At 59.6% G+C, this 57671-nt stretch carries 52 protein-coding genes and 1 tRNA gene (1 of these 53 running past the window's edge); 35 read left to right on the forward strand and 18 right to left on the reverse strand.

The window, feature by feature from the left end:
- Positions 1-300, forward strand: a 300-nt coding sequence (locus BT204_RS27985) for a hypothetical protein (protein ID WP_204840103.1), incomplete at its 5' end; no start/stop codon positions are given.
- A gap of 30 nt (positions 301-330) precedes the next feature.
- Here BT204_RS27985 and tyrS read toward each other — a convergent pair.
- Positions 331-1536, reverse strand: coding sequence for a tyrosine--tRNA ligase (tyrS, locus tag BT204_RS00005; protein WP_054896812.1), 1206 nt, complete (start codon positions 1534-1536; stop codon positions 331-333).
- Between the two features lie 209 nt (positions 1537-1745).
- On the opposite strand from tyrS, the gene BT204_RS00010 reads away from it, so the two are divergent.
- Together BT204_RS00010 and BT204_RS00015 are read left to right on the forward strand one after the other, a co-directional pair.
- Positions 1746-3158: a peptidoglycan DD-metalloendopeptidase family protein gene (locus BT204_RS00010; protein ID WP_072445538.1), complete on the forward strand. Its 1413-nt coding sequence runs from the start codon at positions 1746-1748 to the stop codon at positions 3156-3158.
- A 3-nt stretch (positions 3159-3161) separates the two neighbouring features.
- Complete coding sequence (locus BT204_RS00015; RefSeq protein ID WP_072445539.1) at positions 3162-4253, forward strand: anhydro-N-acetylmuramic acid kinase; 1092 nt, start codon at positions 3162-3164, stop codon at positions 4251-4253.
- A 64-nt stretch (positions 4254-4317) separates the two neighbouring features.
- Here the strand turns inward: BT204_RS00015 and erpA are convergent, their stop codons facing one another.
- Both erpA and argC read right to left on the reverse strand, forming a co-directional pair.
- Entirely contained in the window at positions 4318-4668 is a 351-nt protein-coding gene (gene erpA / locus BT204_RS00020) for an iron-sulfur cluster insertion protein ErpA (RefSeq protein ID WP_003176443.1), read from the reverse strand.
- 165 nt (positions 4669-4833) lie between these two features.
- Entirely contained in the window at positions 4834-5868 is a 1035-nt protein-coding gene (gene argC, locus BT204_RS00025; RefSeq protein WP_072445540.1) for an N-acetyl-gamma-glutamyl-phosphate reductase, read from the reverse strand.
- 134 nt (positions 5869-6002) lie between these two features.
- Between argC and hemJ the strand changes: the two genes are divergently transcribed.
- The 6 genes from hemJ (at position 6003) to coq7 (ending at position 10410) form a co-directional block, all read left to right on the forward strand.
- Complete coding sequence (gene hemJ / locus BT204_RS00030) at positions 6003-6431, forward strand: protoporphyrinogen oxidase HemJ (protein ID WP_003194674.1); 429 nt, start codon at positions 6003-6005, stop codon at positions 6429-6431.
- A 24-nt stretch (positions 6432-6455) separates the two neighbouring features.
- Positions 6456-7418, forward strand: a complete 963-nt coding sequence (locus BT204_RS00035) for an NAD(P)H-dependent flavin oxidoreductase (protein WP_054920666.1) — start codon at positions 6456-6458, stop codon at positions 7416-7418.
- Positions 7419-7486: 68 nt separating this feature from the next.
- Positions 7487-8443, forward strand: a complete 957-nt coding sequence (locus tag BT204_RS00040; protein WP_054896807.1) for a DUF805 domain-containing protein — start codon at positions 7487-7489, stop codon at positions 8441-8443.
- A gap of 61 nt (positions 8444-8504) precedes the next feature.
- On the forward strand, positions 8505-9293 hold the full coding sequence (locus tag BT204_RS00045) for an SDR family NAD(P)-dependent oxidoreductase (protein WP_072445541.1): 789 nt from the start codon (positions 8505-8507) through the stop codon (positions 9291-9293).
- Positions 9294-9338: 45 nt separating this feature from the next.
- On the forward strand, positions 9339-9677 hold the full coding sequence (locus BT204_RS00050) for a histidine triad nucleotide-binding protein (RefSeq protein WP_003194682.1): 339 nt from the start codon (positions 9339-9341) through the stop codon (positions 9675-9677).
- A gap of 85 nt (positions 9678-9762) precedes the next feature.
- A complete protein-coding gene (gene coq7, locus BT204_RS00055; protein ID WP_054920673.1) occupies positions 9763-10410 on the forward strand; it encodes a 2-polyprenyl-3-methyl-6-methoxy-1,4-benzoquinone monooxygenase in 648 nt (215 codons plus the stop codon).
- A gap of 47 nt (positions 10411-10457) precedes the next feature.
- Here the strand turns inward: coq7 and BT204_RS00060 are convergent, their stop codons facing one another.
- Positions 10458-10880: an OsmC family protein gene (locus BT204_RS00060; protein ID WP_003194686.1), complete on the reverse strand. Its 423-nt coding sequence runs from the start codon at positions 10878-10880 to the stop codon at positions 10458-10460.
- Positions 10881-11127: 247 nt separating this feature from the next.
- Between BT204_RS00060 and crp the strand changes: the two genes are divergently transcribed.
- A complete protein-coding gene (gene crp, locus BT204_RS00065) occupies positions 11128-11772 on the forward strand; it encodes a cAMP-activated global transcriptional regulator CRP (protein ID WP_054920677.1) in 645 nt (214 codons plus the stop codon).
- Here the strand turns inward: crp and BT204_RS00070 are convergent.
- The 4 genes from BT204_RS00070 to BT204_RS00085 form a co-directional block, all read right to left on the reverse strand.
- The gene (locus BT204_RS00070; RefSeq protein WP_054920679.1) at positions 11769-12464 is read right to left on the reverse strand and encodes a lipoate--protein ligase family protein; all 696 of its coding nucleotides are present in this window, start codon (positions 12462-12464) and stop codon (positions 11769-11771) included. The two genes, crp and BT204_RS00070, sit on opposite strands and share 4 nt — an antisense overlap.
- 142 nt (positions 12465-12606) lie before the next feature.
- Positions 12607-13443: an indole-3-glycerol phosphate synthase TrpC gene (trpC, locus tag BT204_RS00075; protein ID WP_034128811.1), complete on the reverse strand. Its 837-nt coding sequence runs from the start codon at positions 13441-13443 to the stop codon at positions 12607-12609.
- Positions 13440-14489: an anthranilate phosphoribosyltransferase gene (trpD, locus tag BT204_RS00080; RefSeq protein WP_072445542.1), complete on the reverse strand. Its 1050-nt coding sequence runs from the start codon at positions 14487-14489 to the stop codon at positions 13440-13442. Before trpD ends, trpC begins: the two co-directional genes overlap by 4 nt.
- Positions 14490-14498: 9 nt before the next feature.
- Positions 14499-15092: an aminodeoxychorismate/anthranilate synthase component II gene (locus tag BT204_RS00085; RefSeq protein WP_032895052.1), complete on the reverse strand. Its 594-nt coding sequence runs from the start codon at positions 15090-15092 to the stop codon at positions 14499-14501.
- A 411-nt stretch (positions 15093-15503) separates the two neighbouring features.
- On the opposite strand from BT204_RS00085, the gene estP reads away from it, so the two are divergent.
- Positions 15504-17426, forward strand: a complete 1923-nt coding sequence (gene estP / locus BT204_RS00090) for an esterase EstP (RefSeq protein WP_072445543.1) — start codon at positions 15504-15506, stop codon at positions 17424-17426.
- Positions 17427-17548: 122 nt separating this feature from the next.
- Here the strand turns inward: estP and trpE are convergent, their stop codons facing one another.
- From trpE to BT204_RS00110, 4 genes are all read right to left on the reverse strand, one after another.
- Positions 17549-19030: an anthranilate synthase component I gene (gene trpE, locus BT204_RS00095; protein ID WP_034128814.1), complete on the reverse strand. Its 1482-nt coding sequence runs from the start codon at positions 19028-19030 to the stop codon at positions 17549-17551.
- Positions 19031-19099: 69 nt separating this feature from the next.
- Complete coding sequence (locus tag BT204_RS00100) at positions 19100-19918, reverse strand: phosphoglycolate phosphatase (protein WP_044269436.1); 819 nt, start codon at positions 19916-19918, stop codon at positions 19100-19102.
- A complete protein-coding gene (gene rpe, locus BT204_RS00105; RefSeq protein WP_003194703.1) occupies positions 19915-20589 on the reverse strand; it encodes a ribulose-phosphate 3-epimerase in 675 nt (224 codons plus the stop codon). The genes BT204_RS00100 and rpe overlap by 4 nt, the downstream gene beginning before the upstream one ends.
- An 84-nt stretch (positions 20590-20673) precedes the next feature.
- Positions 20674-21822 carry an iron-containing alcohol dehydrogenase gene (locus BT204_RS00110; RefSeq protein ID WP_057978471.1) on the reverse strand — a complete coding sequence of 383 codons (1149 nt, stop codon included), beginning with the start codon at positions 21820-21822 and terminating at the stop codon, positions 20674-20676.
- A 213-nt stretch (positions 21823-22035) separates the two neighbouring features.
- Between BT204_RS00110 and BT204_RS00115 the strand changes: the two genes are divergently transcribed.
- A complete protein-coding gene (locus tag BT204_RS00115; RefSeq protein WP_054920687.1) occupies positions 22036-23010 on the forward strand; it encodes an alpha/beta hydrolase family protein in 975 nt (324 codons plus the stop codon).
- Between the two features lie 168 nt (positions 23011-23178).
- Here BT204_RS00115 and BT204_RS00120 read toward each other — a convergent pair whose 3' ends face one another.
- The 3 genes from BT204_RS00120 to BT204_RS00130 are packed head-to-tail and all read right to left on the reverse strand — an operon-like array spanning position 23179 to position 25644.
- Positions 23179-23946, reverse strand: a complete 768-nt coding sequence (locus BT204_RS00120) for a TerB family tellurite resistance protein (RefSeq protein WP_054896801.1) — start codon at positions 23944-23946, stop codon at positions 23179-23181.
- Position 23947: 1 nt separating this feature from the next.
- Positions 23948-24622, reverse strand: a complete 675-nt coding sequence (gene murU, locus BT204_RS00125; protein ID WP_057978469.1) for an N-acetylmuramate alpha-1-phosphate uridylyltransferase MurU — start codon at positions 24620-24622, stop codon at positions 23948-23950.
- Positions 24619-25644: an aminoglycoside phosphotransferase family protein gene (locus BT204_RS00130; protein WP_072445544.1), complete on the reverse strand. Its 1026-nt coding sequence runs from the start codon at positions 25642-25644 to the stop codon at positions 24619-24621. The genes murU and BT204_RS00130 overlap by 4 nt, the downstream gene beginning before the upstream one ends.
- Before the next feature lie 130 nt (positions 25645-25774).
- Between BT204_RS00130 and BT204_RS00135 the strand changes: the two genes are divergently transcribed.
- The 11 genes from BT204_RS00135 to BT204_RS00185 all read left to right on the forward strand — a co-directional run bounded on the left by BT204_RS00135 (position 25775) and on the right by BT204_RS00185 (position 39908).
- Positions 25775-28549, forward strand: coding sequence for an LPS-assembly protein LptD (locus tag BT204_RS00135; RefSeq protein ID WP_072445545.1), 2775 nt, complete (start codon positions 25775-25777; stop codon positions 28547-28549).
- Positions 28530-29864 (forward strand): peptidylprolyl isomerase, encoded by a 1335-nt coding sequence (locus BT204_RS00140; protein ID WP_136624693.1) that lies wholly within the window; start codon positions 28530-28532, stop codon positions 29862-29864. Before BT204_RS00135 ends, BT204_RS00140 begins: the two co-directional genes overlap by 20 nt.
- The gene (gene pdxA / locus BT204_RS00145) at positions 29861-30850 is read left to right on the forward strand and encodes a 4-hydroxythreonine-4-phosphate dehydrogenase PdxA (RefSeq protein ID WP_072445546.1); all 990 of its coding nucleotides are present in this window, start codon (positions 29861-29863) and stop codon (positions 30848-30850) included. The genes BT204_RS00140 and pdxA overlap by 4 nt, the downstream gene beginning before the upstream one ends.
- A complete protein-coding gene (rsmA, locus tag BT204_RS00150; RefSeq protein ID WP_072445547.1) occupies positions 30847-31659 on the forward strand; it encodes a 16S rRNA (adenine(1518)-N(6)/adenine(1519)-N(6))-dimethyltransferase RsmA in 813 nt (270 codons plus the stop codon). Before pdxA ends, rsmA begins: the two co-directional genes overlap by 4 nt.
- A 230-nt stretch (positions 31660-31889) precedes the next feature.
- Positions 31890-32270 carry a Co2+/Mg2+ efflux protein ApaG gene (gene apaG, locus BT204_RS00155; protein ID WP_003194726.1) on the forward strand — a complete coding sequence of 127 codons (381 nt, stop codon included), beginning with the start codon at positions 31890-31892 and terminating at the stop codon, positions 32268-32270.
- The gene (locus tag BT204_RS00160; protein ID WP_034128824.1) at positions 32270-33121 is read left to right on the forward strand and encodes a symmetrical bis(5'-nucleosyl)-tetraphosphatase; all 852 of its coding nucleotides are present in this window, start codon (positions 32270-32272) and stop codon (positions 33119-33121) included. The genes apaG and BT204_RS00160 overlap by 1 nt, the downstream gene beginning before the upstream one ends.
- Positions 33122-33130: 9 nt before the next feature.
- Positions 33131-33460 carry a thiosulfate sulfurtransferase GlpE gene (gene glpE / locus BT204_RS00165; RefSeq protein ID WP_034128825.1) on the forward strand — a complete coding sequence of 110 codons (330 nt, stop codon included), beginning with the start codon at positions 33131-33133 and terminating at the stop codon, positions 33458-33460.
- Between the two features lie 285 nt (positions 33461-33745).
- Positions 33746-35668 carry a PrkA family serine protein kinase gene (locus BT204_RS00170; protein WP_003194732.1) on the forward strand — a complete coding sequence of 641 codons (1923 nt, stop codon included), beginning with the start codon at positions 33746-33748 and terminating at the stop codon, positions 35666-35668.
- A gap of 113 nt (positions 35669-35781) precedes the next feature.
- The gene (locus tag BT204_RS00175; protein ID WP_072445548.1) at positions 35782-37053 is read left to right on the forward strand and encodes a YeaH/YhbH family protein; all 1272 of its coding nucleotides are present in this window, start codon (positions 35782-35784) and stop codon (positions 37051-37053) included.
- Entirely contained in the window at positions 37050-38615 is a 1566-nt protein-coding gene (locus BT204_RS00180; protein WP_003194736.1) for a SpoVR family protein, read from the forward strand. The genes BT204_RS00175 and BT204_RS00180 overlap by 4 nt, the downstream gene beginning before the upstream one ends.
- Positions 38616-38678: 63 nt before the next feature.
- Positions 38679-39908 carry a multifunctional CCA addition/repair protein gene (locus BT204_RS00185; RefSeq protein ID WP_072445549.1) on the forward strand — a complete coding sequence of 410 codons (1230 nt, stop codon included), beginning with the start codon at positions 38679-38681 and terminating at the stop codon, positions 39906-39908.
- Between the two features lie 129 nt (positions 39909-40037).
- Here BT204_RS00185 and folK read toward each other — a convergent pair whose 3' ends face one another.
- Both folK and folB read right to left on the reverse strand, forming a co-directional pair.
- Positions 40038-40556, reverse strand: a complete 519-nt coding sequence (gene folK, locus BT204_RS00190) for a 2-amino-4-hydroxy-6-hydroxymethyldihydropteridine diphosphokinase (RefSeq protein ID WP_072445550.1) — start codon at positions 40554-40556, stop codon at positions 40038-40040.
- Positions 40547-40900 carry a dihydroneopterin aldolase gene (gene folB, locus BT204_RS00195; protein ID WP_054896792.1) on the reverse strand — a complete coding sequence of 118 codons (354 nt, stop codon included), beginning with the start codon at positions 40898-40900 and terminating at the stop codon, positions 40547-40549. The genes folK and folB overlap by 10 nt, the downstream gene beginning before the upstream one ends.
- Before the next feature lie 74 nt (positions 40901-40974).
- Between folB and plsY the strand changes: the two genes are divergently transcribed.
- On the forward strand, positions 40975-41544 hold the full coding sequence (plsY, locus tag BT204_RS00200) for a glycerol-3-phosphate 1-O-acyltransferase PlsY (protein ID WP_072445551.1): 570 nt from the start codon (positions 40975-40977) through the stop codon (positions 41542-41544).
- 31 nt (positions 41545-41575) lie between these two features.
- On the opposite strand, the gene tsaD is transcribed toward plsY, so the two are convergent.
- On the reverse strand, positions 41576-42601 hold the full coding sequence (gene tsaD, locus BT204_RS00205) for a tRNA (adenosine(37)-N6)-threonylcarbamoyltransferase complex transferase subunit TsaD (protein ID WP_003194748.1): 1026 nt from the start codon (positions 42599-42601) through the stop codon (positions 41576-41578).
- 203 nt (positions 42602-42804) lie between these two features.
- Here tsaD and rpsU point away from each other — a divergent pair, with 203 nt between their 5' ends.
- From rpsU to pqqB, 11 genes are all read left to right on the forward strand, one after another.
- The gene (gene rpsU, locus BT204_RS00210; protein ID WP_002551877.1) at positions 42805-43020 is read left to right on the forward strand and encodes a 30S ribosomal protein S21; all 216 of its coding nucleotides are present in this window, start codon (positions 42805-42807) and stop codon (positions 43018-43020) included.
- 442 nt (positions 43021-43462) lie between these two features.
- The gene (dnaG, locus tag BT204_RS00215) at positions 43463-45433 is read left to right on the forward strand and encodes a DNA primase (RefSeq protein WP_032895025.1); all 1971 of its coding nucleotides are present in this window, start codon (positions 43463-43465) and stop codon (positions 45431-45433) included.
- A gap of 67 nt (positions 45434-45500) precedes the next feature.
- Positions 45501-47348 carry an RNA polymerase sigma factor RpoD gene (rpoD, locus tag BT204_RS00220; RefSeq protein ID WP_054896790.1) on the forward strand — a complete coding sequence of 616 codons (1848 nt, stop codon included), beginning with the start codon at positions 45501-45503 and terminating at the stop codon, positions 47346-47348.
- A 134-nt stretch (positions 47349-47482) separates the two neighbouring features.
- Complete coding sequence (locus BT204_RS00225) at positions 47483-51226, forward strand: bifunctional diguanylate cyclase/phosphodiesterase (RefSeq protein ID WP_072445552.1); 3744 nt, start codon at positions 47483-47485, stop codon at positions 51224-51226.
- 15 nt (positions 51227-51241) lie between these two features.
- Positions 51242-51318, forward strand: a tRNA-Ile gene (locus tag BT204_RS00230).
- A 112-nt stretch (positions 51319-51430) separates the two neighbouring features.
- Positions 51431-51877 (forward strand): Lrp/AsnC family transcriptional regulator, encoded by a 447-nt coding sequence (locus tag BT204_RS00235; RefSeq protein WP_003194755.1) that lies wholly within the window; start codon positions 51431-51433, stop codon positions 51875-51877.
- A gap of 147 nt (positions 51878-52024) precedes the next feature.
- A complete protein-coding gene (locus tag BT204_RS00240) occupies positions 52025-53728 on the forward strand; it encodes a flavin monoamine oxidase family protein (RefSeq protein ID WP_057976576.1) in 1704 nt (567 codons plus the stop codon).
- Between the two features lie 10 nt (positions 53729-53738).
- On the forward strand, positions 53739-54533 hold the full coding sequence (locus BT204_RS00245; protein ID WP_054896786.1) for a carbon-nitrogen hydrolase family protein: 795 nt from the start codon (positions 53739-53741) through the stop codon (positions 54531-54533).
- Positions 54534-54581: 48 nt separating this feature from the next.
- Positions 54582-56957: a pyrroloquinoline quinone biosynthesis protein PqqF gene (gene pqqF, locus BT204_RS00250; protein WP_072445553.1), complete on the forward strand. Its 2376-nt coding sequence runs from the start codon at positions 54582-54584 to the stop codon at positions 56955-56957.
- A gap of 158 nt (positions 56958-57115) precedes the next feature.
- Entirely contained in the window at positions 57116-57190 is a 75-nt protein-coding gene (gene pqqA / locus BT204_RS00255) for a pyrroloquinoline quinone precursor peptide PqqA (RefSeq protein ID WP_003194766.1), read from the forward strand.
- 71 nt (positions 57191-57261) lie between these two features.
- Positions 57262-57671 carry the beginning of a pyrroloquinoline quinone biosynthesis protein PqqB gene (gene pqqB / locus BT204_RS00260; protein ID WP_034128837.1) on the forward strand. Its footprint extends 502 nt past the window's final position, so only the first 410 of its 912 coding nucleotides appear in the window; its start codon is at positions 57262-57264; its stop codon lies off the right edge, out of view.

Genomic DNA, 57671 nt, shown 5'->3' on the forward strand with positions numbered 1-57671 from the left:
CGGTTGGTTAAGATCTTTCGTCTCAACCGAGGCGCGCATTCTACAGCAGCCTCATTTGCTGTCAAGTGGTTATTTTCAGAAGATTTCGAAGATTTCTTCAACAACTTCAACCACTTGCGCTTGCGATCTCTCGTAAGCGGGAGGCGAATTCTACAGCGTTACACGCTGCTGTCAACACCTCTTTTTCAACTTCCTTTTGGCTTCGATGAACTGAAGCAACCCGCTGCCGAAAACCACATAACTCATTGTTTACCAAGGAGTTTTCCGTTTCGACTGCGCCGGAAGTGGGGCGAATTATAGACAGATATAATTCGCCGTCAACATCTATTTTCAGACTTGTTCGGATTTGAGCGTAATACGCGCAAATGCCTTCTTCCCCGCCTGGCAAACGTGAGTCGCGCCCAGCTCGTATATAAAGGTGCGATCAACCACCTCACCATCTATACGTACACCGCCCGAACCCAAGAGATCACGCGCGACCGCCGAATTCTTCACTAAGCCAGCTTTATTAAGCACAGCCGCAATCGGCATCGCCTCAGCAGCAGTCAATTCAATTTCCGGCAGATCGTCAGGCAGCTCGCCGTCTTTCATGCGATTACCTGCCGCGCGGTGAGCGCTGGCCGCAGCCTCCTCACCATGGAAACGCGCAACGATTTCTTCAGCCAGCTTAATCTTCACATCGCGAGGATTAGCGCCCGCCTCGACATCCGCACGCAGCGCATTGATCTCGTCCATCGAGCGGAAGCTCAACAGCTCGAAGTAGCGCCACATCAGCGCATCCGGAATAGACACCAACTTGCCGTACATCACACCTGGTGCTTCCTGGATACCGACATAGTTCCCCAGAGACTTGGACATCTTCTTGACGCCATCCAAGCCTTCCAACAGCGGCATGGTCAGAATGCACTGAGCCTCCTGACCATAGGCGCGTTGCAATTCACGCCCCATCAGCAGGTTGAACTTCTGATCGGTGCCACCCAACTCAACGTCCGCGCGCAGCGCCACCGAGTCGTACCCTTGAACCAGCGGGTAAAGGAACTCATGGATGGCGATTGGCTGATTGGTCGAGTAGCGCTTGTCGAAGTCATCGCGCTCGAGCATGCGTGCCACGGTGTACTGGGACGTCAGACGAATGAAATCTGCCGGCCCCATTTTGTCCATCCAAGTGGAGTTGAACGCCACCTCAGTCTTGGCTGGATCAAGGATCTTGAATACCTGGGTCTTGTAGGTCTCGGCATTATCGAGCACCTGCTCACGAGTCAGCGGCGGGCGCGTAGCGCTCTTGCCGCTTGGATCACCGATCATCCCAGTGAAGTCACCTATAAGGAAGATGACCTGATGGCCCAACTCCTGAAACTGACGCAGCTTATTAATAAGCACGGTATGACCCAGGTGCAGATCCGGCGCAGTCGGATCAAAGCCAGCCTTGATACGCAAGGGTTGGCCACGCTTGAGCTTTTCGATCAGCTCGGCCTCGACCAACAGTTCTTCCGCACCACGTTTTATCAGCGCTAGCTGCTCTTCAACCGACTTCATAACAGACCTGCAAGGCTCAGATTCAAAAGGGAACCAACCATACAAGATCAGGGACTAATTACAAGTTTTGCCCTGCGCACGGACACCGTTCAGCAAGCCCAGCGTTCGCGAGCTTGCGCCACAGATGATTTGGTTATATTTTATACAGTTATTTCATCTTCATCATGTCATTCATCTTTTCCATTTCATCTTCAAAGTCAAAATTACTTATGACCACTGAACCGTCTAAAGCGCCGCCGCTTTACCCGAAGACCCACCTGCTCGCCGCAAGTGGTATCGCCGCCCTTCTCAGCCTGGCACTGCTGGTATTCCCTTCCAGTGACGTTGAAGCCAAACGAACATCCCTGAGCCTCGATCTGGAAAGCCCAGTTGAACAACTGACACAAGATCAAGACGCTTCCGACGCTCAACAAGCCACAAATGCTCCGGCCGAATCACCTTTCGCACAGATCGAAAGCACTCCAGAAGACACTCAACAAGCCACCCAGGAAGCACCTGCGGCAGCCGCAGCCAAGAATCCCCAGCACCGCGAAGTCATCGTGGGCAAAGGCGACACACTATCTACCCTGTTCGAAAAGGTTGGATTGCCTGCCGCCGCTGTAAATGAAGTGCTCGCCAGCGATAAGCAAGCCAAGCAATTCACTCAGCTCAAACGAGGCCAAAAGCTCGAGTTTGAGCTGACGCCAGACGGCCAGCTGAACAACCTGCACACCACTATCAGCGACCTGGAAAGCATCAGCCTGAGCAAAGGCGCCAAAGGCTTCGCATTCAACCGAATCACCACCAAACCCGTCATGCGTTCCGCCTACGTACATGGCGTGATCAACAGCTCGCTGTCGCAATCGGCCGCGCGTGCGGGCCTGTCGCACAGCATGACCATGGACATGGCCAGCGTTTTTGGCTACGACATCGACTTCGCCCAAGACATCCGTCAAGGCGATGAGTTCGACATGATCTACGAGCAGAAAGTAGCCAACGGAAAAGTCGTGGGCACTGGTAACATCCTGTCTGCACGCTTCACCAACCGTGGCAAAACCTACACCGCCGTGCGCTACACCAACAAACAAGGCAACAGCAGCTACTACACAGCTGATGGCAACAGCATGCGCAAGGCTTTCATCCGTACCCCCGTTGACTTTGCTCGTATTAGCTCGCGTTTCTCCATGGGCCGCAAGCATCCAATTCTGAACAAAATTCGCGCACACAAGGGCGTCGACTATGCCGCGCCGCGTGGCACGCCAATCAAAGCGGCGGGCGACGGCAAGGTCTTGTTGGCAGGGCGCCGGGGTGGTTACGGCAATACGGTGATCATCCAGCACGGCAACACTTACCGCACGCTGTACGGCCACATGCAAGGCTTTGCCAAGGGCGTCAAGACTGGCGGCAACGTGAAACAGGGGCAAGTGATCGGCTACATCGGCACTACCGGCCTCTCCACCGGCCCGCACTTGCACTACGAGTTCCAGGTCAACGGCGTACACGTCGACCCATTGGGCCAGAAGCTGCCGATGGCTGACCCGATTGCCAAGGCCGAACGCGCGCGCTTCATGCAGCAGAGCCAGCCGCTGATGGCACGCATGGATCAAGAGCGCTCCACCATGCTGGCCTCGGCGAAGCGTTAAGGTATGCCGCTCTATATCGGTGTGATGTCCGGGACCAGCCTCGACGGCCTGGATATCGCCCTTATCGAACAAGGCGCGGCGGTCAATCTGATCGCCACCCATTACATCCCGATGCCTGACGCCTTGCGCACAGAACTGCTGAGCCTATGCGCCAGTGGCCCGGATGAAATCGCCCGCTCGGCAATTGCACAGCAACAATGGGTAACGCTCGCTGTGCAAGGCATCCACGCCTTGCTGGATCAACAGAACCTCAAGCCTCAGGACATTCGGGCGATTGGTAGCCATGGTCAGACGATTCGCCATGAACCCGCCCGAGGCTTTACCGTTCAGATCGGCAACCCTGCCCTTCTCACCGAGCTGACAGACATCACCGTCGTCAGCGACTTCCGCAGCCGCGATGTCGCTGCCGGCGGCCAAGGCGCTCCATTGGTTCCAGCCTTTCATGAAGCCTTGTTCGGCGAGCAGACGGGCAAACGCGCGGTATTGAATGTCGGCGGGTTCAGCAACCTCAGCCTGATCGAGACGGGCGAGCCTGTCGCCGGTTTCGACTGCGGCCCGGGGAACGTCCTCCTCGATGCCTGGATTAACCTGCAGCGCGGCGAACACTTTGATCGGAACGGGCAATGGGCGGCCAGCGGCAAGGTCCAACCCCAACTGCTCAATACGTTGCTCAGCGATCCGTTCTTCATGACCAAAGGCCCAAAAAGTACGGGCCGCGAAGTGTTCAACCTGGCCTGGCTGCAGCAGCACCTTGGCCGTTTGCCCGCCTTTGAACCCCAAGACGTACAGGCCACCCTGCTGGAGCTGACCGCCCTGACCATCGTCGAGTCCCTGCAAAGCGCCCAGACTGACACAACAACCTTGCTGATCTGCGGGGGCGGCGCCCATAACGGGGCACTGATGAGCCGGCTGACAACGTTGCTGCCTTCCACTCATGTCAGCACTACAGCGGCCTACGGCGTAGATCCTGACTGGGTAGAAGCAATGGCCTTCGCCTGGCTGGCACATTGCTGCCTGGAAGGCATCGCCGCCAATCGCCCCAGCGTCACTGGCGCACGTGGGCTTCGAGTGCTTGGCGCGATCTACCCCGCCTGACCCCAGACAGCAAAACGCCGCTTGGCCCGTAAAAGCCAAGCGGCGTTTTTGTACCTGCTACCAATCAGATCGAGAACGAAGACCCGCAACCACATGTCGTGGTGGCATTAGGGTTCTTGATCACGAAACGCGAGCCTTCCAGACCTTCCTGATAATCCACCTCGGCACCTGCCAGGTATTGGAAGCTCATCGGATCCACGACCAGGCTCACACCCTCGCGCTCAACGATAGTGTCGTCATCGGCCACATCTTCATCGAAGGTAAAACCGTACTGAAACCCTGAACAACCGCCGCCCGTAACGAATACGCGCAGCTTCAAGCGATCATTACCCTCTTCATCGACCAGGCTCTTCACCTTGTGCGCAGCACCGTGGGTGAATTGCAAAGCCGTGGGGGTGAAGGATTCAACGCTCATGCTGATAATCTCCCGGCGTAGCGCCGCCATATGCGTAATGGCCGGTATTATCCGCTTCTCCTAGAAAAGCGGTCAACTATTGTTACGGTATATCAATCCGCCCAGCGACCATTAAAAATGCAAAAGGCCCGATCAACGGGCCTTTTGCGCAACGGTGAGCCCGCGTTAAGGCAACATCCCCGCGTGGGACAGACCCAACTTCTCGTCCAGGCCGAACAGGATGTTCATGTTCTGCACCGCCTGGCCCGAAGCGCCCTTGACCAGATTGTCGATCACCGACAACACCACCACCAGGTCGCCATCCTGCGGACGATGCACCGCAATACGGCACACATTGGCACCACGCACGCTGCGCGTTTCCGGATGGCTACCGGCCGGCATCACATCGACGAACGGCTCATTGGCATAACGCTTTTCAAACAGTGCCTGCAGGTCTACCGAGCGATCGGCGACGGTCGCATACAGCGTGGAGTGAATCCCGCGGATCATCGGTGTCAGGTGCGGCACGAAGGTCAGCCCCACATCCTGGCCGGCAGCGCGACGCAAGCCCTGGCGGATTTCCGGCAAGTGCCTATGACCTTTTACCGCATAGGCTTTCATGCTTTCCGACGTTTCGGAGTAAAGCGAACCTACCGCCGCACCACGGCCCGCACCACTGACACCCGACTTGCAGTCCGCGATCAGGCGCGACGCATCCGCCAAGCCAGCCTCCAGCAATGGCAGAAAGCCCAATTGCGTCGCCGTCGGATAGCAACCCGGCACGGCAATCAGGCGCGCTTGCTTGATCTGCTCGCGATTGACTTCCGGCAGGCCGTAAACCGCCTCTTCCAACAGCTGCGGCGCACCATGGGGCTGGCCGTACCATTTGGCCCACTCATCGGCGTCTTGCAGGCGGAAGTCTGCCGACAAGTCGATAACCTTGGTGCCGGCCGCCAGCAGCTCGCCGGCCAACGCATGAGCCACACCGTGAGGCGTGGCGAAGAACACCACGTCGCAGGCAGCCAGGGTCTTGGTGTCCGGCACACTGAACGCCAGGCCATCATAATGGCCTCGCAGGTTCGGGTACATATCGGCCACGGCCAGCCCGGCTTCGGATCGGGAAGTGATGACCACCACCTCAGCCTGCGGATGCTGAGCCAACAGACGCAGCAATTCGACACCGGTGTAACCCGTGCCGCCGACGATACCGACCTTGACCATAAACCTGCCCTCAACGAACCCACTGGAAAGCCGTCGATAATAGGGGCCGTATCGTCCTGCGACAACCGTCAACGTGACGTACGGGCGCATGAGCCACTACTATCTTCGCTACCGTGAACCTGGGAATAACTAAAATGCTCTATCTTTGGGTCAAAGCCTTCCATATCGTCAGCATCGTTTGCTGGTTTGCCGGGCTGTTCTACCTGCCGCGCCTGTTCGTCTACCACGCCCAAAGCGAAGACACCGTCAGCAAGGAGCGCTTCAGCATCATGGAGCGCAAGTTGTACCGTGGCATCATGGGCCCGGCGATGGTTGCCACACTGGTCTTCGGCATCTGGATGCTGGCCCTCAACCCAGGCATTTTCCAGTCGGGGGCCTGGATCCACGCCAAGCTGACCCTGGTCGTCCTGCTGATCGGCTATCACCACATGTGCGGCGCACAGGTAAAACGCTTCGCCCGTGGCGAAAACACCCGCAGCCATGTCTTTTATCGCTGGTTCAATGAGGTCCCGGTTCTGATATTGCTGGCTATCGTAATTTTGGTCGTGGTCAAACCGTTCTAACGTCAATTACTCGGGGAACCTCCAATGTCGCTGCCCGCTCTGCTGGAACAACGTCTGCGCCTGCCCGTGGTGGCCGCGCCGATGTTTCTGATCTCCAATCCGCAACTGGTCCTGGCCTGCTGTCGCAACGGGGTAGTGGGGAGTTTCCCGGCGCTCAACCAACGCGAAAGCAGCGGCTTCAAGGCCTGGCTGGAAGAAATCGAAGCGGGCTTGGCGCTGCTGGACAATCCTGCGCCCTATGCCGTGAACCTGATCGTGCACAACAGCAACCCGCGGCTGGAGGCCGACCTGGCGATCTGTGTCGAGCACAAGGTGCCCATCGTCATCACCAGCCTCGGTGCGGTAAAGGAACTGGTGGACGCGGTTCATAGCTACGGCGGCCTGGTATTTCATGACGTTACTACCCGACGCCATGCGGAAAAAGCCGCTGAAGCCGGCGTAGACGGCCTGATTGCCGTAGCCGCTGGCGCGGGTGGCCACGCTGGCACCTGGAGCCCCTTTTCGCTGATTGCCGAAATTCGCCAGTTCTTCGACAAAACCCTGCTGCTGGCGGGCTGCCTTAACCATGGGCACGAAATTCTTGCCGCCCAGATGCTGGGGGCAGACCTGGCATATTTCGGTACGCGCTTTATCGGCACCACCGAAAGTCAGGCACCGGATGCCTATAAGGAGATGCTGCTCACATCCCGCGCTGCCGACATCGTGCACACTCCTGCAGTCTCCGGCGTACCTGCAAGCTTTATGCGCCAGAGCCTGGAAAATGCCGGTTTTGACCTTGCTGCGCTTCAAGGCAAGGGTGAAGTCAATTTCGGTTCCAAGCTCAAGCCATTGAGCGATGAGGCCAAAGCGTGGAAAACTGTATGGTCTGCTGGCCAAGGCGTCGGTGAGATCAATGATGTACCCACTGTGGATGAGCTCATAGCGCGCCTGGATGCCGAATACCGCAAAGCACGCGAGCACGCCGCGCAACTGCGCTGGCCACGCTGACCCACTGCAGGGCCTGCCAACTGGACAGGCCTGCATACTCTTCCTGATTAAGTGACAAGGATGCCCGCATGAGCGACAGCCGTTTCAAGATTGTGTTTGACGGAGCCTTGCGCCCAGGTGTCGAAAGCACCACCGCCAAGCTGAACCTCGCCGAACTATTCAAAAGCGATGTTGAAGCAATCGAAAAACTCTTCACCGGCCGCCCCGTCGCGCTCAAGCGCGACTTGTCCCAGCCCGACGCGCAAACTTACCTCACGGCACTGCACAATGCCGGGATCGACGCTCGCATCGAGGCCGAACAACCCGTGGCGTTCAACCTTGCAGAAACCCACGAGACGGACTCGTCAACCTCTGACCGCGCCGCTGCGTCGCCTTATGCACCGCCACGCGCCGCAGTTGGCGACGACCTGCCGGAGTTCGCCACCCTAAAGGTGTTCACCATCCACGGGCGCATCGGGCGCCTGCGCTACCTGGCTTGGACGCTGGCACTGACCGTCGCGATGCTGGTGGCAGCGGGCATCATCAGTACGGTGGGCTTCGCGGTGGCGACAGCCTCGCCAACCATCGCCATCATTATTGGCTCGCTGCTGGGTTTCGCGCTGTTTGTGGCATTGGTAGTGGTGAGCGTGCAAATCGGCGTGCAGCGCCTGCATGACCTGGGCTGGTCTGGCTGGCTGTACCTGCTCAACCTGGTTCCGCTGGTAAACAGCGTATTCCCACTGTTGTTGCTGGTATTGCCAGGCAATACGGGCGCCAACCAGTACGGCGCGCCACCACCACGCAACTCCACTGCGGTGAAAATCCTGGCCTCGCTGTGGCTGGCGTTCATTCCCTTGATGCTCATCATCGTCGTCACCCTGGGCATGAATGGCTACCTGGACCAGCTTGAAGCCAACATGGACAGCAGCTACGAAAGCAGCTCCATTACCTCCGACGCAGACGCCGATCAAAGCGCTATCGTTGACGAAGCCGAAGCGCAAAGTGCTGACGATGCAGCCGAACCTGTAGACTCTCCAGAACAGTGAAGAAACGCCCGCCGCCTGTGACGCACTGTCATAGGCCGGTGGCGTTGCGATGGAGAAAGGCATGACCCGTTACGCTCTGATCACCGGCGCCTCCAGTGGCATCGGCCTGGCATTGGCCGAGGCCTTGGCACGGCGCGGCCGTAGCTTGATTCTGGTGGCCCGCCAGCGTGATCAGTTGGAAAGCATTGCATTGGAGTTGACCCAACGCTTCGGCGTCGAGGTGCTGTTTCGTGCCTGTGATTTGAGCGAGCCGCTGCGTTTGTCCGGCTTTTTGCTGGAGCTCGAAGAGGGTGAGCGACAGATCGACCTGCTGGTCAACTGCGCCGGCATCGGCACCAGCGGGCCGTTCCTGGCCCAGGACTGGATGACCGAGCAGGACCTCATCGAGGTCAACATCCTGGCCTTGACCCGCATGTGCCACGCACTGGGCAATGCCATGGCCCTGCATGGCGGCGGGCAAATCCTCAATGTGGCTTCGGTCGCCGCCTTCCAGCCTGGGCCGTGGATGAGCAGCTACTACGCCAGCAAAGCCTACGTATTGCACTTCTCCGAAGGGCTGCGTGAAGAATTGAAGACCTGCGGCATCAAGGTTTCAGTGCTGTGCCCCGGCCCCACGCGCACCGCATTCTTCGGCACCGCGCAGATGGATACGGCGAAACTCGACCGCAGCCAGCAGCTGATGAGCCCGGAAGAAGTCGCGCTCTACACCGTGCGGGCGCTGGAAAAGAACAAGGCCATTATCATTCCCGGGCGCCGCAATCGATGGCTGACGTTCAGCCCACGCCTGAGCCCACGCTGGCTCACTCGCAAAATTGCCGGCGCCATCAACAAGGCCTATTGCCCACGCTGATGGCCTACGTACACTCACCTCACTTTTCACGATGGAGATACAGCTGTGGATACTCTGTTCACCAAGATCATCAACAGGGAAATACCGGCGAAGATCATCTATGAAGATGACCAAGTCCTGGCTTTTCACGATATCGCCCCGCAGGCACCAGTGCATTTCCTGGTTATCCCGAAAAAACCCATTCGTACCCTCAACGACCTGACCGAGGACGATAAGGCGCTGGCCGGCCATATCCTGTTCACCGCCCAACGCCTGGCCGTGGAACAAGGCTGCGAAAAAGGCTTTCGTGTGGTGATGAATTGCAATGAAGACGGCGGGCAAACCGTTTACCACATCCATATGCACGTGCTGGGTCAGCGCCAGATGAACTGGCCACCGGGCTGAGTGCACAAGGGCAAATTGACTCAGCACAAACGCTGGACGCTCTCTTGCGGTAAACTGGCCGCCGAGATTCTTCCCGGAGGTCAGCATGACTACCCAACGTCACTACTCGCCGATTGACCGTCTGTTGCTGCAAGCCGACACGGCCATGCGCACCCTGCTGCCGTTCAGCGGCCAGCCCTACCGTCCCTCGCCCGCCATCGTGCAGCCGGATGTACAGCTGAGCGACACCGATACCCGTCACGTCGCTGGCCTGATGCGCATTAACCATACCGGTGAAGTCTGTGCCCAGGCGTTGTACCAGGGCCAGGCGCTGACCGCCAAGTTGCCACAGGTACGCACGGCGATGGAGCATGCGGCCGAGGAAGAGATCGACCATCTGGCCTGGTGCGAACAACGCATCCGCCAGTTGGGCAGCCATCCCAGCGTGCTCAACCCACTTTTTTATGGCTTGTCGTTTGGTATCGGCGCGGCTGCCGGGCTGATCAGCGACAAAGTCAGCCTGGGGTTTGTGGCCGCGACAGAACATCAGGTGTGCAAGCACCTGGACGAACACCTGGAGCAACTGCCGGCCGAAGACGAAAAGTCACGGGCCATTCTTGAGCAGATGCGCATCGATGAAGAACACCACGCAGAGAGCGCGCTGGACGCGGGCGGCTTCCGCTTTCCAGCCCCGGTACGGTTCGGCATGAGCCTGCTGGCCAAGGTCATGACCAAAAGCACCTATCGAATCTGAACCGAAAAAAAGGGCGCCCGAAGCGCCCTTTCTTTTGCCTGCTGCAATCAACCCAACTCGATGATTTCGTAGTCGTGGGTAATGACCACGCCCGCGGCCCCCAGCATGATCGATGCTGAGCAGTACTTCTCGGCCGACAGCTCGATGGCCCGCTTGACCTGGGCTTCTTTCAGCGCCCGGCCCTTGACCACGAAATGCATATGGATCTTGGTAAAAACCTTGGGGTCTTCAGTGGCGCGCTCGGCTTCCAGGAAGGCTTCGCAGCTTTCCACGGCTTGCCGGGACTTCTTCAAGATGCTGACCACGTCGAAATTGCTGCAACCGCCCACACCCAGCAGCAACATTTCCATGGGGCGTACACCCAGGTTCCGACCGCCGGCTTCCGGCGGGCCATCCATAACCACCACGTGGCCGCTGCCCGACTCACCGAGGAACATGGCTTCGCCCGCCCATTGGATGCGTGCCTTCATCGCCCAGACTCCACTGCTAAAAAAGGGTCGCCAGCTTAGCACAGGGCCTTGAAACAGCAGCGCCCTGCATAAAATCGATAAATGACAGCGTTTGCCCGCTAAATTGGCTAATCGCGACAGAAGGTGTCTGGTAAGCTGGCGCCAAATGAATGGCGCATTGCCATGTCTTGTACGGCGTGTATCAATGAGATGCCGCTGGATAAAAACAACGCCAACGACACCGCGCAGTCTTTTTCGGGATACAACCATGGTTGCTCTTACTCCCACATCCAAGATCAAGAACCTCGACAAGCTGCTGCTTCACTGCCAGCGCCGACGTCATCCGGCCAAACACAACATCATCTGCGCCGGCGAGCGTTCAGAAACCCTGTTCTTCATCATCAAAGGCTCGGTCACCATCCTGATCGAGGATGAGGATGGCCGTGAGATGATCATTGCCTATCTCAACGCCGGAGACTTCTTCGGGGAGCTGGGTTTGTTTGAACAAGCAGGCAAAGAGCAGGAACGTAGTGCTTGGGTACGGGCCAAAGTTGAGTGCGAAGTGGCCGAAATCAGCTATGCGAAATTTCGCGAATTGGCCCAGCATGATCCGGACATCTTGTACGCCCTGAGCGGTCAGATCGCCCAGCGCCTGCGCGACACCACGCGTAAGGTCGGCGACCTGGCGTTCTTTGATGTCACTGGCCGCGTCGCTCGCTGCCTGCTGGAATTATGCAAACAACCCGACGCCATGACCCATCCCGACGGCATGCAGATCAAAGTCACGCGCCAGGAGATCGGACGTATTGTCGGGTGTTCGCGGGAAATGGTCGGCCGCGTGCTCAAGGATTTGGAAGAACGCAACCTGGTGCACGTCAAAGGCAAGACGATGGTGGTGTTCGGTACTCGCTAGAGCGGCAGGAAGCCAGCCAGCATCTGCCGGTACAACGTGTCGAGCCGACGGATCGCGTCCGGCGCGGGAAACGCTTCGTGCAGTGCGATATGGCTATCGGCGCGAACCCGCTGCTCCAAGCCGCAGGCTTGATTGAAGCGGTTGACCGCCGCAATCAATTCCTCACGATCATTCTCCAGCAACATCGCCCCATGCACCAACCCGACCGGGCGGCCACCGCTTTGCCGCCAACGCTGGGCAGTGCCCACCATTTTGCGGCCATTGAGGTTGACGTTGTAACGACCGTCGCAAAACGCACCGTCAATTTCGCCGACGGACGCATCGCCACCCAACTCGATCAACAGATCACAGATCGGTTGGCACAAGCGCTGATAGCCGGTTTCGATGCGCCCCTGGTCGCCTTCGCTACGCGGTGGGGCATAGACCAGGGCGATGTTGACCGTGGCGCCGGACTGCGGCACCGGCTCACCGCCGGTTTCACGCAGCAATACCGGCCAACCCGCATCGGCCGAGACCTGGCTCGCCACCGCGAATGCCGGCAGCCGGCTCAAACGGCGCGGCATGACCAGCGCTTGGTCACTGGGCTGCCAGAACAGCAATCCGAATGCCTGCTCACCCGCGCAAACCGCTGCCAATAGGTCTTGCTCGGCGGCAAGGCCTGCTTCGACAGTCATGATCACGGGCTGGAGCATCGAACACCTACCTACCTGAATAAACACAAAACCAATGTGGGTGCTGGCTTGCCTGCGATAGCGGTGTGTCAGCTACACAGAGGTTGGCTGACCCGCCGCTATCCAGGCAAGCCAGCGCCTACAGTTCCGAGCGTATTTCAAATCAGTCTAGTGTCGAACCGCTGATCGTCGTACCGCGCTCCGGGAAGAACAAACGCTGCAGTTCCGCCCCCGGGTTCTCGGCGCGCATAAAGGTCTCGCCCACCAGGAACGAGTACACACCACTGATTTCCATCAATTCCACATCGGCGCGATTGACGATGCCACTCTCGGTAATCACCAAGCGATCGCGCGGAATACGCGGCAGCAGGTCGAGGGTAGTTTCCAGGCTGACGTCGAAGGTATGCAGGTTACGGTTGTTGACGCCCACCAGCGGAGTATCGAGGGTCTTCAATGCGCGCTCCAGCTCGTCACCGTCATGCACTTCGACCAGCACGTCCAGGCCGACGCTTTTGGCCACGGCCGCCAGCTCCGCCATCTTCACGTCATCCAATGCCGAGACAATCAGCAAAACGCAGTCGGCACCCAAGGCACGAGCTTCGACGATTTGGTACGGGTCGACCATGAAGTCCTTGCGGATCACCGGCAGCTTGCACGCAGCGCGCGCCTGTTGCAGGAACGGGTCGGAACCCTGGAAGTAGTCAATATCCGTCAGCACAGACAAGCAGGTTGCCCCACCCTTCTCGTAACTGACGGCGATCTCAGCGGGTACGAAGTGTTCGCGAATCACGCCTTTGCTCGGCGAGGCCTTCTTGACCTCGGCGATCACGGCCGGCTGCTTGAGCTTGGCCTGGGCGATCAAGGCATTGGCAAAGCCGCGTGGTGCCTCGGCGCTTTTCGCCTGCGCTTCCAACTCGGCCAGGCTCACGCGGGCGCGGCGCTCGGCCACTTCTTCAGCCTTGCGGGCCAGGATCTTTTCCAGAACAGTTGGCACACTCATCCTTCATTCTCCATCTTGAATACGGCGGTGAATGCTCCCAGCTCTTCGAGCTTCTCACGAGCCAGGCCGGTGTGCAGCGCATCGTGGGCCAAGGCGACACCTTCCTTGAGACTATAGGCATGGTCGGCGGCGTAAAGGGCTGCGCCAGCATTGAGCACAATCATTTCCGCAGCTTTCTGACCGTTTTCGCTCTTGCGACGCCCCAGGGCATCACGAATCAATTCCAACGAAGCTGCCGGGCTTTCCACCGCCAGGCCGTGCAAGCTCTGGCTTTTCATACCCAGGTCTTCGGGCTCGACCCAATATTCGGTGACCTCGTCGTTCTTCAGCTCCGCCACGAAGGTCGGCGCCGCCAGGCTGAACTCGTCGAGGCCATCCTTGGAATGCACCACCAGCACATGCTTGCTGCCCAGGCGTTGCAAGACTTCGGCCAGCGGCCGGCACAGCGCCTGGCTGAACACGCCCACCACCTGGTGCTTCACACCGGCCGGATTCGTAAGCGGGCCGAGCATGTTGAACAGGGTACGCAAGCCAAGGTCCTTACGCGGGCCGGCAGCGTGTTTCATCGCGCCATGATGGGACTGGGCAAACATGAAGCCGATACCAACGCTGTCAATGCAGCGCGCTACTTGCACCGGCGTGAGGTTCAGGTAAATACCGGCCGCTTCCAGCAAGTCGGCACTGCCGCTCTTGCCAGACACTGCACGGTTACCGTGCTTGGCGACGGTGCAACCAGCGGCGGCCACCACAAAAGATGAGGCGGTCGACACGTTGAAAATATTCGCACCGTCACCGCCGGTGCCCACCACATCGACGACGCCATCGAGAGTCTTGAGCTCGACCTTGTCCGCCAGCTCACGCATCACCGACACCGCACCGACTATTTCGTCGATGCTTTCGCTCTTCATGCGCATCGCCATCATAAAGGCGCCGATCTGGGCATCGGTGCATTGGCCGGTCATGATCTCGCGCATCACATCGCTCATTTCCGCGGTGCTAAGGTCCAGATGGCCGACGATACGGCTCAGGGCAGTCTTGATATCCATGAAAAGTCCTTAGCGCGTGCCGCCGCTCTGCTTGAGAAAGTTGGCGAACAGCTCGTAGCCCTGCTCGGTCAGGATTGATTCAGGGTGAAATTGCACCCCTTCGATGTTCAGCGTCTTGTGACGCAAGCCCATGATCTCGTCGACCGAGCCGTCTTCCAATTGGGTCCAGGCGGTCAGTTCCAGGCATTCGGGCAAGGTTTCACGCTTGACCACCAGTGAGTGGTAACGGGTCACGGTCACCGGCAGGTTCAGGCCGTGGAACACGCCCAGGTCACGATGGAACACCGGGCTGGTCTTGCCGTGCATGACCTCCCGCGCGCGCACCACATCACCGCCAAACGCCTGGCCGATGGACTGGTGGCCCAGGCAGACGCCCAGGATCGGCAGCTTGCCGGCGAAATACTGGATAGCTTCCAGAGAGATGCCCGCCTCGGTCGGCGTGCACGGGCCAGGTGAGACGACGATGCGCTCGGGGTTCAACGCGGCGATTTCGGCAACAGTGAGTTCATCGTTGCGCACCACCTTGACCTCGGCACCCAGCTCGCCCAGGTACTGCACAACGTTGTAGGTAAAGGAGTCGTAGTTATCAATCATCAGCAACATGTGGGTTCAAACCTCTTGAATTCACTGATTTCAAATGACCGCCTTCCAAGCGTGTGACCCGCTGCCAGACGCACGTTCCGGTTGCCAGGGTGAGTTGGCAAGGGGCGTCAGGCAACGGGTGAAGAAGGCAAATCGGTACAGGTCCGGCCAGGCCGGCAGAGAAAAATGTCAGGCGCGCCAACGCCAACGGGCGTGTGCCTTGACTACTCGCATCAAGAGTTTGCTGATGATCAACACGGGGAGGGTCTCATTCATACGTTCAGGCACAGTAACGTAGGCTCGCCAGCGGTGCAATATGGAGCCGCAAATACGGGGGCCAACGTAGGCAGATTCCACATATCCCTACAGAAAATGCTAGAAATTTTGCTAGTGTTTCACTTCCAACATAAAAACAACCGAATGGAATCTTGCATGCTCAGACCAGCGTTTTTCACGCCCCTTGCCGGCTGCCTCCTGTCATTGGCCTGCGCCCAGGCGTTCGCAGCCCCGTCACCTTATTCAACCATGGTGGTTTTCGGCGACAGCCTGGCTGATGCAGGCCAGTTTCCCGACGGTTCGGCCGGTGCCACGTTGCGCTTTACCAATCGAACCGGGGCGAACTTCCAGGGTGAGTACGGCCTGGTCTCCTCAACCCTATTGGGTGCCAAATTGGGGGTAGCCCCCAATGACCTGAATGCCTCCACCTCACCCGTTCGCGCAGCCCAAGGTTTGCCAGACGGGAACAACTGGGCAGTGGGTGGTTACCGTACCGACAATATCCTCGACTCTATTACCTCAGTCTCCGATGCTGCGATTCCCCCCGGCAATGCCGGTGGTGGCACCGTGTTGCGCAGCCGGCAGGGCTATTTGCCGGCCAATGGTGGGAGAGCTGACCCGAACGCGCTCTACTTCCTTTCCGGTGGGGGCAACGACTTCCTCCAAGGCCGGGTACTCAGCCCCGCTCAAGCGGTCGCCGCAGGTGGGCGTCTGGCGGACAGCGCCCAGGCTCTGCAACAGGCCGGCGCACGCTACATCATGGTCTGGATGCTACCCGACCTGGGGCTGACGCCAGCCATCAACGGCACCCCACAGCAAGCAGCGACCTCGGCCCTGAGCAATATTTTCAACCAGTCCCTGGTACAGCGCCTGTCACAAGTGGATGCGCAGGTTATCCCGCTGAACATCCCGCTGTTGTTGAACGAGGCTTTCGCCGATCCGGCCCGCTTCGGCCTCGCCACCGGCCAGAACCTGACCGGCACCTGCTTCAGCGGCAACAGTTGCACCGCCAACCCAACCTACGGCATCGGCGGTACCAATCCGGACCCGACCAAGCTGATCTACAACGACTCGGTCCACCCTACTGTGGCCGGGCAACGCTTGATTGCCGACTACGCCTATTCGCTACTCGCCGCGCCGTGGGAACTGACCTTGCTGCCGGAAATGGCCCAAGGCACATTGCGCGCCCACCAGGACGAGCTGCGTAACCAATGGCAAGCAGACAACGGCAGTTGGCAAGCCGTCGGCCAATGGCGCGCCATAGTGGCCGGCGGCGGCCAACGCCTGGATTTCGATGATCAGAGCAGCTCGGCCAGTGGCGACGGCAGCGGCTACAACCTGAATATCGGTGGCAGCTACCGGCTCGATGAAAACTGGCGCGTGGGCGTTGCCGCTGGCCTGTATCGGCAGACCCTCGAAGCCGGTGCCAATGATTCGGACTACAAGCTCAACAGCTATATGGGCACGGCTTTCGCTCAGTATCAGCAAAATCACTGGTGGGCCGATGCCGCATTGACCGGCGGCAAGCTGGACTTCGACAGCCTCAAGCGCAAGTTCGCCCTGGGTGTCAGTGAAGGCTCGGAGAAAGGTGATACCGATGGCTGGCTCTGGGCACTGAGCGGCCGCGTGGGGTATGACATCGCCACACCGGGCAGCGACTGGCACCTGTCGCCGTTCATCAGCGCCGATTACGCGCGGGTTGAAGTCAATGGTTACTCGGAGAAAAACAGCCGCTCCACCGCCCTGACCTTTGATGATCAACAACGCGACTCCAAGCGCCTAGGCGTCGGCCTGCAAGGCAGCTACCGCATCGCGCCCCAAACCCAGGTTTTTGGCGAAGTTGCACACGAGCATGAGTTTGAAAATGACACCCAGAAGGTGAACATTTCGCTCAACAGCGTCCAGGGAATCGACTTCAAGCTGGACGGGTATACGCCTCGCAGTAATTCTGACCGCTTGAGCCTGGGTGTCAGCCACAAGCTGACTCAGGACCTGGCACTGCGCGCGGCGTATAACCTGAGGAAGGATGACAATTTGACCCAGCAAGGCATCAATGTCGGGGTCAGTCTGGATTTCTAAATACTGCGCAAAACAAATGTGGGAGCTGGCTTGCCTGCGATGGCGGTGGATCAGTCACTGAATATCTCAAGTGACACACCGCAATCGCGAGCAAGCCCGCTCCCACATTTTTTATTCCAGCTTCAGTCTTGTGGAGTTTGCTCTGCCAATGCCACGGCACGGAACATCGCACGACGCTTGTTCAGGGTTTCTTCCCATTCAAGGGCCGGCACCGAGTCCGCCACAATCCCGCCGCCAGCCTGCACATGCAGTTCGCCATCCTTGATCACGGCAGTGCGGATCGCAATGGCGGTGTCCATATTGCCGTTCCAGGCAAAATACCCGACGGCGCCGCCGTAGACACCACGCTTGACCGGCTCCAGTTCGTCGATGATTTCCATCGCACGGATCTTCGGCGCCCCCGACAATGTGCCCGCCGGCAAAATCGCCCGCAGTGCGTCCATCGCCGTCAGCCCGGCCTTCAGCTCGCCGGTGACGTTGGACACGATATGCATCACATTGGAATACCGCTCGATGACCATCTTCTCGGTCAGTTTCACCGAGCCGATTTCCGAGACACGCCCGGTGTCGTTGCGCCCCAGGTCGATCAGCATCAGGTGTTCGGCGATTTCCTTGTCGTCGCTGAGCAGGTCTTCTTCCAGCGCCACGTCGGCTTCTTCGGTCGCGCCACGGGGGCGCGTGCCGGCAATCGGGCGCACGGTGATCAGGTTGTCTTCAACCCGCACCAGCACTTCCGGCGAACTGCCGACGACGTGGAAGTCGCCAAAATTGAAGAAGTACATATATGGCGTCGGGTTGAAGCAACGCAGTGCGCGGTACAGATCAATCGGCGCCGCCTTGAAGTCGATGGACATGCGTTGCGACGGCACTACTTGCATGCAGTCACCGGCGAGGATGTATTCCTTGATGGTATCGACGGCGCGCTCGTAGTCATCCTGGGTAAAGCTTGAGCGGAACACCGGGTCGGCCGCAGGTGGGCGGCTGAGGTCCAGGCCGCGACGCGGGGTGATCGGCTGGCGGAGTTTCTCAAGCAGCGCTTCCAGGTTGGCCTGGCCTTGCTCGAAGGCATCAGCCTGGGCAGGGTCGGCAAGAACAATCGCATGCATCTTGCCGGCGAGGTTGTCGAACACCACCACCGCGTCGGACACCATCAGCAAAATGTCCGGCACGCCCAGCGGGTCCGGGTTCGGGCATTTGCCCAAGCGCTTCTCCACATAGCGCACGCAGTCATAGCCGAAGTACCCCACCAGGCCGCCATTGAAGCGCGGCAGGCCAGCGATGGTCGGCACGTTGTAGCGCGCCTTGAAGGTTTCGACAAAAGCCAGCGGATCTTCTACGTCATGGCTTTCGATCTCCACACCATCATGGGTGATGCTCACATGATGGTCGTGTACCCGCAGCACCGTGCGGCATGGCAAGCCAATGATCGAGTAACGCCCCCACTTCTCACCGCCCTGTACCGACTCGAGCAGGTAGGAGTTGGGCTCGTCGGCCAGCTTCAAGTAGATCGACAGCGGCGTATCGAAGTCGGCCAGGGTTTCGCAAGCCATGGGGATACGGTTATAGCCGGCAGCGGCCAAACGCAGGAATTCTTCGCGGGTCATGAGGTGCCTCGTGGTGTGAGGGTCAAACAGTCAGGTAGGCAAACGTGCCGCAAACGCGGCCAGGATCAGTCAGGCGCGCCAACGCCAGCGGGCCAGGGCCTTGATGACTTTCATCCAGAGTTTGCGAGTGACCACCACGATGGAATTTCCAGAAGGGGACGAATCAATGTCGGGCAACGTTATCTCAGCGCCAGCGCCCAAGCAACCGGGGATTAGCAGTCGCAGGTCATCAATGACCAGCGCTGGGGATTCCTCCGCAATCGGCCGGCCATGGTTGTAACCATAACTCAAGGCCACACACTGCACGCCCGCCGCTTTGGCCGCCAGCACATCACTGCGCGAATCGCCGACAAACAGCGACTGAGACGCCGGAATATTGGCCATTTTCATCACGAAAAACAGCGCCGCCGGGTCGGGTTTTTTCTGCGGCAAGGTATCGCCGCCGATGATCCAGCGGAAGTAGCGCCCGATTTTCATCTGGTCCAACAACGGCGCAACGAAGCGCTCCGGCTTGTTGGTGATCAGGGCCATTTCCACGCCCTGCTTGCTCAACCACTTGAGGGTGTCGCGAACACCGGGGTAAACCACGGTCAGTTCGTGGCTGCTTTCATAAGCGGCATTGAACAGTTCCAAGGCATGCTCTGCCTCTACCTCATCCACACCCGTGGCATCGATGTCGTTGGCCAGGGCCCGGCGCACCAACATCGGCGCGCCATTGCCGACCCACTCGCGCACCGACTCGATGCCTGCCGGCTTGCGCCCCAGCTTGAGCAGCATCTGGTCCACCGCGGCCGCCAGGTCGGGCACCGAGTCGATCAAGGTACCGTCCAGATCGAACATCACCAGCCGTGGCAATTTGCCGGGGAACAACTGCTCAAAACCGCTCATGGACGCGCCAGCGCCAGTTCGGCACGCATCTTGTCGATGACGGCCTGGTAGTCCGGGGCGTTGAAGATCGCCGAGCCGGCCACGAAGGTATCGGCACCCGCTGCGGCGATCTCACGGATATTGTTGACGTTGACCCCGCCGTCGATCTCCAGGCGAATGTCACGCCCCGACGCATCGATCAGCGCACGGGCCTCACGCAGCTTGTTCAAGGTGCCAGGGATGAACTTCTGCCCGCCGAAGCCTGGGTTGACGCTCATCAGCAAGACCATGTCGACCTTGTCCATCACGTACTCAAGCACGCTCAGCGGAGTGGCCGGGTTGAATACCAGGCCCGCCTTGCAGCCGCCTTCGCGGATCAGTTGCAAAGTGCGGTCAACGTGCAACGTAGCTTCCGGGTGGAAGGTGATGTAAGTCGCACCCGCCTCGATGAAGTCACCGACGATACGGTCCACCGGGCTGACCATCAGGTGCGCATCAATCGGCGCAGTGATGCCGTACTTGCGCAACGCGGCGCACACCATCGGGCCGATGGTCAGGTTGGGTACGTAGTGGTTGTCCATGACATCGAAGTGCACGAAGTCGGCACCGGCGGCCAACACCTTGTCCACTTCCTCACCCAGGCGGGCGAAGTCGGCAGAGAGAATCGATGGAGCAATGACGAAGGGCTGCATGACGCACCTTTTTTGAGCTAAATCACGATGGCGCGCATTGTATACCTCATGCTTTGCTGCGCGCACCGTGACCTATCTCAACGGTTAGTAAGCTGCCCGGTAGATTTTTTCGATATCGGCGGCGCTGAGCTTGCGCGGGTTGTTGCGCATCAAGCGCTCAATGCCTGCGGCTTCGCTGGCCATGGCCGGGATGGCGTCCTCGGGCACGCCGAAACTGCGCAGGCCCGACGGGATTTCCACTGCTGCACACAGCCGCGTCATCGCCGCTACAGCCTGGTCGGCAGCGTCATTCACACTCAGCCCGGCGATATTGACGCCCATGGCCTGGGCGATGTCCTGCATGCGCTCGACGCAGGCCAATTTGTTCCAGTGCATCACATACGGCAACAACAGCGCGTTGCTTACGCCATGGGCAATGTTGAAGCGCCCACCCAACGGGTACGCCAGCGCATGCACGGCACCGACGCCAGCGTTGCCAAAGGCCATGCCGGCCATCAGGCTGGCGGTGGCCATGTCGTCACGGGCCTGCAGGTTGGCCGGGTTGGCGTAAGCCTTGGGCAACGCGCTGGCAATCAGCTTGATCGCACCGATGGCCAGGGCGTCGGTAATCGGCGAGGCATTCAGCGACAGGTAGGACTCGATGGCGTGCACCAAGGCGTCCACGCCACTGGCGGCCGTGACACCGCGTGGGCAGGTCAAGGTCATTTGCGGGCTGATCAGCGCAACGTCCGGCAGCAAGTAATCGCTGACGATGCCTTTTTTCAGCTGCGCCGCCTTGTCGGACAGTATCGCTACATTGGTCACCTCCGAGCCGGTGCCGGCCGTGGTGGGGATGGCGATCAACGGCGGGCCTTTGCGCGGCACCTGATCGACGCCAAACAAGTCCGCCAGTGCGCCGTGATAACCGGCATAGGCCGCCACGCTCTTGGCGATGTCAATGGCACTGCCGCCGCCCACACCGATCAGGCCGTCATGCCCGCCTTCGCGGTACGCACGCATGCAGTCTTCGACGATGGCAATTTCCGGATCGGGCAGCACACGGTCGAAGATTTCGTAGGCTCGATCACCCAGATGCTCCAGGGCCAGCGCTACGGTACCGGTCTGGACCAGCGCGGCGTCGGTGACGATCAACGGATTATCCACATCCAGGCGCGTGAGTTCGGCAGCCAGTTGTTCGATGGCACCTGCGCCGGTCAGCAGTTTGTGGGCGATCTTGAATGAGGAAGTACTCATGTGCGCGGCCTCTTATGAATGATGGGCTGGCACAAGAATAGCCGCACCTGGCGTGTTGTCTGCCATTCACTGGTTGAATGGTCGCACCGCGCTCATCAAGGCAGCCAACAAACCGCCGATAACCTGTTGGTAATGAGAACAGCGCCTCATACCCCTGACAAATACCGACCAACCCATTAGGCTGCTGGAATCACTTCTGGCCGGGAATCAACGATGCTTTTTCTTCACCGTTCGGCACTGCCAGCACTGTGCCTGTCACTCCTGTTTACCAGTGTCTTGCCTGTTCAGGCCGAGGATGCGCCCTCGCCTGCCGTCGAAAAACCGGCTGAACGCCAGCCACTGTCCGAGCGTAGCCAACAAGAAGCCAGTGCGCTCGAACGGCAGGTGCCGCTGCAAGAGCAACAGCAATTGCAGGCGGGTAGCGAGTCGTTCCTGGCGCTGTGGAAACCCGCCAACAGCGCCGAAGCCGAGGGTGTGGTGATCCTCATACCAGGTGCTGGGGAGAACGCGGACTGGCCGCAAGCAATCGCGCCTCTGCGGCGTAAGTTGCCGGACGCCGCCTGGGGCACCCTCAGCCTGTCATTGCCTGACGTCAGTGTGGATACCCTGCCGCCACGGCTCATCGAACCGCCGAAAGCGGCGGTCGATACCAGCAGCAAGGAAGGCAGCACCGCTGCCAAGCCGGTCGAACAGGCCGCCAGTGCCGAGGCCGAAGGCACTGACCCGGCGGTGGTGCCGGGGGCGGATGAGCAGGACAAGACCGACGCCAAGCGCATCTTCGACCGTATCGACGCCGCCGTCGCCTTCGCCCAGACCCAAAGCGCCCGCAGTGTGGTGTTGCTCGGCCATGGAACCGGGGCCTGGTGGGCGGCACGCTACCTGAGCGAGAAACAACCCTCCCAGGTGCAGAGGTTGGTGATGGTGGCCGGTAAGACGCCTGCGGCTCGCCAACCAGACCTGCAACAACTGGCGCCGGTCTTGAAGGTGCCCACGGCGGATGTGTTCTATCAAGAAGACGCCCAGGACCGCAAAAACGCTCAGGAGCGACGCCAGGCGGCCAAGCGCTCGAAGAATGACAGCTATAAACAGGTGTCGCTCACGGCGTTGCCCGGTAATAGCGCGGCAGAGCAAGAGCAGTTATACCGCAGGGTTCGCGGCTGGTTGAGCCCACAGGGCGGCGCAGACTGACACTCCGCTATCGGGGGCAACATCGCTTTCTGTAGGAGCGAACTTGCGAAAACGTCAACGATAATGCGTGCTTCCTGAATAAACGCGGCGCCTGGGAGTTTTTCGCGAGCAAGCTCGCTCCTACAATTAGGGCTTGCCCCTCCCAGATGGAGTTGAGTGGCGATAGTCTCAACGAAAATCGCGCCGCTCGCGAATCAGCGCATAGGCGTTATGCAACTCACGGGTTCGTTCAGTCGCTTCCCGCACTTGCGCGGGGCTGGCTCCCGTGCCGGCGATCTTGTCCGGATGGTGACGGCTGAGCAGGCGGCGGTAGGCGTGCTTGATCACCGAAGGCTCAGTGGTTGCCGTCACCCCCAGGATACGCAACGCCTCCTGATAGGCCCCCCCACGATTGGCCACTGGCTTGCGCTCCGGCGCGTAATCGGTCGCCAATGCCTGCAGCTGTTGCGGCGTCCAGCCCAGCCACTTGCCCCACTGGTCGATCAGGTCGCGTTCGGCAGCATCCGCCCGACCGTCCGCCCACGCCATGCGCCAACAGGCGCGCAGCACGCCTTCCGCCGCATGGGGCTGCGTCTTGAGCACCCGCAGGTAACTGCGTACACGGTCACTGCCGGACTTGCCACGGTTGAAGGCGCTGATCGCGCGGCGCTGGGCCGGCTCACTCATATCCAGTGCGCGCATTTCCTGGCGCGCTTGCTGGATATGCCCATCGACAACCCGGCCATTACTCTTGGCCAGGCGTCCCAGCAGCACGAACAACAGTTCGTCGTTGCGCAAGGCCGGACGCCCACCCAGGCGTTCACGTAACTGCGCCCAACTGTGCAATTGCAAGCGACGATCCAAGGCCTGCCCCAGCAATGCCCCCAACAATGCCCCCGGAATACTGGCAATGGCAAAGCCAGCTCCGGCGCCGATCAGCGTCCCTGGCCACAACATCCTACTGCCCCGCTGTCAGCAAGGTTTCGACCTGCGCCAGTCGCTCCAGCGTCCCCACATCCACCCAGCGTCCCGCCATGTGCTCCCCCGTTACCAGACCTTTGGCCATCGCCTCGCGCAACAGCGGGGCCAGCTTGAAGGCACCGGCGCTGCAACCCGCGAACAACTTGGGGTCGAGCACTGAAATGCCACTGAAGGTCAGGTTATCGGCACCGGGCGCGGCATCATGAAGCACACCGTGATCCAGGTAGAAATCCCCGCCCGACGGGTGGTGCGCAGGGTTGTCGACCATCACCAAGTGCGCCAGGCCCCGGATCGGCTGCTTGACCTGAGTGAAATCGTAGTCCGTCCAGATATCGCCATTGACCACCAGAAACGGTTCGTCGCCCAACAGCGGCAATGCCTGGAATATGCCGCCCCCCGTTTCCAGCGGTTCACCCTCCGGGGAGTAGCGGATGCGCAGACCGAACTGTGCACCGTCGCCCAAGTAGCTTTCGATCTGCTCGCCGAGCCAGGCGTGGTTGATCACGATCTCGGTAAAACCGGCCTTCGCCAAGGCTTCAAGGTGATACTCGATCAGCCGCTTGCCGCCGGCTTGCACGAGCGGCTTGGGCGTATGCAGGGTGAGCGGGCGCATGCGCTCGCCCTTGCCCGCCGCCAGGATCATCGCCTTCATACGCTGGCCTCAGCAGGTTCGCGCAGGCTGGCGAGCAATTCGCCCAGGTCACTCAACTCAGGTCGGTCGGCCAGCACCGCTTCTATATAAGCAAAGAAACGCGGTACGTCGGCCAGGTAGCGTGGCTTGCCGTCGCGGTGGCAGATACGCGAAAAAATGCCGATAACCTTGAGGTGACGCTGCACGCCCATCAGGTCGCTGGCACGCAGGAACTCTTCAAAGTCGTCCTGTACGGGAATCCCCAACTGCCCGGCGCGCTGCCAATAGCCGCGCTGCCATTCACGCACGCGGGCCTGGGGCCAACTGAGGAAGGCGTCCTTGAACAGGCAGGTGATGTCGTAGGTCACTGGGCCGTAGACCGCGTCCTGAAAGTCCAGCACGCCGGGGCTCGGCTCACTGATCATCAGGTTGCGCGGCATGTAGTCGCGGTGTACCAGCACCTTGGGCTGGGCCAGGGCGCTGTCGATCAACTGCTGGCTGGCACGTTGCCAGAGGGCTTGTTGCTCAGGGTCGAGGTCGATGCCCAGGTGACGACGCACGTACCATTCCGGGAACAGTTCCAGCTCGCGACGCAATAAGGCCACGTCATAGCTGGGCAACGGCGCATCCATCGGCAATTGCTGGAAAGCCAGCAGCGCGTCGATGGCATCAGCAAATAATTGATCGGCATTTTCACCGTCAATCACGTCCAGATAGGTTTTTCTGCCCAGGTCATTGAGCAAAAGAAAGCCACGGGGCAGATCTTCTGCATAAATTTTTGGCACATTTATTCCCGATTTCGCGAGCAAATGCGCAATATCGACGAAAGGTTTGCAGTTTTCCTGGGGGGGTGGCGCGTCCATGACGACGAACGTATGGGCACCGCCCTCCCATCGAAAATAACGCCTGAAACTCGCGTCGCTGCTGGCCGCGGTCAATGTGGCCGGGGGCACGGGGCCCCAGTCCTGAGCGTTGAAGAGGATCGGCAACTGCTCATCCAGCCAGACTTCCAGCTGTTGTAAACGTAGATCTTGCTCGGGCATTACAAGGGTCTCCGACGGCGCTAGCCGTCAAGCGGGGCATGCTTTATTATCACGCATCTTTTTCAGACCATCGAGAGGCGTGCGGCCCAAACCGCGGGCAGATGGCACGCAGGAAGCCCGGACTAATAAGATGGCATTGAAATCCCCCGCGTTTCGTAGAAAATTTCCGTTGCTGGTAACCGGCAGTCTGCTGGCCTTGCAACCTTTCGCCACCTCATTCGTGGTCGCCGCGGAACAGTATGACTGCTCAGTCTCTGCTTCGGGTGCCTGGGATTGCGCGCCGAAGACCGCCGCCGCCCCATTGCCACCGCGCCCGGTGCATGACGGTGCTGCCGTCAGCTCGGCCAACAGCACGCCGCAAGGCAAAGCTGGCGGCAGCGTCGACGCCGAACCCAAGACCATGCTGGTCACCGAAGCCAAGGGCCGTGGCCTGCGTTCGCGCAGTGCCGACTACAGCCACCTTGACTGGGTACCTCGCGACAAGCTGACCGCAGCACAGCTGGCCGAAACCGGCCCTTACTGCGGCGGCGCCTACATCGAGCCGACTCGTCCTGGCATGAACGACAAGACGAACAAGAGCGATGCGCCGACCTTCATCGGCGCCAAGGCTTCTCGTTACGAGCAGGAGCAGCAGGTCGCTACCCTGGCCGGTGACGTGGTCATGCGCCAGGGCAGCATGCAGCTGGAGTCGGACGAAGCCAGCCTGTACCAGGCGGAGAACCGTGGCGAACTGAATGGCAAGGTGCGCCTGCGCGATAACGGCGCCCTGATCGTGGGTGACCATGCCCAGGTCCAGCTCGACACCGGTGCCGCCCAGATCGACAACGCCGAATACGTGATGCACAAGTCACGCATCCGCGGTAACGCGCTGTACGCCAAGCGTGCAGAAAACGCGATCATCCGTCTCAAGGACGGTACGTACACCACCTGCGAGCCGGACAGCAACGCCTGGCAGCTCAAGGGCAACAACATTACGTTGAACCCGGCCACCGGTTTCGGTACGGCGACCAACGCGACGTTGCGGGTCAAGAACATCCCGATCCTGTACACCCCGTACATCTACTTCCCGATCGATGACCGTCGTCAATCCGGCTTCCTGCCGCCGAGCTTCAGCACCGGCAGTGAGACTGGCTTTACATTGGTAACGCCGTACTACTTCAACCTGGCACCGAACTACGATGCCACGTTGTACCCGCAGTACATGACCAAGCGCGGCTTGTTGATGGAGGGCGAATTCCGCTATCTGACCAAGTCGAGTGAAGGGCAGTTTGGTGGGGCGTATCTCAATGATGATAGCGACGAGCGGAAGAAGCAGACTGATTACGAAAAGACCCGCTATATGCTCAATTGGCAGCATAAAGGTGGGTTGGATTCGCGTCTGACGTCACAGGTGGATTACACCCGGATCAGCGATCCTTACTACTTCCAGGATTTGAAGTCGTATGAGGAAGGGGTTGAGAGCCAGGACTTCCTGAACCAGCAGGGCTCCCTGACCTACCGGGGAGACTCATACCAGGCTCGGTTGAATGTTCAAGCGTACCAGTTGGCGACAATCTCTCAGATCACACCGTATGACCGGCTGCCGCAGCTCACACTCAATGGTCAATTGCCATTCCACCCTGGCGGCCTGAACTTCAGCTATGAAACCGAAGCTGTACGTTTTGATCGAGACTTGGAGAACGGTAATTTCACCGATGAGAACGGCTTGGTTTCGCGTCGATTGGATACCTATGTCACTGGCCTGACCCGGGCAAACGGTACTCGCCTGAATGTTGCACCAGCAGTCGAATATCCGATGAACTGGACTTACGGCTTCGTGACTCCGAAGCTCAAGTATGTTTATACGAAATACGATCTCGACCTTGATAGCATCGGTAAAAATACGCTCGCTCCTGGCGATGAGTTCAAGAGTTCGCAAGATCGCGCTGTTCCTATCGCTAGCATCGACAGCGGCCTGTATTTCGACCGCAAAACCAATTGGTTCGGTAAAGACTATAACCAGACCCTTGAGCCGCGGGCGTTCTATCTCTACGTCCCGAACAAAGACCAAAGCGATATTCCGGTTTTCGACACCAGTGAATATTCGTTCAGCTATGCCTCTCTATTCCGTGATAACCGCTTTGCCGGTAACGATCGGATTGGAGACGAGAACAAGTTATCCCTGGGCGTAACCAGCCGCTGGATCGAAGAAAATGGCTTTGAACGCCAGCGTGTTTCCGTGGGTCAAGCACTGTACTTCAAGGATCGCGAGGTTCAACTGCCAGGAGTCTTGGCCGCTGACCGAGATGACTCCCAAACAGATGTCTCGCCGATAGCCCTGGAATACGCTTTCCGCTTCAACCGCGATTGGCGCGCCACGGCTGACTACAACTGGGACACTGAGAGCCATGCCCCACGTTCCGGCAGCGCGATGTTCCACTACCAACCGGAAGACAACCCGAATAAAGTCGTCAACCTCGGTTACCGCTATCGCAACGACCAAGTGGTTTACAACCAGCTGACCGGCAAATGGCAGTTTGGTGGGGACTACGGCACGCCAGGTCAAGAGAACTACGTGAAGGATTACTACAAAATCCAGCAACACGACTTCTCGATGATGTGGCCGATCATTCCGCAGTGGAATTTGATCACTCGCTGGCAGTATGACTATGCACGCAACCGCACCCTGGAAGCCTTCGGTGGTTTCGAGTACGACAACTGCTGCTGGAAACTGCGCGTCATCAACCGCTACTGGGTTTCCAACGACGAGTACAGCCAGATCGCCCCGCTCAACGAAAAGGGTGACCACGGGCTCTTCTTCCAGATCGTCCTCAAAGGACTCGGCGGCCTGACCGGCGCCAAGGTAGAGAGCTTCCTCGACAAAGGCATTGAAGGTTATCGTGAACGTGAAGACAAAGCTTTCTGAGTGTTTGCGCCCGCTAGTGCTGGGCGCGCTGTTCCTGGGTACTGTTTCGGCACACGCCGCAGTTCAACAGCTGGATAAAGTAGCGGCCATCGTCGACAACGACGTGATCATGCAGAGCCAGCTGGACCAGCGGGTCAAGGAAGTTCAGCAGACCATCGCCAAACGTGGCGGTGGGGTGCCACCGACCAGCGTCCTGGAATCTCAGGTACTGGAACGCCTGATCGTCGAAAACCTGCAACTGCAGATTGGCGAACGTTCCGGCATCCGTATTTCGGACGAAGAACTGAACCAGGCTGTTGGCACCATTGCTCAACGCAACAACATGAGCATTGATCAGTTCCGCGCCGCCCTGGCCCACGATGGCCTGTCCTATGAGGACGCCCGTGACCAGATCAAGCGCGAAATGATCATTAGCCGTGTGCGCCAGCGCCGTGTGGCCGAACGGGTTCAGGTGTCCGAGCAGGAAGTGAAGAACTTCCTGGCTTCGGACCTGGGCAAGATGCAGCTTTCCGAAGAGTTGCACCTGGCTAATATCCTGATTCCTACCCCGGACGGGGCCAACTCTGAGCAGCTCAATGCCGCCGCCGCTAAAACCCAGGCGATCTACGAGCGCCTGAAAGCGGGTGCAGATTTTGCCCAGATGGCCATTGCTCAGTCCGGCAGCGATAACGCCCTCGAAGGCGGTGACATGGGCTGGCGCAAAGCCGCTCAATTGCCACCTCCGTTTGATCGCGAATTGAGCGCCATGGAAGTCGGTGGCATTACCCAGCCAGCCCGCACCCCGGGTGGTTTCATCATCCTCAAGCTACTGGAACGTCGCGGCGGCGAAACCTCGTTGAAAGACGAAGTTCATGTTCGTCACATCCTGGTCAAACCGAGCGAAATCCGCACCGAAGCACAAACCAAGGAACTGGCCCAGAAGATCTATGACCGCATTGAAAGCGGTGAAGACTTCGCCACCCTGGCTAAAAGCTTCTCGGAAGACCCGGGCTCTGCCCTTAACGGCGGCGACCTGAACTGGATCGACCCGAGGGCACTGGTGCCCGAGTTCCAGCAGGTCATGGCCGACACGCCACAAGGTGTATTGTCCAAGCCGTTCAAGACCCAATACGGTTGGCATGTCCTGGAAGTCCTTGGCCGTCGCGCCACGGACAACACCACCCAGGCCCGCGAGCAACAAGCCCTGACCGTGTTGCGTAACCGCAAATACGACGAAGAGCTGCAAACCTGGCTGCGTCAGATCCGTGACGAAGCGTATGTAGAGAACAAGCTGCCAGGCGCCGAGCAAACAGGCACCGACCAGGCAACCCAGTGAAACCCCAGCGTTTCGCAGTGACACCCGGCGAGCCGGCCGGCATTGGTCCAGACCTGTGCCTGCTGCTCGCCTCGCAACCCCAGCCACACCCCCTGATTGCCATTACCAGCCGCGACCTGCTCCTTGAGCGGGCCGCGCAGCTGGGTGTGGCCGTCAACCTGCTGGACGTGGCGCCAGGCAACTGGCCCGACCTGGCGGCCCCCGCTGGTAGCCTGTATGTGTGGGACACCCCGCTACAGGCCAAGGTGGTTGCCGGGCAGTTGAACACGGCCAACGCGGCATTTGTGCTGCAGACGTTGACCCGTGCGGGCCAGGGCTGCATCGACGGCGACTTTGCCGGCATGATCACCGCACCGGTGCACAAAGGCGTGATCAACGAATCCGGCATCGCCTTTTCCGGCCATACCGAATTCCTCGCGGAACTGACCCATACCGCTCAAGTGGTGATGATGCTCGCCACCCGTGGCCTGCGTGTGGCGCTGGTGACCACCCACTTGCCGCTGCGTGAAATCGCCGATGCCATCACTGCCGCGCGTGTGGAGCGTGTCACGCGCATCCTGCACAACGACCTGCAACACAAATTCGGCATTGCCCAACCGCGTATCCTGGTCTGTGGGCTCAACCCCCACGCCGGTGAAGGCGGCCACTTGGGCCATGAAGAAATCGACATCATTGAACCAACACTAGAGCGCCTGCGCCAAGAAGGCATGGACCTACGCGGCCCATTGCCTGCAGACACTCTGTTCACCCCCAAATATCTGGAGCACTGCGATGCAGTGCTGGCGATGTACCACGACCAGGGGCTGCCCGTGCTGAAATACAAAGGCTTCGGCGCCGCAGTCAACGTGACACTGGGCCTGCCGATCATCCGCACCTCCGTCGACCATGGCACCGCCCTGGACCTCGCAGGCAGCGGCAAGATCGATACCGGCAGCCTGCACGTGGCCCTGGAAACCGCCTATCAGATGGCCGAGACCCGTATATGACTGAGCATTACCAACACCGGGCGCGCAAGCGCTTCGGGCAGAACTTCCTGCACGACGCAGGTGTAATCGATCGCATCCTGCGCTCCATCCACGCCAAGCCAGAAGACCGCCTGCTGGAAATCGGCCCGGGCCAGGGCGCGCTGACCCAGGGCCTGCTGGCCAGCGGCGGGCAACTGGACGTCGTGGAACTGGACAAGGACCTGATCCCGATCCTCAACCAGCAGTTCGCCGGCAAAGCCAACTTCAACCTGCACCAGGGCGACGCGCTGAAGTTCGACTTCAACAGCCTTGGCGCTGCGCCCAACAGCCTGCGGGTGGTGGGTAACCTGCCGTACAACATTTCCACGCCGCTGATTTTCCACCTGCTGAACAACGCCGGAATCATCCGAGACATGCACTTCATGCTGCAAAAGGAAGTGGTGGAGCGCCTGGCCGCAGGCCCTGGCGGTGGTGATTGGGGTCGTTTGTCGATCATGGTCCAGTATCACTGCCGCGTGGAGCACCTGTTCAACGTCGGTCCAGGCGCGTTCAACCCGCCGCCGAAGGTCGATTCGGCCATCGTACGCCTGGTGCCGCATGCCGTGCTGCCGCACCCGGCCAAGGACCACAAACTGCTGGAACGCGTCGTGCGGGAGGCGTTCAACCAGCGCCGCAAGACCTTGCGTAACACCCTCAAGGCCCTGCTGAGCAATGCCGAGATCGAAGCTGCCGGCGTTGATGGAAGCCTGCGCCCCGAGCAACTGGACCTGGCCGCGTTCGTGCGCCTGGCTGACCAGCTTGCCATACAGCCTGCATCCGAAGTGGAATAGGCCGTAAGAACTCGATGCAATCCAATGTGGGAGCGGGCTTGCTCGCGAATGCGCAGTATCAGTCACCAAATGTGTAACTGATGCACCGCCTTCGCGAGCAAGCCCGCACACATTTGCTCCGCGTTATACCGATAACGCTTGCCGGCTGCCCGACACATGTCTGGCCTAGCGCCCACCTCTTGGCCTAGACTGACTCGCATCTGCTGTCCTTCGCTTTTAAGGCCTCTTGCATGTCCGATCCTCGCTATCAGATAGACGTCAGCGTCGTCACCCGCTTCCTGGCGGACCAATCGCAACCCGAACATAACCGCTTCGCCTTTGCCTACACCATTACAGTGAAGAACAACGGGCTGGTGCCGGCCAAGCTGCTGTCGCGCCACTGGGTCATCACCGATGGCGACGGCCAGGTCGAGGAAGTGCGCGGGGCAGGCGTTGTCGGCCAGCAACCGTTGATCGACAGCGGCGCCAGCCACACTTATAGCAGCGGCACGGTGATGACCTCCAAGGTCGGCACCATGCAAGGCTCGTATCAAATGAAGGCCACTGACGGCCAACTGTTCGATGCAATCATCAAGCCCTTCCGCCTGGCCGTGCCAGGAGCCCTGCACTGATGGCGACGTATGCTGTCGGCGACCTGCAAGGCTGCCTGGACCCTCTCAAGCGCCTGCTGGATCGCGTAGCCTTCGACCCCGCAAATGATCGCTTGTGGTTGGTGGGCGACCTGGTCAACCGCGGCCCCCAGTCCCTGGAAACCCTGCGCTACCTCTATAGCCTGCGTGATTCTTTGGTATGCGTGCTGGGCAACCATGATCTGCACTTACTTGCGGCCGGCAACAACATCGAGCGCCTCAAAAAAGGTGACACCCTGCGGGAAATCCTCGAAGCCCCGGACCGCGCTCAACTGCTCGACTGGCTGCGCCGGCAAAAACTCATGCACTACGACGAGGACCGCAACATGGCCTTGGTGCATGCCGGTATCCCGCCGCAGTGGACGCTGAAAAAAGCTCTCAAGTGCGCCGCCGAAGTTGAAAGTGCATTGGCCGATGACAACCTGTACACCGCTTACCTCGACGGCATGTATGGCAACGACCCGGTGAAGTGGGACAACGAGCTCACCGGCGTCGCCCGCCTGCGAGTGATCACCAACTATTTCACACGCATGCGCTTCTGCACGGCCGAAGGCAAACTGGACCTCAAGAGCAAGGAAGGTGCCGACAGCGCCCTCCCCGGCTATAAGCCCTGGTTCGCCTACAAGGAACGCAAGACCCGTGACACGAAGATCATCTTTGGTCATTGGGCCGCACTGGAAGGCAAGTGCGATGAGCCCGGCGTGTTCGCCCTCGACACCGGTTGCGTGTGGGGCGGCGCCATGACCCTGATGAACATCGACACGGGCGAGCGCCACGACTGCCAGTGCGAATCCCCCCTTTCCATTACCCAGCCGGCCGCCACCAAGCCATAGGAGCCCGCCATGACCGAATTCAAACGTATCCCCCCCGAACAAGCCCAGGCCCTGCGCGAGCAAGGTGCTGTAGTCGTCGACATCCGCGACCAGCCTACTTACGCCGCCGCCCACATCAGCGGCGCGCAGCATCTGGACAACGTTAACATCGCCGACTTCATACGCGCCGCCGACCTCGATGCGCCGTTGATCGTCGCCTGCTACCACGGCAATTCCAGCCAGAGCGCAGCCGCGTACTTGATCAGCCAGGGTTTCTCTGACGTCTATAGCCTGGACGGCGGGTTTGAGCTGTGGCGTACGACCTATCCTGCGGAAATTTCTTCAGGTGATTCGCAATAATTTTTTTCACACCCCGCTACCCCGCGTGACGCTTGGGCTTGCGCCGTTTCTGACGAACGGCGCAGCCAAACTAATTGCGCATCGCGCCTTGACCTCCCGGATTCCGAACTATCCTTAAGCGCAGGCCATCCGAATCAGGGGAGAGCCGGTACACCGGCGTACGGGTCATCGGTAACGTTTCAGGGTGTTCTGGGGGGAAAACAGCCATTGGCGTGCGCCAATGACTGCCAGCATCGACTGATTGATCCGGCGTCGGCTCCACGTATCGAGCGAGGTGACGACGTCATGAGTATCTTTAGCCACTTCCAACAACGCTTCGCGTCCACACAGCAGGAAGAACTCACGCTTCAGGAGTATCTCGAGCTGTGCAAGCAGGACCGCAGCACCTACGCCTCTGCCGCCGAACGCCTGCTACTGGCGATTGGCGAGCCAGAACTGGTGGAAACCGCCAATAATTCGCGCCTGTCGCGGATATTTTCCAACAAGGTGATCCGCCGCTATCCGGCCTTTGAAGACTTCCATGGAATGGAAGAATGCATCGACCAGATCGTTTCCTACTTCCGCCATGCCGCCCAAGGCCTGGAAGAGAAGAAGCAGATCCTCTATCTGCTGGGCCCGGTCGGCGGCGGCAAGTCGTCCCTGGCGGAAAAACTCAAGCAATTGATCGAAAAGGTGCCCTTCTATGCGATCAAGGGCTCGCCCGTCTTCGAGTCCCCCTTGGGCCTGTTCAACGCCACGGAAGATGGCGCGATCCTCGAGGAAGACTTCGGTATCCCGCGGCGCTACCTCAACACCATCATGTCGCCCTGGGCCACCAAGCGCCTGGCCGAGTTCGGCGGTGATATCAGCCAGTTCCGCGTGGTGAAACTCTACCCGTCGATCCTCAACCAGATCGGCGTGGCCAAGACCGAACCGGGCGATGAAAACAACCAGGACATTTCTGCGCTGGTGGGCAAAGTCGATATCCGCAAGCTGGAAGAATTCCCGCAGAACGACGCCGATGCCTACAGCTATTCGGGCGCACTGTGCCGGGCCAACCAGGGCCTGATGGAATTCGTGGAGATGTTCAAGGCCCCGATCAAGGTGCTGCACCCACTGCTCACCGCTACCCAGGAAGGTAACTACAACAGTACCGAAGGCCTTGGGGCGATTCCGTTTACCGGGATCCTGCTGGCTCACTCCAACGAATCGGAATGGCATACCTTCCGCAACAACAAGAACAACGAAGCCTTCATCGACCGGATCTATATCGTCAAGGTGCCGTACTGCCTGCGGGTCAGCGACGAAATCAAGATCTACGACAAACTGCTGTTCAACAGCTCCCTGGCCAAGGCCCATTGCGCGCCGGACACTCTGAAGATGCTTGCCCAGTTCACCGTGCTGTCGCGCCTCAAGGAGCCGGAGAACTCCAATATCTATTCGAAGATGCGCGTCTACGACGGCGAAAACCTCAAGGACACCGATCCCAAGGCCAAGTCGATCCAGGAATACCGTGACACGGCGGGTGTAGACGAAGGCATGAACGGTCTGTCGACGCGCTTTGCGTTCAAGATCCTGTCCAAGGTTTTCAACTTCGACCCCCACGAGATTGCCGCCAACCCGGTGCACTTGCTCTACGTGCTGGAACAGCAGATTGAACAAGAGCAGTTCCAGGCCGAAACCCGTGAGCGCTACCTGCGCTTCCTCAAGGAATACCTGGCGCCGCGCTACATCGAGTTCATCGGCAAGGAAATCCAGACCGCCTATCTGGAGTCCTACAGCGAATACGGCCAGAACATCTTCGACCGCTACGTGCTGTACGCAGATTTCTGGATCCAGGATCAGGAATACCGCGACCCGGAAACCGGCGAAATCCTCAATCGCGTGGCCCTCAACGAAGAGCTGGAAAAAATCGAGAAACCCGCCGGCATCAGCAATCCGAAGGATTTCCGCAACGAAATCGTCAACTTCGTACTGCGCGCCCGTGCCAACAACAACGGCAAGAACCCCACTTGGCTCAGCTACGAGAAGTTGCGGGTGGTCATCGAGAAGAAAATGTTTTCCAACACCGAGGACCTGCTGCCCGTCATCAGCTTCAACGCCAAGGCCAGCAAGGAGGATCAGCAAAAACACAACGACTTCGTCACACGCATGGTCGAGCGAGGCTACACCGACAAACAGGTACGACTGCTCTCCGAGTGGTACCTGCGGGTTCGCAAATCGCAGTAAGGCAGCGGCAAGCGCGCACTGCCAGGCATCCGGCCTGGCAGTTGACCGCTTGTCTCTAAGCTTCCAGCCCGCGGCTTGAAGCTTGTAACGTGAAGCTGCCCGGAGGGCTCCCCATGAGCTATGTGATCGACCGACGCCTCAATGGCAAGAACAAGAGCACGGTAAACCGTCAGCGTTTCCTGCGGCGTTACCGTGACCACATCAAAAAGGCGGTAGAAGAGGCCGTCAGCCGCCGCTCCATCACCGATATGGAGCATGGCGAACAAATCAGCATTCCCGGACGGGACATCGACGAACCGGTGCTTCACCATGGCCGCGGCGGCAAACAGACCGTGGTGCACCCCGGCAACAAGGAATTCACCACCGGCGAACATATCCAGCGCCCACAAGGCGGTGGCGGCGGCAAAGGTCCGGGCAAAGCCGGCAACTCTGGCGAAGGCATGGATGAATTCGTATTCCAGATCACTCAGGAAGAATTCCTCGAATTCATGTTCGAAGACCTCGAACTGCCCAACCTGGTCAAACGCAACCTGACCGGCACCGATACCTTCAAGACCGTACGCGCAGGGATCAGCAACGAGGGCAACCCGTCGCGCATCAATATCATCCGCACCCTGCGCTCAGCCCATGCACGGCGTATCGCCCTGTCCGGCAGCAGCCGCGCCAAACTCAAGCAGGCCAAGGAAGAGTTGGCACGCTTGAAGCGCGAAGAACCGGACAACTTCGGCGATATCCAGGGAATCGAGGCGGAAATCGAAAAACTCAGCGCGCGCATCCACCGCGTGCCGTTCCTCGATACCTTTGACTTGAAATACAACCTGCTGGTCAAGCAACCCAACCCCAGCTCCAAGGCTGTGATGTTCTGCCTGATGGACGTTTCCGGCTCCATGACCCAGGCCACCAAGGACATCGCCAAGCGCTTCTTTATCCTGCTGTACCTGTTCCTGAAACGGAACTACGACAAGATTGACGTAGTATTCATCCGCCATCACACCAGCGCGCGAGAGGTGGACGAAGAGGAGTTTTTCTACTCGCGGGAAACTGGCGGCACCATTGTTTCCAGCGCACTGAAGCTGATGCAGGAGATCATGGCCGAGCGCTACCCCGCCAGCGAGTGGAACATCTATGCCGCACAGGCTTCCGACGGCGATAACTGGAACGACGACTCGCCGATCTGCCGGGACATTTTGATCAACCAGATCATGCCGTTCGTGCAGTACTACACTTACGTCGAAATCACCCCCCGTGAGCACCAGGCCCTGTGGTTCGAATACGAGCGCATCGGAGAAGCCTTTGCCGACACGTTCGCCCAGCAGCAACTGGTCTCGGCCGGCGATATCTACCCGGTCTTCCGTGAACTCTTCCAGCGCAGGTTAGTGACATGACCGCCAAAAAAGAGAACAAGCGCCAACCCATTTCCACTGGCTCCGAGTGGACCTTCGAACTGATCCAGGCCTATGACCGGGAAATCAGCCGTATCGCGGCGGGTTATGCCCTGGACACTTATCCCAACCAGATAGAAGTCATCACCGCTGAACAGATGATGGATGCCTATGCCTCGGTGGGCATGCCCTTGGGCTATCACCATTGGTCCTACGGGAAACACTTCCTCAGTACCGAGAAGTCCTACACACGCGGCCAGATGGGCCTGGCCTACGAGATCGTGATCAACTCCGACCCGTGCATCGCGTACCTGATGGAAGAAAACACCATCTGCATGCAGGCGCTGGTAGTAGCCCATGCCTGCTATGGGCATAACAGTTTCTTCAAGGGCAACTACCTGTTTCGAACCTGGACCGATGCCAGTTCGATCATTGATTACCTGGTGTTCGCCAAGCAATACATCATGCAGTGCGAGGAGCGCCACGGTATCGATGCGGTAGAAGACCTGTTGGACTCCTGCCATGCGCTGATGAATTACGGCGTTGACCGCTATAAACGCCCCTATCCGATTTCCGCCGAAGAGGAGCGCCTGCGCCAGAAGGAACGCGAGGAGCACCTGCAGAAACAGATCAACGACCTGTGGCGCACCATCCCCAAGCGCGCCGACAAGAACAGCGACAAAGACAATGCACGCTTCCCCGCCGAACCTCAGGAAAACATCCTGTATTTCCTGGAAAAACACGCACCGCTGCTGGAGCCCTGGCAGCGTGAAATCGTGCGGATCGTACGCAAGATCGCGCAATATTTTTATCCACAGCGCCAAACCCAGGTGATGAACGAGGGCTGGGCAACCTTCTGGCATTACACCCTGATGAACGACCTGTACGACGAGGGCCTGGTCACTGACGGCTTTATGATGGAGTTCCTCACGTCCCATACCAGCGTGGTCTTCCAGCCAGGCTTCGACAGCCCGTATTACAACGGCATCAACCCCTATGCACTGGGTTTTGCCATGTACCGCGATATCCGCCGCATGTGCGAGCACCCCACCGAGGAAGATCGCCGCTGGTTCCCGGAAATCGCCGGCAGCGACTGGCTCTCGACCATCAAGTTCGCCATGAGCAGCTTCAAGGATGAGAGTTTCATCCTGCAGTACCTGTCGCCCCAGGTGATCCGCGACCTCAAGCTGTTCAGTATCCTGGACGACGACCTCAAGGACGATCTGGTCGTACCCGCCATCCACGACGAACCCGGCTACCGCATCATTCGCGAAACCCTGGCCGCGCAATACAACCTCGGTAACCGCGAACCTAACGTGCAGATCTACAGCATCGATGTGCGTGGCGACCGTTCGCTGACCTTGCGTCACCAGCAGCACGACCGCAAACCCTTGGGCGAATCCACTGAGGAAGTGCTCAAGCATCTGCATCGGCTCTGGGGCTTTGATATTCATCTGGAAACCCTTCAGGGCGACCAAGTGATGAAAACCCATCATGTGCCACCGCGCAGCGATCATAACGACAACGACTACGGCCGCCTCGACATGGCCGTCGTTCATCTCTGAAACAGCAAAGCCTCCATTGGCCAAACTCAGGCGTTATCCTGTGCCGCTAATGGAGGCTTTTTCATGAAAATCTACAAAGTCGGCGGCGCCGTGCGTGATCGCCTACTGGGCATCAAGGTCACCGATATAGACCGCGTCGTCGTTGGCGCGACGGCCGAAGAGATGCTCGCCAAGGGTTATAAACCGGTGGGCGCCGATTTCCCGGTATTTCTCGACCCGAAGAACGGTGACGAATACGCCCTTGCTCGCACCGAACGCAAGAATGGCCGGGGTTACGGCGGCTTTATATTCCATGCGAGCCCCGACGTTACGCTGGAAGAAGACCTGATTCGGCGTGACCTGACCATCAACGCCATGGCGGAGGACGACGAGGGTAACCTGACCGATCCTTATCAGGGCCAACGCGACCTTGAAGCGCATATTTTACGGCATGTTTCTCCGGCGTTCGCCGAAGATCCCCTCCGTGTACTGCGCGTTGCGCGTTTCGCCGCGCGCTATGCGCCTCTTGGCTTCACAGTCGCCCCTGAGACCCTGGAGTTAATGCGCCAACTCAGTGAGTCCGGCGAGTTGGAGGCCCTTACCCCCGAGCGTAGCTGGAAGGAAATCTCACGGGCGCTGATGGAAGATCAACCCCAGGTATTTATCCAAGTACTGCGTGACTGCGACGCGCTGAAAACCTTGATGCCGGAGGTGGATGCGCTGTTCGGCGTGCCGCAGCCCGCAGCTCACCACCCGGAAATTGACACCGGCGTGCACACCTTGAGCGTGCTGGAACAAGCTGCCCTGCACAAGCAACCGCTGAGCGTGCGCTGGGCCTGCCTGCTGCACGACCTGGGCAAGGGCCTGACACCTGTGGATAAGTTGCCGCAGCACATTGCCCACGAACATCGCGGCTTGAAGCTGATCAAAGCGGTGAACGAGCGTTTCAAGGTGCCGAGGGATTGCCAGGAGTTGGCCTTGCTGGTGGGGCAATATCATACTCACGGGCATCGAGCGCTTGAACTCAAGGCCTCGACATTGCTGGAGTTGCTGCAAAGCTTCGACGTGTACCGCCGGCCGCAACGCTTTGAGGAGTTCGTGGTGGCCTGCGAAATGGACGCTCGTGGCCGCAAGGGTTTTGAACAGCGCAGTTATCCACAGGCCGATTATTTGCGCGGAGCGGCAAAGGCTGCACGCGAAGTGCCGGTCGCGCCGCTGCTAGAAAAGGGTTTCAAAGGCTCCGAGCTGGGCGAGGCGCTCAAGCGCGAACGGTTAAGCGCATTGAAAGCCTACAAGGAAAACCCCTCTCCTTAGGCGATGGCCGTTGTGGCGAGGGAGCTTGCTCCCGCGGGACCGGTCTGGCGCTCCAGTGCGAAGCGCTCCCAAGATAGTGGGGCTGCTGCGCAGCGGGAGCAAGCTCCCTCGCCACAACAAGCTCGGCTCCTACAAAACAGCTCGTGGCGTGAGTGGCTGACCCTGCCATTCGAACGCAACCGGTGCCAATACCTGATCAATCTGCGCGTCTCGCCATAATTCGGCCATTGTCTTGCCAGCCTCAGGGTGCATACGGTCCGGCGCCATCATCGATAGCGGCCACAACACAAAGGCGTTTTTCAGGATTTCGGCTCGCGGCAAGATCAAGCCATCGAAATTGCCCACCAGATCGCCATACAACAACACATCGATATCCAGCGGCAGGCCTTTGCGGTCTGGCGCGTAGCGGCCATTGTCAGCCTCGATGGATTTCAAACGACGATCCAACTCCATCAACGGCAGGTCGGTATAAGCCGACACCACCAGATTGAAAAACGGCCCACTTTTGATCCCCACCGGCTGGCTTTCGAACACCGCCGAACAGCGCATATCCGTCAAGAAACCCGCCAACGCATCCAAGCCGGCACATAGACGAGCCTCGCGGTCGATATTGCTGCCAAGCCCGAGGTAAACCTGAGTCAATGACATCCGCGCTCAATCTCCACGCCCACGCCCTTGGCAGCCGGCACCGCGCCGGGCTTGGTCAACTTGAGGTGCAGCCAGGGAATCTGGAATTCACTCATCAGCACTTCGGCCAGACGCTCGGCAAAGGTTTCCACCAGTTGGTACTGGGACTGCTCGGCAAAGGCCTGGATACGCGCAGACACCCTGGCGTAATCCAGTGCCAGGGTCAGGTCATCACCGGCCGCAGCTGGGCGATTATCCCAGGCGAAGCTCAGGTCCAGGCGCAGGCATTGCCGGATTCCGCGCTCCCAGTCGTAAGCCCCGATCACGGTGTCGACTTCCAGGCCTTCGATAAACACTCTGTCCAAGCACTTTTCTCCGCAGCACGACAAGGGCGCGATGCCCCGTTAGAATCAGGGCGTCCTCGCCCGGAATAGTTAGCATGTTTTGGTCACTGGCGATTTTCGCCTACCTGCTCGGCTCGCTGTCCTTCGCCATTTTGCTCAGCCGCTTGACGGGAAACCCCGATCCGCGAATGAGTGGCTCAGGCAATGCCGGCGCCACCAATATGTTGCGCCTGGCCGGCAAGAAACTCGCCGTCCTGACCTTGCTGGGCGACGTTTGCAAAGGCCTGCTGCCCGTGCTGATCGCCAACCTCGTCGGCCTTGGCTTGCAGCAGCAAGCCTGGGTAGGCCTATGTGCCGTCCTGGGCCACCTGTTCCCGTTGTACTTCCGTTTTCGCGGCGGCAAGGGCGTCGCCACAGCGGCCGGCATGCTGCTGGGCATTTACCTGCCTGCGGCGTTACTGGCCATGCTCGCCTGGCTGCTGACGTTCTACCTGACCCGCACCAGCTCGCTGGCCGCGCTGATTGCTACGCCGCTGACCCTGCCGTTGCTGGCCTGGCAGGAACCGCAAGCGCTGTTACCGATGAGCGTGCTGACACTGCTGATCGTCTGGCGCCACCGCGGCAATCTACGCGACCTGTTTGCCGGGCGCGAACGGCATTTTTAAATATCCCGCCTGGACTCGGCGCCCTTGAACCTTACAACGGCGGCAATTGTTCCATCGGCCAGCGCGCCTGCACGCTGATCGCCAGGCTTTCGTGCTGTCCGGCCTGCAAGCGCTGGCAACCGGCATAGGCGATCATTGCGCCGTTGTCAGTGCAGAACTCAGGGCGTGCGTAGAACACATTGCCATTCATGTCGCCGAGCATTTTTTCCAGGGAACTGCGCAACGCCTTGTTGGCGCTGACGCCGCCTGCGATCACCAGCCGCTTCATGCCCGCCTGTTTCAGGGCGCGCTTGCACTTGATGGTCAAAGTCTCCACCACAGCCTGCTGGAACGCCAGCGCGATGTCGCAACGGGCTTGCTGGCCGTCGTCCCCGGCGCTGACGCTCTGCTGCCAGGTGTTCAAGGCAGAGGTTTTCAAGCCGCTGAAACTGAACATCAAGCCAGGACGATCACACATCGGCCGCGGGAAGGTGTAGCGACCGGCAACGCCGTTCTCGGCAAGGCGGGCGATTTCCGGACCACCCGGATAATTAAGTCCCATCATCTTCGCGGTTTTGTCGAACGCTTCACCGGCGGCATCGTCCAGCGACTCGCCCAACAGTGTGTATTGGCCGATCCCGTCCACCTGAACCAGCTGCGTATGCCCCCCCGAAACCAACAAAGCGACGAACGGGAACTCCGGCGGTGTTTTTTCCAGCATGGGCGCCAACAAATGGCCTTCCATATGGTGCACACCAAGGGCAGGAATGCCCCAGGCAAACGCCAACGCCTGGGCGCAAGAGGCCCCAACCAGCAGGGCTCCGACCAATCCGGGGCCGGCGGTGTAAGCGATGGCATCGATCTCGGTTGCCACACAGCCGGCTTCATCCAGCACCTGGCGGATCAACGGCAGCATGCGCTTGACGTGATCGCGGCTGGCAAGCTCCGGCACCACGCCGCCATAGGCGCGATGCAGGTCGATCTGACTGAACAGTGCATCGGCCAAAAGCCCGCGTTCACTGTCGTATAGTGCGACTCCGGTTTCGTCGCAGGAGGTTTCAAGTCCCAGTACTAGCATGGGTTTGCGCCTTGTAGAGGCTGAATTCGAAGGCGCGCATAATAGTCGCCACTCCCCCTCCCGACTAGCGGTTTTCGATCAGAGGCTTTGCATTCCGGGCAATGAGGGGTTAACATCCGCAACCCTTAAAAACCGACGACCTCAGCCGCGAATTTTTTGCGACGAGAACGTTGATTCCCGGTAATGAAAGAAGGTAGCTCTGGATGCCAGCCGTCAAAGTAAAAGAGAACGAACCCTTCGACGTAGCTCTGCGTCGTTTCAAGCGCTCCTGCGAAAAAGCCGGTGTTCTGGCTGAAGTTCGTAGCCGCGAATTTTATGAGAAGCCAACTTCTGAGCGTAAGCGCAAAGCAGCAGCCGCTGTTAAGCGTCACGCTAAGAAAGTTCAGCGCGAACAGCGCCGCGCCGTTCGTCTGTACTAATACACAGACGTTCGTAGCAAGCTTCTGCCAAGCCCGGCCCTCAGCCGGGCTGTTGGCATTTGCGGATATCGCTTGATGCTTCACCGTCGACGCCGCACATGCGACCGAGACACTGCTTCACACGTCAGGGCTGGCTCTTTTGCCAGCGGTGCACGTCTCTTCTGACGAGCCTAACAAGGCTACTGACGAGCACACCTATTCTTCAAACAGACGATCAACTGTATCGGCTGTGCCCAACGATGCGTTTCCGAGGCCGCCATTGGCCTAGACCGGACGCCCGGGCAACATTTCCATGCCGAAGACTGATCAGAAACTATCCTCAGTAAATATTCGGCAGATACACTCCCTGATGACCCATGCAGACGATGATGATCGAGCACTCCTTACGTGCGCTTGAACACGTCACGGGCCCTCATTTACACGCAGTGATGACGAGAACGCCATGGCCGGGCTGATTCCCCAGAGCTTTATTGACGACCTTCTGAACCGCACCGACATCGTCGATGTTGTCAGCTCACGCGTACAGCTGAAAAAAGCCGGCAAAAACTACACCGCCTGCTGCCCTTTTCATAAAGAAAAAACCCCATCCTTCAGCGTCAGCCCCGACAAGCAGTTCTATTACTGCTTCGGTTGCGGGGCGGGCGGGAATGCCCTGGGCTTCCTGATGGACCACGACAACCTGGACTTCCCCCAGGCTGTCGAGGACCTGGCGAAAGCCGCCGGGATGGAAGTGCCCCGCGAAGAAAGTGGCCGGCCGCACAAACCGCGGCAACCCACCGATTCGCCGCTGTATCCGCTGCTCACCGCTGCTGCCGACTTTTACCGCCAGGCACTCAAGAGCCATCCGCAGCGCAAGGCCGCTGTCGATTACCTTAAAGGGCGCGGCCTCACCGGCGAAATCGCTCGGGACTTCGGCCTCGGCTTCGCTCCGCCGGGCTGGGACAATCTGTATAAACACCTGAGCAGCGACACCCTCCAGCAAAAGGCCATGATCGATGCCGGCCTGCTGGTGGAAAACGCCGAGACCGGCAAGCGCTATGACCGCTTCCGCGACCGGGTGATGTTCCCGATCCGCGACAGCCGTGGCCGCATCATCGCCTTCGGCGGCCGTGTACTCGGGGACGACAAGCCCAAGTACCTGAACTCTCCGGAGACCCCGGTGTTCCACAAGGGCCAGGAACTCTACGGCCTGTTCGAGGCGCGCAAGAACAACCGCAACCTCGACGAGATCATCGTGGTTGAAGGCTATATGGACGTGATCGCCCTGGCCCAACAAGGCTTGCGCAACGCGGTCGCGACCCTCGGCACCGCCACCAGCGAAGAACATTTGAAGCGCCTGTTCCGCGTCGTGCCCAGCGTGCTGTTTTGCTTCGACGGCGACCAGGCGGGCCGCAACGCCGCCTGGCGCGCGCTCGAAGCCACGCTGTCGAGCCTGCAGGATGGGCGCCGCGCACGCTTCCTGTTCCTGCCTGAAGGCGAAGACCCGGACACCCTGGTGCGCTCGGAAGGTACCGACGCGTTCCGCGCACGTATCAATCAACATGCGCAGCCGCTGGCGGATTATTTTTTCCAGCAGCTGACCGAAGAAGCCGACCCGCGCTCCCTCGAAGGCAAGGCCCATATGGCCACCCTCGCGGCGCCGCTGATCGACAAAGTCCCGGGCGCTAATTTGCGCACGCTGATGCGCCAGCGCCTGCTGGAGATCACTGGTTTAAGCGGTGAAGCCGTAAGCCAGCTGGTGCACAGCGCCCCGCAGGATGCACCGCCAGCCTACGACCCCGGCATGGATTACGACGCCATGCCGGATTATGCCGACTTCCACCAACCTCAGGAGGCCTTCGCCCCCCAACAGGAATGGACGCCGAAGAAGCCCGGCGCCGGCGGCAAGAAGTGGGACAAAAAGCCCTGGAGCAAAAACGGCAAACGCGGTGATCGCGATGAAGCCTACGCACCACGCACGCCCGTAGCGGTGGAAGCCCCCACATTGATTGCACTGCGCACACTGATTCATCACCCGCAATTGGCCGGTAAGGTTGAAAGTGCCGACCACTTTGCCAACGAGAGCAATACCTATGCTCAGGTGCTTATCGCACTGATCGAAGCCGTGCAGAAAAACCCTAAGCTAAACTCAATCCAGTTGATGGCTCGCTGGCATGGCACGGAACAGGGCCGTTTATTGCGGGCACTGGCGGAAAAGGAGTGGCTAATTGACGGCGACAACCTTGAACAACAGTTTTTAGACACCATTAATAGGTTATCCGCGGGTCAACACACTCAGACCCTCGATGAACTTATCAAGAGAGCAAGGCAGCCGGGATTATCGGCTGAAGAGCAGATTCAGATAGCAAAACAGATGCGCGACCTCTTAAAACAGAATGTTTACGCATCAAACCCGACCTCAGCTGGCGTGTGAGGTCATAGCTCGGGTATAATCCTCGGCTTGTTTTTTGCCCGCCAAGACCTTCAGTGGATAGGGTGTTATGTCCGGAAAAGCGCAACAGCAGTCTCGTATCAAAGAGTTGATACTTCTTGGTCGTGAGCAGGGTTACCTGACTTACGCGGAGGTCAACGACCACCTGCCTGAGGATATTTCAGATCCTGAGCAGGTGGAAGACATCATCCGCATGATTAACGACATGGGGATCAACGTATTCGAAGTCGCGCCAGATAAGGATTCCCTTATGCTGGCCGACGCTGATACCGACGAGGCCGCCGCTGAGGAAGCTGCTGCCGCGCTGGCTGCAGTAGAGACCGATATCGGCCGCACGACAGACCCTGTGCGCATGTATATGCGCGAAATGGGTACCGTCGAGCTGCTGACACGCGAAGGCGAGATCGAAATCGCCAAGCGTATCGAAGAGGGTATCCGTGAAGTGATGGGCGCCATTGCGCACTTCCCTGGCACGGTTGACCACATTCTCGCCGAGTACACCCGCGTCACCACCGAAGGTGGCCGCCTGTCCGACGTCCTGAGCGGTTATATCGACCCGGACGACGGCATTGCGCCGCCTGCCGCCGAAGTACCGCCGCCTGTTGATGCGAAAGCCGCAAAAGCGGACGACGACTCCGACGACGACGAAGCTGAAAGCAGCGACGACGAAGAAGAAGCCGAAAGCGGTCCAGACCCGGTCATCGCGGCCCAGCGCTTCGGTGCGGTTTCCGATCAAATGGAAATCACCCGCAAGGCCCTGAAGAAGCACGGTCGCGGCAACAAGCAGGCGATTGCCGAGCTGGTGGCCCTGGCTGAGCTGTTCATGCCGATCAAGCTGGTGCCCAAGCAATTCGAAGGCCTGGTTGAGCGTGTTCGCAGCGCCCTTGAGCGTCTGCGTGCCCAAGAGCGTGCGATCATGCAGCTCTGTGTGCGTGATGCGCGCATGCCGCGTACCGATTTCCTGCGCCAGTTCCCGGGCAACGAAGTTGACGAAAGCTGGAGCGACGCACTGGCCAAGGGCAAGGCGAAATACGCCGAAGCCATCGGTCGCCTGCAGCCCGATATCATCCGTTGCCAGCAGAAGCTGACCGCGCTTGAGACCGAAACCGGCCTGACGATTGCAGAAATCAAAGACATCAACCGTCGCATGTCGATCGGTGAGGCCAAGGCCCGCCGCGCGAAAAAAGAGATGGTTGAAGCGAACTTGCGTCTGGTGATCTCCATCGCCAAGAAGTACACCAACCGTGGCCTGCAATTCCTTGATCTGATCCAGGAAGGCAACATCGGCTTGATGAAGGCGGTGGACAAGTTCGAATACCGTCGCGGCTACAAGTTCTCGACTTATGCCACCTGGTGGATCCGTCAGGCGATCACTCGCTCGATCGCCGACCAGGCCCGCACCATCCGTATTCCGGTGCACATGATCGAGACCATCAACAAGCTCAACCGAATTTCCCGGCAGATGTTGCAGGAAATGGGTCGCGAACCGACTCCGGAAGAGCTGGGCGAACGCATGGAAATGCCTGAGGATAAAATCCGCAAGGTATTGAAGATCGCTAAAGAGCCGATCTCCATGGAAACGCCGATTGGTGATGACGAAGACTCCCATCTGGGCGACTTCATCGAAGACTCGACCATGCAGTCGCCAATCGATGTCGCCACTGTTGAGAGCTTGAAAGAAGCGACTCGCGACGTACTGTCCGGCCTCACTGCCCGTGAAGCCAAGGTACTGCGCATGCGTTTCGGCATCGACATGAATACCGACCACACCCTTGAGGAAGTCGGTAAGCAGTTTGACGTGACCCGTGAGCGGATCCGTCAGATCGAAGCCAAGGCGCTGCGCAAGTTGCGCCACCCGACGCGAAGCGAGCATCTGCGCTCCTTCCTCGACGAGTGATACCAGAACCCCCGGCCCAGGCCGGGGGTTTTGCTTTCTACCGATTGCTTTGACAGATTAACTGCCCCGCACCACCCCACCCTCGCAATGCCCGTCTACACTCGAGACATTCCCCGTGCCATAACGAGACCGTTATGCCCAGATTGCCGACCGTGATACTGCTGTCGCTGCTGACCTGGACCGCAACGGCTGGCGCGTTGACTCTTACGGATGATGAGCGTAGCTGGTTGGCGGACCATCAGGAGCTGCGCCTAGGCGTGGATGCGTCTTGGCCACCTTTTGAATATCGCGATGAAAATGGCCGATATCAGGGCTTGGCAGCCGATTACGTACGCCTGCTCCAGGACCGCCTGGGTGTGCGAATCAAACTGATCGAACCGGTTAACTGGACCGCAGTGCTTGAACAAGCCCGCAATAATCAGCTCGACCTGCTGCCGGGCATCATGTCCACCCCCGAACGCCAAAACTTCCTGGCCTTCACACGCCCCTATCTCGACTTTCCCATCGTCATCCTGGCCCATGAAGGCGGCGCAAAACCACGCAGCCTCAAGGATTTGTACGGGCTGAAAATTGCCGTGGTGGAGAACTACGCGCCCCATGAATTGCTCCGCACCCACCATCCGGATCTGAATCTGGTCGCCCTGCCCAACGTCAGTTCGACGCTGCAAGCCCTGGCCACCGATGAAGTAGATGCCGTGGTCGGCGACCTCGCCTCCAGCGTCTGGAGCCTGCGCCAACTCAAGCTCGACGGCCTGTACGTCAGCGGCGAAACGCCCTACCGCTACCAACTGGCGATGGGCGTGCCGCGGGATGAGAAAATCCTGGTGGGCATCCTGGACAAAGTCCTCGCCGATCTCAGTTCAGCCGAAACGGATGCGATCCAGCAACACTGGGTCGGCAGCTTCACCGATCACCGCACCTTCTGGGCTGACCTGCTCACGTACGGCCTGCCAGCGGTGCTGCTGTTGAGTACGGTGCTGGCGATCGTCATTCGGATCAATCGCCGGCTCAGCTCGGAAATTTCCCGTCGGGTCGCCCTTGAGCAAGAACTGCGAAGCAGCGAGTACCACTATCGCGGCTTGGTGGAGAGCTTGTCCGCCATCGCCTGGGAAGCAAGCATCAGCGATTTCACCTACAGCTATGTGTCGCCCCATGCCGAAGACCTGCTCGGCTATCCCCGCGCCCACTGGCTGATTCCAGGCTTCTGGCGCAACATCATCCACCCCGCTGACCTGACCCGCGCCGAGGCCTATTGCTATCGGGAAACTCGTGCTAACCGTGATCACAGCATTGATTACCGGGTCATCACCGCTGATGGCCGCTGCCTGTGGGTACGTGACATTGTCAGCCTGATCGAACACGGCCACGAGCCAGTGCTGCGCGGCCTGATGATCGACATCAGCGAAGCCAAGCGCACCGAAGAAGCCCTGCAACTGTCCGAGCAGAAATTTGCCTCGGTGTTTCAGCAGTGCCCGGACATCCTGGTGATTGCCCGGATGTCTGATGGCTGCCTGCTGGAGGTCAACAAGGCATTCGAGGACCAGATTGGGCTGCGCGCCGACGAGGTGGTAGGCAAAACCGCCACCGACCTGAATATATGGGGCATTCAAGGGGGCGGCCCGGATTTGCTGCAACGGGTACAGACCACCAGCATCCGCAACCTGGAAATGCCTTTTCTGCGCAGCAATGGCCAGGCCTTTACCGGGCTGATCTCAGCCGAGCCGTTCCAACTCGACACCACCGAAGCCTTGGTGGTGGTCGTGCGGGACATCACTCAGCTCAAGGAAACCCAACAGCGACTGCAAACCTCCGAAGAAAAGTTTGCCAAAGCCTTCCATGCTTCCCCAGATGGCTTGCTGCTGAGCCGCCAGAGCGACGGCCTGCTGATCGAAGTAAACGAGGGTTTCAGCCACCTGACCGGCTTCACCAGCGCCTCTTCACTCGACCAATCAGCCTTGGACCTGGGCATCTGGGTCGACCTCAACGAACGCAAGCACATGCTGGAATTGATGCAGCGCGACGGCTTTGTCCGCGATTTCATCTGCCATATCCGTCGTGCCGATGGCCAGATTCGCCTCTGCGAAGTGTCCAGCCGCCCACTGCCGATTGGCGACGAAGACTGCATGCTGACCATCGCCCGGGACATCACCGAACGCCAGTTGATGCAGGAAAAACTGCAGCAGGCCGCCACGGTGTTCGAAAGCACCGCCGAAGGCGTCTTGATCACCGACACACGACAGAACATCAGCGCCGTCAACCGCGCCTTCACGGAGATAACCGGCTACAGCGAGGTTGAAGCCCTTGGCCATACCCCGCGCTTGCTCGCCTCCGGCCTGCACGACAGCGCGTTCTATGCGGCGATGTGGCACCAGTTGACGAGCCATGGCCACTGGCAAGGAGAGATCTCCAACCGCCGCAAGAACGGCGAGGTGTATCCGAGCTGGCTGACCATCAGCGCTGTGCGTAACCGCGAGCAATTGGTCACGCACTTCGTTGCTGTGTTTGCCGACATCTCCAGCCTCAAGCTGGCCCAGGCCCGCCTGGATTATCAGGCCCACCACGACCCATTGACTGGCCTGCCCAACCGCACCCTGTTTGAAAACCGGCTGCAGGCCGCACTCAACGGCCAGCAGGAAAGTGGTAAACAGGGCGCGGTGCTGTTTCTCGACCTCGACCGCTTCAAGCACATCAACGACAGCCTCGGCCACCCGGTCGGCGACCTGCTGCTCAAAGACATCGCCGTACGCCTCAAGGAGCAGTTGCGGGACGTGGACACCGTTGCTCGCCTGGGCGGCGACGAATTCATCATCCTGCTGCCCGGCTTGCAACAGGCCAGCGACGCCCAGCACTTGGCGAACAAACTGCTCGACTGTTTTACCCCGCCATTCCAGGCCGGCGAGCATGAGTTCTTCATCAGCGCGAGTATCGGCACCAGTCTGTATCCGCAAGACGGTACCGACGTCGCCACCCTGGTCAAAAATGCCGACGCCGCGATGTATCGCTCCAAAGCCAAGGGGCGCAACCGGGTCGAGCGCTACACCCGCGACCTGACCGCCCAGGCCAATGAACGCGTAGCGCTGGAGCACGAACTACGCCGCGCCATCGAACGTGAAGAATTGAGCCTGTATTACCAACCCAAACGCAGCCTGGTCACCCAACAACTGATCGGTGCCGAAGCCTTGATCCGCTGGCACCACCCGACCTTGGGCGAGGTCCCGCCCGAACACTTTATTGCCCTGGCCGAAGAGAACGGCATGATCCTGCAAATCGGAGACTGGGTACTGGAACAGGCGTGCCGGCAGCTGCACGCCTGGCAAGCGGCTTTCGAGGATTTCGGCCCCCTCTCGGTCAACCTCGCAGGCGCGCAACTGCGTCACCCCAACCTGCTGTCACGCATCGAACAACTGCTGCGCGATTACCACCTCGAACCCGGCTGCCTGCAGCTGGAGATCACCGAAAACTTCATCATGAGCCAAGCCGAAGAAGCACTGGCGGTGTTGCACCAACTCAAGCGCCTGGGCGTACAGCTGGCAATCGATGATTTCGGCACCGGCTACTCGTCCCTCAGCTACCTCAAACGCCTGCCCCTGGACTTCCTCAAGATCGATCAATCCTTCGTCCGCGGCTTGCCCGACGACCCTCACGATGCAGCCATCGTGCGCGCCATCATCGCCCTTGGCCACAGCATGCAATTCACCATCATCGCCGAAGGCGTGGAAACCCCGGCACAACAAGCATTCCTCGCAAGCGAGGGGTGTGAACAGATGCAAGGCTACATCGTCAGCCTGCCCCTGCCGCCGGAGCTTTTTGCCGCCAGCTTCCTTCGTACACGGCACAAGGATTTTTCGGATGGCACAGTGAACAAACCATCGCTATAATCCGCGACCTACTGAGGGCCTATAGCTCAGTTGGTTAGAGCAGGGGACTCATAATCCCTTGGTCGTAGGTTCGAGTCCTACTGGGCCCACCATACTCAAAGCCGCGCACTGCGCGGCTTTTGCGTATCTGGCATCACGGTTCTTTCAGCCAGGCCAAGCCTGTACCATGCTTGCCCATTGCCCTCCCGCACTGGAGCTCTCCCCTTGCCCGCCCTAGACGAAATCGACCGCCAACTGATCGCCGCCCTGCAGCTCAACGCCCGTGAAAGCGTGGCCATGCTCGCCAGGCAGTTGGGCATCGCCCGCACCACCGTCACGTCGCGTCTGGCCCGCCTGGAGAAAACCCAGGTCATCACCGGTTACGGCGTGCGCCTGGGCCAGCGCGTTGCGGATGGTGGGTTGCAGGCTTACGTGGGCATTACCGTGCAACCCCGCTCCGGCAAAGAGGTGTTGCGCAGGCTGAGCGCCATGGCGCAAGTGCAGCAGCTGTGCGCGGTGAGTGGGGAGTTCGATTACGTGGCTTGGCTGCGCACCGATTCGCCGGAGCAACTGGACCAATTGCTGGACCAGATCGGCAGTGTCGACGGCGTGGAGAAAACCACCACCTCGATCATCCTCAGTAACAAATTGGATCGCGGACAACCAATCTGACCACTTAGCTCGTCACATTGACTAAAACTAGCGCAATCCGACGACAGATTGCGTCTTATTAACGCGCGTAACGTTCCCTAAACTGGCTGCCATCTTTTCCTATACTCAACGGGCCCTCCTCCCGCCGAGCCGTCAGTAAGGTCAGCCATGAGCATTCCGTCCAGCACTCTCAGCAAGCCCAATCGCCACCCGGGCGATGGCAAGAAACCCATCACCATCTTCGGCCCGGATTTCCCGTTTGCCTTTGATGACTGGATCGAACACCCCGCCGGGCTGGGCAGTATTCCTGCGGCTAATCACGGCGCCGAAGTGGCGATCGTCGGCGCCGGGATCGCGGGCCTGGTCGCGGCCTACGAGCTGATGAAACTCGGGCTCAAGCCCGTGGTGTATGAAGCCTCGAAGATGGGAGGCCGCTTGCGCTCGCAGGCCTTTGAAGGCGCCGAAGGCATCATCGCCGAGCTGGGCGGCATGCGGTTCCCGGTGTCGTCCACGGCGTTCTACCATTACGTGGACAAGCTGGGACTGGAAACCAAGCCCTTTCCCAACCCGCTGACGCCGGCGTCCGGCAGCACTGTGATCGATCTGGAAGGCCAGACTCACTACGCGCAAAAACTTTCCGATTTACCGGCACTGTTCCAGGAAGTCGCCGATGCCTGGGCCGACGCCTTGGAGGCCGGTTCGCAGTTCGGCGATATCCAGCAGGCGATCCGCGACCGCGACGTGCCGCGCCTCAAAGAGTTGTGGAACAAGCTCGTGCCGCTGTGGGATGACCGTACCTTCTACGACTTCGTCGCCACCTCCAAAGCCTTCGCCAAATTGTCGTTCCACCACCGCGAGGTGTTTGGCCAGGTCGGTTTCGGTACCGGCGGCTGGGACTCTGACTTCCCCAACTCCATGCTGGAAATCTTCCGCGTGGTGATGACCAACTGCGATGATCATCAACACTTGATCGTCGGTGGCGTGGCCCAAGTGCCCATGGGCATCTGGCGCCATGTGCCGGAACGCTGCGCCCACTGGCCGGCCGGTACCAGCCTGAGCTCGCTGCATAGAGGTGCACCACGGGCAGGCGTGAAGCGCATTGCCCACGCCGCCGAGGGCCGCTTTGCTGTTACTGACAACTATGGCGACACCCGTGAATACGCGGCGGTGCTGACCACCTGCCAAAGCTGGCTGCTGACCACCCAGATCGAATGCGACGAAACCCTGTTCTCACAAAAAATGTGGATGGCCCTGGATCGCACTCGCTACATGCAGTCCTCGAAAACCTTCGTGATGGTTGATCGCCCATTCTGGAAAGACAAAGACCCGCAAACCGGGCGCGACCTCATGAGCATGACCCTCACCGACCGCCTTACCCGTGGCACCTACCTGTTCGATAACGGTGACGACAAGCCGGGGGTGATCTGCCTGTCCTACTCGTGGATGAGCGACGCGCTGAAGATGCTGCCCCAGCCTATCGACAAGCGGGTGAAACTGGCCCTCGATGCACTGAAGAAAATCTACCCCAAGGTCGACATCAAGGCGCGCATCATCGGCGACCCGATCACCGTGTCCTGGGAGGCCGACCCGCATTTCCTCGGGGCCTTCAAAGGTGCCTTGCCCGGTCACTATCGTTACAACCAACGGATGTATGCGCACTTCATGCAGAAGGATATGCCCGCCGAACAACGCGGGATCTTCATCGCGGGTGATGATGTATCGTGGACGCCTGCCTGGGTCGAAGGCGCGGTACAAACCTCGCTCAACGCGGTATGGGGCATCATGAACCACTTCGGTGGCAGCACCCACCCGGAGAACCCAGGCCCAGGCGACGTGTTCGATGAAATAGGGCCAATCGCCCTGGCAGAATAAGGAGTTGAGCATGCGTGTCGCCCTGTACCAATGCCCGCCGCTGCCGCTGGATGTGGCCGCCAACCTGCAGCGCCTGCATCAACTGGCCCATGAGGCACACGGCGCCGATGTGCTGGTGCTGCCAGAGATGTTCCTCACCGGCTATAACATTGGCGCCGAAGCCGTTGGCGCACTGGCCGAGGCACAGGATGGGCCATCGGCGCAGGCGATTGCCGAACTGGCGCAAAGTGCCGGGCTGGCGATCCTGTATGGCTACCCGGAACGGGCCGAAGACGGCCAGGTCTACAACGCCGTGCAGTTGATCGACGCCCAGGGCACGCGCCTGTGCAACTACCGCAAGACCCACTTGTTTGGCGATCTTGACCATTCGATGTTCAGCGCCGGCTCCGATGATTTTCCGGTGGTGGAATTGAACGGTTGGAAGGTGGGCATGCTGATTTGCTACGACCTGGAGTTTCCGGAAAACACCCGGCGCCTGGCCCTCGCCGGTGCCGAACTGATTCTGGTGCCCACCGCCAATATGGTGCCGTTCGACTTTGTTGCCGACGTCACCGTGCGGGCGCGAGCCTTTGAAAACCAGTGTTTTGTAGCCTATGCCAACTACTGCGGGCACGAAGGCGAGATTCGCTACTGCGGGCAAAGCAGCATTGCCGCGCCGGACGGCCAGCGAATTGCCCAGGCCGGCCTGGATGAAGCCTTGATCGTCGGCACCCTGGATCGCCAATCTATTGTCGACGCCCGCGCCGCCAACCACTACCTGCAAGACCGTCGCGCCGAACTCTACGGCGCACTGCACAAGCCCTGACCCATTGGGTTTGCTAGCATAGGCACTTCCCACGCCTCGGAAGTGCCCATGCCTGCGCCGGTTCACCCTCATCCCCTTCACCTGACCCTCGCCAATGGCCTGCGGGTTTGCCTGCGCCATGCGCCACGCTTGAAACGCTGCGCCGCCGTTTTACACGTGGCTGCCGGCAGCCATGACGTGCCATTGGCCTGGCCTGGGCTGGCGCATTTTCTTGAGCACTTGTTGTTTCTCGGTACCGAGCGTTTTCCAGCCGGCGAAGGGCTGATGGCCTACGTGCAGCGCCACGGTGGGCAGGTCAACGCCAGCACCCGTGAGCGCACCACCGAGTTCTTCTTTGAACTGCCGGTGCCGGTTTTTGCAGACGGGCTGGCGCGTTTGGCGGATATGCTGGCTCACCCGCGCCTGGCCCTCGACGATCAACAACGTGAACGCGAAGTGCTGGAGGCGGAGTTCATCGCCTGGTCCCAGGATGCCAAGGCCCAACAGCAAGTGACGCTGCTGCAAGGCTTGGCGGCGGATCATCCCTTGCGCGGTTTTCATGCCGGCAACCGCGACAGCCTGCCGGTGGAAAGCGACGACTTTCAGCATGCCTTGCGAGGGTTCCATACACGCTTTTATCAAAGCGGGCAGATGACCTTGAGCCTCGCCGGTCCACAATCGCTGGCCGACCTGCAGGCCTTGGCCCAGCAGTTCAGTGACCAACTGACGCCCGGCCCATTGCACCCGCAGGCCGCTCCACCGGCCTTGATGCATGGCCCGGCACACCGTTATCAGCACGTCGCCGGCCAACACCTGCATCAGGTCATTACCTGTAACGCGCCACGGGAAGCGCTGGCGTTTCTCTGCACCTGGCTCAACGCCTCGGCCGCCGGTGGGTTGCTCGCCGAGCTGCAAGCACGACGACTGGCCACCGCGCTGCAGGCGTCCGTGCTGTACCAATTCGCGGATCAAGCCGTGCTGGATATCCACTTCACTCTCGGCAGCGCGCGCGAACCGGCCACGTCGATCGAAGAGTTGCTGCACGACTGGCTGAGTTTCTTCGCACACAGCGACTGGACACCATTACGCGAAGAGTTCGCCTTACTCAATGCTCGCCAGCAACAGGTCCAAGGCGCCCTGGCGTTGGCGCGCAACGATGCCCAAGACCTGTCGGAACAAGGCGCCGCAGTCCTCAAGGCCATGCTCGATTCACTGCACCTGCCCGCCTCCCGGCACCCTTGGCAACTGCCGCCCAATAACCCTTTGCTTCGTGCGCCCGCCAAGGAAGAACGCGCGGGCCTGATTCGTGGCCAAACCAGCGCCCACCGTGGCTTGCGCACCTTTGCCCAGGATCGCTCACGGGGCCGACGGGAGCTGTCAGCGTTGACCTTCAGCCAGGCGTTGGCGGATGACACTGGGGAAGGCGCGCTATACCTGCACTGGCGGTTTGACTCGGCGGTACCCACCGGGCTGGAAAGCCTGTTGCGGCCTTTGTGCGAACAAGCACGGCAGGCGGGCGTCGAGTTGTCTTGCGAAACGATCGCCACTGACTGGCTGGTGAAGATGCACGGCCTCCACGAGCCCATGCCGGCGGTGCTCGAAGCGTTGGCGCGGTGTCTGAGTAACTCGGATGAACCTTTGCCACCGACCGCTCCCGTGCCGATGATCGCCATCCGGGAACTGCTCAAGGCGTTGCCCGCTTGCTGCGCGGGTGTTCAGCCCCAGCCTCAGGAGACAACAGCATCATGGGCTACCGCGCGCTGGCAGGCGCTGGGCGCTGGCCTGCCCACCGCCTGTGAAGCCGCGATCAAAGCCGCAGCGGCCCGGCTGCCTGGGCAACCGGCAAGCGTGCCTTATACACCTCACGTCCTTGACGGACAAAAGCGCTGGCACGCAGTCAGCACCGAATCAAGCGAAGCAGCGCTACTGTTATTCTGCCCGACGCCGACTCAATCCCTAGCCGATGAAGCCAACTGGCGGTTGCTCGGGCACGTGCTCCAGGGGCCGTTCTACCAGCGCTTGAGAGTCGAACTGCAAATCGGCTACGCCGTGTTCAGCGGCATCCGACAGATCAATGGCCAAACAGGCCTGTTGTTTGGGGTGCAGTCGCCCACCCTCTCCCTAGACGGCATCGTCCAACAGTTGCGGGCCTTCCTGGGGCAACTGCCGTCGTTGATCGAGCGCAGTCCCGACTTGGGTAACCAGGCCCTCGCACAGCAGTTCGCGGCCCAGACGCTGCCTATCAACGAAGCTGCCGACTTGCTCTGGCATGCGCACCTGGCAGGCCATTCGTCGGGTTATCTGGATCAGCTTCAACAGTTGATCCAAGCGTGCACACGCGAGGATGTGCAGCGCGCCGCGCAACAACTCAATAACGCCGCAGGCGGCTGGCAATGCGTGGCCAACGGGCCGCGCATCAGCGACGACTGGCAAGCAGCGCCGTGATCGTTGCCAACCCTGCAACAGGCTTTCTCCACCGAGACAGCGCTAACTTGAATAAAATTGCGTAACATTGCGCAGCAATATCTGAACATCTCCAATGGGAGGTGGACTATATGTATTACTTGGTAGTGAACGTCCCATCCCTTGATAGGAGTAAGAATATGACCTGGTCCAAACCTGCTTACACTGATCTGCGTATTGGTTTCGAAGTCACCATGTACTTCGCCAGCCGTTAATTGGCTGAGTGACACAACGCCTCGGTTCGCCCGGGGCGTTTTTGTTTTGAGCTGTGCTTGATGGAGCGATCATGTTTGTCCAGATTCTAGGTTCCGCCGCCGGCGGTGGCTTCCCGCAGTGGAACTGCAACTGCGTGAACTGCGCAGGTTTTCGCGATGGCAGCCTGCGGGCCCAGGCGCGTACCCAGTCATCCATCGCGATCTCCGACAATGGCGTGAATTGGGTGCTCTGCAATGCCTCGCCGGATATCCGCGCACAACTCCAGGGCTTTGCGCCCATGCAACCGGGCCGCGCCCTGCGCGATACCGGCATCAGCGCAATCATCCTGATGGACAGCCAGATCGACCATACCACTGGCCTGCTGAGCCTGCGCGAAGGCTGCCCGCACCAGGTGTGGTGCACCGACATGGTCCACGAAGACCTGAGCACCGGTTTCCCGTTGTTCACCATGCTGACCCACTGGAACGGTGGCCTGGCCTG

Origin of the sequence: Pseudomonas sp. NFPP02 (assembly GCF_900119355.1) — a bacterium.
In the GTDB taxonomy this organism is placed as follows: Bacteria; Pseudomonadota; Gammaproteobacteria; order Pseudomonadales; family Pseudomonadaceae; genus Aquipseudomonas; species Aquipseudomonas paracarnis.

Coding starts and splice junctions, on each gene's coding strand:
- pqqF (WP_072445553.1), top strand. CDS start 54,582: ATGCCTGCGCCGGTTCACCCTCATCCCCTTCACCTGACCCTCGCCAAT.
- BT204_RS00040 (WP_054896807.1), top strand. CDS start 7,487: ATGAGCGACAGCCGTTTCAAGATTGTGTTTGACGGAGCCTTGCGCCCA.
- rpsU (WP_002551877.1), top strand. CDS start 42,805: ATGCCAGCCGTCAAAGTAAAAGAGAACGAACCCTTCGACGTAGCTCTG.
- tsaD (WP_003194748.1), bottom strand. CDS start 42,601: ATGCTAGTACTGGGACTTGAAACCTCCTGCGACGAAACCGGAGTCGCA.
- BT204_RS00015 (WP_072445539.1), top strand. CDS start 3,162: ATGCCGCTCTATATCGGTGTGATGTCCGGGACCAGCCTCGACGGCCTG.
- coq7 (WP_054920673.1), top strand. CDS start 9,763: ATGACTACCCAACGTCACTACTCGCCGATTGACCGTCTGTTGCTGCAA.
- BT204_RS00100 (WP_044269436.1), bottom strand. CDS start 19,918: ATGAGCGGTTTTGAGCAGTTGTTCCCCGGCAAATTGCCACGGCTGGTG.
- BT204_RS00185 (WP_072445549.1), top strand. CDS start 38,679: ATGAAAATCTACAAAGTCGGCGGCGCCGTGCGTGATCGCCTACTGGGC.
- BT204_RS00010 (WP_072445538.1), top strand. CDS start 1,746: ATGACCACTGAACCGTCTAAAGCGCCGCCGCTTTACCCGAAGACCCAC.
- BT204_RS00135 (WP_072445545.1), top strand. CDS start 25,775: ATGGCATTGAAATCCCCCGCGTTTCGTAGAAAATTTCCGTTGCTGGTA.
- BT204_RS00035 (WP_054920666.1), top strand. CDS start 6,456: ATGTCGCTGCCCGCTCTGCTGGAACAACGTCTGCGCCTGCCCGTGGTG.
- plsY (WP_072445551.1), top strand. CDS start 40,975: ATGTTTTGGTCACTGGCGATTTTCGCCTACCTGCTCGGCTCGCTGTCC.
- BT204_RS00115 (WP_054920687.1), top strand. CDS start 22,036: ATGCTTTTTCTTCACCGTTCGGCACTGCCAGCACTGTGCCTGTCACTC.
- BT204_RS00120 (WP_054896801.1), bottom strand. CDS start 23,946: ATGTTGTGGCCAGGGACGCTGATCGGCGCCGGAGCTGGCTTTGCCATT.
- dnaG (WP_032895025.1), top strand. CDS start 43,463: ATGGCCGGGCTGATTCCCCAGAGCTTTATTGACGACCTTCTGAACCGC.
- BT204_RS00240 (WP_057976576.1), top strand. CDS start 52,025: ATGAGCATTCCGTCCAGCACTCTCAGCAAGCCCAATCGCCACCCGGGC.
- BT204_RS00070 (WP_054920679.1), bottom strand. CDS start 12,464: ATGCTCCAGCCCGTGATCATGACTGTCGAAGCAGGCCTTGCCGCCGAG.
- BT204_RS00175 (WP_072445548.1), top strand. CDS start 35,782: ATGAGCTATGTGATCGACCGACGCCTCAATGGCAAGAACAAGAGCACG.
- BT204_RS00110 (WP_057978471.1), bottom strand. CDS start 21,822: ATGAGTACTTCCTCATTCAAGATCGCCCACAAACTGCTGACCGGCGCA.
- trpD (WP_072445542.1), bottom strand. CDS start 14,489: ATGGATATCAAGACTGCCCTGAGCCGTATCGTCGGCCATCTGGACCTT.
- folK (WP_072445550.1), bottom strand. CDS start 40,556: ATGTCATTGACTCAGGTTTACCTCGGGCTTGGCAGCAATATCGACCGC.
- BT204_RS00160 (WP_034128824.1), top strand. CDS start 32,270: ATGGCGACGTATGCTGTCGGCGACCTGCAAGGCTGCCTGGACCCTCTC.
- BT204_RS00225 (WP_072445552.1), top strand. CDS start 47,483: ATGCCCAGATTGCCGACCGTGATACTGCTGTCGCTGCTGACCTGGACC.
- BT204_RS00045 (WP_072445541.1), top strand. CDS start 8,505: ATGACCCGTTACGCTCTGATCACCGGCGCCTCCAGTGGCATCGGCCTG.
- BT204_RS00245 (WP_054896786.1), top strand. CDS start 53,739: ATGCGTGTCGCCCTGTACCAATGCCCGCCGCTGCCGCTGGATGTGGCC.
- glpE (WP_034128825.1), top strand. CDS start 33,131: ATGACCGAATTCAAACGTATCCCCCCCGAACAAGCCCAGGCCCTGCGC.
- hemJ (WP_003194674.1), top strand. CDS start 6,003: ATGCTCTATCTTTGGGTCAAAGCCTTCCATATCGTCAGCATCGTTTGC.
- BT204_RS00085 (WP_032895052.1), bottom strand. CDS start 15,092: ATGTTGCTGATGATTGATAACTACGACTCCTTTACCTACAACGTTGTG.
- rsmA (WP_072445547.1), top strand. CDS start 30,847: ATGACTGAGCATTACCAACACCGGGCGCGCAAGCGCTTCGGGCAGAAC.
- murU (WP_057978469.1), bottom strand. CDS start 24,622: ATGAAGGCGATGATCCTGGCGGCGGGCAAGGGCGAGCGCATGCGCCCG.
- BT204_RS00130 (WP_072445544.1), bottom strand. CDS start 25,644: ATGCCCGAGCAAGATCTACGTTTACAACAGCTGGAAGTCTGGCTGGAT.
- rpe (WP_003194703.1), bottom strand. CDS start 20,589: ATGCAGCCCTTCGTCATTGCTCCATCGATTCTCTCTGCCGACTTCGCC.
- rpoD (WP_054896790.1), top strand. CDS start 45,501: ATGTCCGGAAAAGCGCAACAGCAGTCTCGTATCAAAGAGTTGATACTT.
- BT204_RS00180 (WP_003194736.1), top strand. CDS start 37,050: ATGACCGCCAAAAAAGAGAACAAGCGCCAACCCATTTCCACTGGCTCC.
- apaG (WP_003194726.1), top strand. CDS start 31,890: ATGTCCGATCCTCGCTATCAGATAGACGTCAGCGTCGTCACCCGCTTC.
- tyrS (WP_054896812.1), bottom strand. CDS start 1,536: ATGAAGTCGGTTGAAGAGCAGCTAGCGCTGATAAAACGTGGTGCGGAA.
- estP (WP_072445543.1), top strand. CDS start 15,504: ATGCTCAGACCAGCGTTTTTCACGCCCCTTGCCGGCTGCCTCCTGTCA.
- BT204_RS00170 (WP_003194732.1), top strand. CDS start 33,746: ATGAGTATCTTTAGCCACTTCCAACAACGCTTCGCGTCCACACAGCAG.
- crp (WP_054920677.1), top strand. CDS start 11,128: ATGGTTGCTCTTACTCCCACATCCAAGATCAAGAACCTCGACAAGCTG.
- erpA (WP_003176443.1), bottom strand. CDS start 4,668: ATGAGCGTTGAATCCTTCACCCCCACGGCTTTGCAATTCACCCACGGT.
- BT204_RS00060 (WP_003194686.1), bottom strand. CDS start 10,880: ATGAAGGCACGCATCCAATGGGCGGGCGAAGCCATGTTCCTCGGTGAG.
- trpE (WP_034128814.1), bottom strand. CDS start 19,030: ATGACCCGCGAAGAATTCCTGCGTTTGGCCGCTGCCGGCTATAACCGT.
- trpC (WP_034128811.1), bottom strand. CDS start 13,443: ATGAGTGTGCCAACTGTTCTGGAAAAGATCCTGGCCCGCAAGGCTGAA.
- argC (WP_072445540.1), bottom strand. CDS start 5,868: ATGGTCAAGGTCGGTATCGTCGGCGGCACGGGTTACACCGGTGTCGAA.